Raw genomic sequence first — 57,671 nt, forward strand, 5'->3', positions numbered from 1 at the left:
AATCAATCTCTGGAAAATTGGAATACATCCCGTGTTGCAGATATGTCAAATATGTTTGATCATGCCACTTCCTTTAATCAACCGGTAAAGAACTGGAATACGGCTGCCGTTACCAGTATGGCCTATATGTTTCGTAGTGCATTCGCCTTTGATCAACATTTGGGAAACTGGCAGGTTGGTAATGTGCAAAGCATGTACATGATGCTGGATTCCACCGATATGTCAAAGGATAACTATGATCAGATGTATATCAATTGGGAACGTCAGACATTGCAGCCCCGTGTGGTTCTCGGTGCAACTACGCTCACGTATTGCAAAGGCTCCACATTTCGTAATCTGATTGTTTATCGGTATGGTTGGGTGATACTTGGAGACAAAAAGGACTGTTCGGATTGTTCAGGATGTCGTACCGAATCCAATGATGTGGCAGCAATTTCCAACGAGCAAGATCTTGATGAATTCTCAAAATCTGAGATAATAACCGATGCGGATTTCGTCTATCCTAACCCTGCCTCAGACAAACTTTATATTAAAAATAACAGCGGCACTATCCATTCGCTGAGCATTACGGACGTAACTGGCCGTACCATGTTGAAAAAAAGCACTACAAACAATAATCTCAGTGGAGAGGAAATTTCGACGACTCACTTACCATCCGGCGTTTACCTGATCACAATGTTTCCAAAAAATGGTTCTTCCAAAAGCCAGAAAATTATCATTCGGAAATGACTTTCCTTATCACTCATCAACTGGGGCAGATTGTTAACACGGAACGCCTGTAAAAGAAGAATTTCCTATGTAACAATGCAGTGAAAAAATGTTATGGAGAGCGAAATAGTCTTAATGCTTTCCCTGCTACTGGCTCAGCAATGGCAAGGAAATATGGGCAATGGTTCCTTGCTGGTCGGCCCTTTGTTCAATTGAAAAGCTGGCTGAACCGGGATATTGCGTATTAATCAAGTCGATTCTCTCTTTAATAGACTTTAAGCCAATTGATTTTTCTTTGTTAACATTAATTACTGTCCGGTTTGTCTTGCCATGCAGCCCAATCCCATTATCTGTTACGGTAATAAGCAGCGTCTGATCTGATCGCTGCATGGCAACGGCAATATAAGCGTCCGGGATACCCGCACCGATGATCCCGTGCAAAATCGAATTTTCTATCAAGGGTTGAATCAGCATGGGTGGTAACAGGATTGTGGGTAGCGAAATATCGGGCGAAAGCACAAAACTGTAAGTGAAAGAATTATTATAACGCATTGCTTCCAATTCTGTATACAATTGCAGTGATTTCCATTCTTTATCGGCCGGAACCAAACTTTTAGTCGAATTTTCCAGGATTAACCTGCTTAAAGAAGCGAATTTTTGAATCAGCCTGGAAGCAGTTCTTTTGTCATTATCCATAATGTAAGACTCAATTGAATTCAATACATTAAAAATAAAATGCGGATTCATCTGGGAGCGAATAGCTCTTAATTCACTTTCTGATAATTGATATTGATATTCTAATTTTAATGTACTTTGTTCGGCCTCCTGCCGCTGCAGAATATTGGCAAACCTTAATCTTCTGATCCTGTTAAGGTTTAAAATATAAATCAAAACAGAAGCCAATATGATAATAGCCAGAATCCCGTAAAGCCATAGCTGTCTGATTTCCAACTGGTTAAGTTTCTGCTCCTGAGAGAGGGCATTTAACTTACTGGATTGCAGTTTTTCGTTATTTTTAGAAATCAGCAACTGCCTTTCTTTTTCCCTTCTTACCAGTTTTTCATTTTCTAAGAGCGCATTTTGCAAATTCCTTAATTGCAAACCTCGTTGTAGTTCCGCATTATTAAGGGCAAGTTGTAATTGATTTTGTTTGAGTTGCCCCTCAGCTAAAACTTGTTTTTGTTTATAAATGGCTTCGGTTTTGTCAAATTCATATTTCATTCCCATCCGGGTGATCTCATTTTTCTTTTTGTCATTACTAATGCTATCTCCGTATTCTTTAAAAAGCTTATAATAAAACAGCGTACTATCCGGCGCTTTCAAAGCATGATAGATTTCACTCAATCCCAGGCTTGCGTCCCTTTTAATCTCAGCTACGTCGAGATCCCTGGCAATTTTCAAAGCATTAAGGCCGTAGGTTTTTGCCTTTGCATAATCCTGCTGCTGATAAAAAGCGTCTGAAATATTCTGCATATTGAATCCAAGGCTCTTTGTATTGCTAAGCTTTTCATTTCCTTCGATTGCTTTAAAACCATATTTTAAAGCCAGATCTGATTGACGCAATTTGGAATAGTATGCCGACAGATTCCCATTTTCACGCGCACTTCCGCGCGTATCCCCTATTGAATCGGTTATCGCCAATGACATTTTGCTATACTTAATCGCTTCATCAATATTATTATTCTTGAAATGAATTGTCCCGATATTAGTCAGCGTGCTGGATTGACCCACAGCATGTTTGTATTTTCTAAAAATGGGAAGTGCTCTCTGGTAATTCTGCATCGCCACTTTATAGTCGCTCATTTCATTGTGAACAGTTCCAATGTTTGTCAGTGTGATCGCAACATTGAGCTCATTCTTCAAAACTTCGTGTTTCTGAAGCGCTTCCAGATAATATTTAAGTGCCTCAGCAAATTTGGATTGTGTCATGTAAACCAATCCGATATTGCTCAGGTCGGCGGCAGTCCCCACCGCATTATTCACTGCGTTATCAATGCTTAGGGCCTTATTTAAAGATTCCAGTGCTTCGGGATACATCGACAGGTAGAACTGGCTAATTCCCTTCATACGGTGCGCATTGGAAATGTATGTTTTGTCCTTCATATTGTCTTGAAAGGATAAAACTTCTTCCGCATACGGCAACGCAAGTTTCGGACTCAATCTCATATTTTCCGAGCCAAGATTCAAAAGTATCTGAGCCCTTTTTTGATCCTTTTGCGCGTGAGTTTTCAGAAGCTGTGTGAGCGAATCTATCTTACCCGTTTGCGCATTGCCGGGCACCATACCTATAATGGTCAAGCCTATTGATGCAAAAAGAATTCTTAATAAGCAGGATTTTGAATTAAACATTTTGTGCGGGTTAAGCAACTGGAGGAGCATTAAAGTTATGTATAATCTGCTAAGTAACATGACGATGCCACTAAGCCATCACCCGGCTCTGCTAACCTGAAAGCCTGCTTCGCTCATTGTCATAAAATACCACCGGAAACGACCATAAGTTTGGGACATCTTAATCTCAACTAAACAGTCACAATAAAAACAAGATCATGAGAAACTTACTTAACATCTGCAAAATGCTCCCGATACTTGTATTGGTGCTTGGGAGCTGCAAGACCAAATCGCCGGATCCGCAAAATACGCCCATAACCATGAGCGACCTTGCCGATTATTACCTGGTAGCCGAACACAAAACGGGCGGGAACAAATTAACAATCATATCTTTTGCCAAAGATGGGGATGTAGTAAAGGCGGATATACATTTACAGGGCATGTTGAGAATACTGGAAGGAACCTTGCAAGGTTCAACGCTTAGTCTGGATTTTCACTCCAACGGGCAATCGATATATTCTTTCGAACTGGAAAAGAATGCTGATGGAAGCTTGAAATTGAAATCCTACGATTTTATATATAATGGTGAAGGCAACCAGCTAAGCTATGCAGTGCTGGCCAAAAAATCGGATGCATTTTCATTTGACAACAGTTCTTTTAAAGTAAACTCGGAACGTCTCAAATTCATTAAAGACAATGATGCGGAGACATTATGGTGGTTTGGAAGAAGTTACCTTGTTTACAAGTTGGCTAATGTAGGATTCAAATCAAATCAGGATGAGTTAATGGGTGCCGCAGTTCCAAACTGGCGAGGAATAGCCAAACCGGTTATGTTGATTGAACAGGAAGATAAGATTTGGATCGCAGAAAAGGAATGACCAGTAAACCGGGAGTTGCCAGCATCGAATAAAATAGCCAAATTGAGTTATAAAAATCCGATTATGTTGAAAGCCGCAATTTTAGACGACGAGATAAGGGGAAGTAAATTACTTGCCCAAAAATTAGCAGTTTTTGAAAGCGAGCTTCACGTGGTCGGCGTGTTTAATGAACCGGTCCCGGCGGCCGAGGCCATTACAGGACTGGGCATAGATGTACTTTTCCTGGACGTTGAAATGCCCGTCCTGAATGGATTCCAATTTTTGGAGCGGTTAGGAAGTTTTGATTTCGAGGTGATTTTTACTACCGCCTACGATAGCTATACATTGGAAGCCCTCAGATTAAGTGCCGTGGACTACTTGCTCAAACCAATTGACGAAGAAGAACTGCAAACTGCATTTACCCGCTTGAAAAAGCGGGTAAATGAGAAAGCAAGCTATAAAACAGTTAAAGCAGAAAAGAAATCGAATAACCGCCTGGCATTACCCACTGCGGAGGGTGTGTACATTGTTGACAAGACCAACATTATCAGGGTGGAGGCCATGAGCAATTACAGTGTTTTTTTGCTTACCGAAGCGAAAAAGATCGTCGTCTCGAAAACCCTTAAAGAGTTTGAGCCCGTTTTAAATGACGCTCAATTCATGAGAATTAACAGATCCGTCATCGTCAATCTGGACTTTGCGGTTAAATACCGCAAAGGCGACGGGGGCACACTGGAATTGTCCGACGGTTCTGAAATCGAGGTTTCTCCACAAAAAAAGGAAGCGCTGCTGGCCTGGTTGTTTTGAAAACTACGATCGCAGCTTCTGTTAACAGGCTAAGGTAAATTCCCTGTGAGTTACAGCGGGTACAAAGACTTTTCTCCTTGTTTGATCACTTCGCTCAGTTGTGCAGCAAGCTCTTTTGCCTTCCCCAGATCCCCTTTTTTCTGATATACTTTGTAAAGTCCCCAAAGCGCATTTGCACTGTTGGGACGTTTTTTGGCCAGGTCTTCATATGCCTGTATTGCCAGATCGTATTTCCCGGCCTTCAAATAAACCTCCCCCAGGCTGATCAATACGGGCCTGGCGTATGAAGGCGGTTCGCTGTAACCGAGGTCATGTTCCTTTTTTTGTGCAATTTTAAGCAGGCGGATGGCTTCCGCATTGTTATTTTCAAGGTTTTGGATTAAACCCTGCAATTCCAGTGATGCAACATTCAGGTCGCCCAGCCTTCGCGCTGCTATGGCGTCGTTGGCCGGAGATTGGTTGCCGTTGCGGTACAAATGCGCGTCGAGCGCGTCGGAATATTTTTTGGCTTCTGCGGCTTTGCCTCTTTTTACGGCATCCATCCCCAACGCAAAAAGATACAGGCCATCCTTATATGCAATGGCCTTTGTGGTAAAGATGCTGTCTTTGTCGTTGATCAGTTGCAGGCGGTCAGCGGCTTTTTTGTAATAGCCAAAACAGAGCTCCATTTTCGCGGGAGCAACAATTCCCTGGTAAAAAAAGCGACCTTCATATTTAGCTTTGCGCTCCTTGGTAACCGGCATATTTTGCAGCTTTTCGGCGTAATAGAGAGCTGTTTTGTAATGGCCGTTCTCTGCACTGTTAGAAAGCAGGTAATTGATATTGTGAATATAATTCCAGGTATCCACTTCGGGGATGCCCTGTTTTTTCATGTAAATAGAATCCACAGCAACAGCTTCCACAAACGCCTCGTGCGCCTTCTGATACTGTCCGAGTTTGAAATAAACATGGCCCGGCATATGCACCATATGTGCCGCCCCAGGTGTGAGCTGTTTCATTTTTTCTGAACTTTTAATTGCCTCTTCCGGGCAGCAGTTCTCCATCAGATGGATCCAGTAATGGTGTGCGCCAGCATTGTCCGGATCGTTTTTCAGCACGTCCCGGAGCAGATATTCACTGTAAATCTGACCTTCACGCGGGTTTAGTTCCACGTCATAGCCGCTCATTTTACTTAATGCCAAAAAGAGTTTTGCATCTACATCGCCGGGATACTTATGCACGATGATTTCGAGCTTTTGCTGATATAGCTTCCGGCTGCCGTCGCCAGGTGCGTCGCGGAGAAGAATCGCTTCTGCATACAGCTTTTCATGCTCGCTTGCCTTATCCTTCAACGCTTTGAGCTTTCTGACAGCAAGCTTTTTATCATCATCAAAATCCGGCCCTTCTGTGGCGCCGATAGCGCTGTACAGCCCCCAATAGGGCATTACAGCCGAAGAATCCAGCCGGATCGCCTCTTTGAATGATCGATATGCTTCAAAATCCCAGAAATCATGCAGCAGCGCCACGCCCTGGGCAAAATATTTCTGTGCCTGGTCCGATTTCGTGCTGATCTTCATGGTGGAAGTGCCAATGCCTTCCAGGAACTGCGCGGGCGGGAGGTTGTGCACATAAGCGGTTTCCTTGCGATAAGCCTGAATATGGTCAAGGTGGTTGTGGGCAAATTCGTTTTCGTCCACGTGGTTCGCGTGGTCATGGCCGCTGCTTTTTGTCTGTGCCTGCCGGTCACGCTGGGCAAATGTGGAAACGGAGATCAGACAACACAATACAAAAGAAAATCTCATATTTTTTTATTTAAAACAATGATAATCAATAACCTTTATTCTGAACCAGGTCCTTATCTGCGGCCAGGTCATTGAATGGGATCGGGAAAATCCATTTGTCTGCATTGCCTACGCCCAACACTGCCCCTGCCCTGCCCGTGCGAACGAGGTCAAACCAGCGGTGCGGTTCCAATGCAAATTCGGCACGGCGCTCATCTTCGATAGCGCGCTCGATAGCTGCTTTGTTAGTAGAAGTAAAAACCGGAACTTTTGCGCGGGTTTTTACTGCATTCAGATCGGCTACTGCGCCTGCGAGATCGGGCGTCGCTCTTTTGGCCCTGGCTTCGGCGCGGATCAGGTATTGCTCGGCTATGCGGAACAGGTAAGTCGGATTGTCGTTTGTAGCGCGCCAGTAAAGCAATTGCACATAATAGTTCAGAATGGCCGGCGTGGAAATATCCTTGATCAGCGCTTTGCGGTCACCGCCTGTTGCGGGATCTTGCAAAAGCTTGAAAAGTGCAGGCCCGGGCCCAAACTGGTTGCGGTAACCGTCGCTCGACCATGCGCCATAATGTGCGCTTCTGTCGGCCGTGCTGTATGCCAGCTCAAAAATGGATTCCCTGGAATTTTTACTATTTATAAATGAGGCCCAGCTGATCAATTCGTAATTACTGTCGGAAATCAGCTTGGTAGCATATTCCTCAGCCTTTTCATATTCTCCCAAATACAAATGCAGCCGCGCCTTGAACGCCGAAACAGTCTTTTGCGTAACCCGGTTGCGATCCACTGTTTTGCCCAGCAAACCTTCGGCCTTCGTAAGATCTTCCAGCACTTGCCTGTATACTTGCTCCTGGGTGCTTTGTTTTACCCCATCAAAATCGTCCGGTGCGGTGGTTGGTTTGAGCACAACAGGCACATTGCCCCACGCACGGGCCAGGTCGAAGTAGGCAAGTGACCGCAGAAAATAAGCCTCGCCCGAGATTTGCTTGCGCTGCGCTTCGGTAATGGTCTTAGAATCAAGCTTTTCAACTTTATCGATCACATTGTTCGCGCCGTTGACCACGGTGAAAATGGTGGACCAGACGTTGTTCAGAAGCGTATTATCAGACCGGTAAGTGTGGGTAATGAAGGTCGCGTAGTAATTCAATGTCCCTACCCAGATATTATCGCCCCCGGCAAGATAAGCCGCGGCTTGATAGCCGTCGCCGCCATAATAGTTACTGCTCTGAACCTTGTCGTACACACCCAGCAAGGCAGTTTCAGCAGTGGCAGCATCAATGATCACCGAACCGTCGGAAATGGATTGCTGCGGTTCCGCGTCCAGAAAGTACGACTCGCAGGAACTGGCCAGCAGGCCGGTAAGCGCCAGCAGCGCAATGTTGTATCGGAAATAAGAAGTGAACTTTCGCATGATATTTCAGGCAATGATTAAAAAGTAAGATTGATACCGAACTCTACCGTACGCGGATGCGGCGGCATCGAAAAGTCAAGACCCTGTACAGTGGCATTAGCAGTGTCCTGGGCAGTGTTGATCTCCGGGTCCGGGCCGGAATATTTAGTCCAGGTGAGCAGGTTGGTTGCATTCACGTATACCTTGGCATTATCGATCCGGATCTTCGACAGCCAGTTTTTTGGCAATGAATAACCCAGGTAGGCGCTGCGGAGGCGGATAAATGAGCCGTCTTCCAAAAAGCGGCTGCTTTCGAAATTGTGGTTGTTGCTGCCGTCTTCATTAGGCAGAATGGTAACGCGGGGGATGTCCGTCACATCTCCCGGTTTTTCCCAGCGGTCCATCATGCTCGCCAGCATCGACCAGGAAGTTCCGCGCGAACCCGCGTGCTCCTGAAAATATCGGTTCATATTAAACACTTTGTTGCCCTGCGAGAAATAGAAATTGAGCGAAAAATCGAAATTTTTGAAACGCACCGCATTCCTGAGGCTGCCGTAGTAGGCTGGCCATGCATTGCCAATGATCTGCCGGTCGGCGGTGGTAATGCGGCCATCGCCGGTGCGGGAATCGTCGTACACGGCATTGCCATTCTGCGGATCCACATAAAGCTGTTTGTAGAGCCAGAAAGAATACATCGGCGAGCCTTGTTCGAGGCGCACCCAGTCGCGGTTGTATTGGGTAAATGAAATGGGGAGTTTCTCGATGCGGTTGGCATTGTGGGCGACATTAAAGCTCGTTGTCCATTCCCAATCCCTATTGGAAAGATTGGTGGAAGTGACCTGGAATTCGAAACCCTTGTTGCTCATTTCGCCCAGGTTCTGATAGGAGGATGAGAATCCGGTTTTAGCAGGCGTCGGCACAGAGAGCAGCAGGTCCGTAGTGTATTTGTTATAAATATTGAATTCAAATTTCAGCCGGTTGTTGGCCACGCCGCCTTCGAGCCCTACATTCCATTGGCGCGTAGTTTCCCATTTCAGACCGCCATTACCCAACTGTGCAGGTGCTACGCCTGGCTTGTCGAGGTAATTATTCCCGCCCGACCAGAGACCCAGCGATGCAAAGTCAGGAATGCTTTGGTTACCAGTCCAGCCAATGCTCGCTTTGAGTTTGAGATCGTTCAGGAAAGCAAAATGATCTTTTACAAAACCTTCCTGACCGATGCGCCACGAAGCGCCCACCGACGGAAATGTGCCCCAGCGGTAATCCGCGCCGAAGCGAGATGAAGCATCTGTGCGGACGTTCACATCCACGCTATACTTGTTATCAAAACTATAATTTGCACCTCCAAAATAAGAAAGTAGTCCCGAGTTCGTCACGCCGGTGGTGGTGCCGGTGGTAATCGCAGCTGCCGAAATGGTTGTGAATTTCGTGCCCGGGAAGTTCGTGCCCGTGATCACCGAACGCTGGAATTCGTTTTTCTGCAATGTGTTACCCAGGAACACCGACAGGAAATGACGCTCACCCAGCGGTGCATTGTAGTTCAAAAGCTGCTCGGCGATCCAGGTGCGGTCGAGCGTAGTGGCGTCCGTTGCGCTGCCGTTGGAAGCCTTTCCTTCGGTGAGGTTGGCATTGTAGTAGACCGCTTCCTTGTAATAATTGTCGTCCAGGCTCCATGAGCTTTTGAATGTCAGGTCGTCCGTCAGGTTCCACTTGAAGTAACCGTTGGCGATCAAATGTTTTCCATACGCGTGGTTATTGCTGTTTTCGAGCAACACATAAGGGTTATTGAATCGCTCACCGCGGTTGTAGGAGCCATCGGCGGCGAAGATCGGCGTCAATGTGGGCGTATGTAAACCGGTATTCAGGATCCCGCCCGTATCCCCCGTGCGTGCGAGCTGGCGTTTGGTGGCGCTGTAAGAAGTGCTCACCCCTACCTGCACTTTGCTGTTGATATTATGGTCGACATTAATGCGGAAACCCAGCCGACGGAAATCCTGTAATTTCAGGATGGAGTTCTGATTCGTAACCTCGCCGCCGAGGTAAAATTGCGTTTTTTCATTGCCGCCTGTTACGGACAAATTGTTGGATTGCTGAACAGCCGTTCGAAAAACGAGGCTCAACCGGTCGTAGGTTCCCTGGTCTTCGGGGTTACCCTGCCCTCCTTCGCTCACAGGCCGGAATGGCCGCGTCGCAGAAGGGTTTCCATCATTGATCCACTGCTCATTCATGATCTGCGCGTGTTGCGGGCCGGTGGTAAGGTCCCACAATTTGGGTGCCTTGGCAATGCCGAGGGAAGTGTTGAATGAAATCTTAGTCTTCCCACCTTTTGCACCGCGTTTGGTGGTGATCAGGATCACGCCGTTGGCACCCCGTGCGCCGTAAATGGCTGTGGCATTGGCATCTTTAAGCACCTCAATGTTCTCGATATCAGCCGGGTTAATGTCGGCCAGCGGATTGGTCGTTTGCCCGCCGGTGCGTACGCCTTGTAACGACTGGCTGTTTATAAAGACGCCGTCAATCACATACAAAGGATCATTTCCAGCATTGATAGACGTCGCCCCGCGCAGGCGTACAAGCACGCTCCCGCCTTCTACGCCCGAGTTGGAGGATATCTGGAGCCCCGGTGTCAGTCCCTGGATTTTTTCACTAAAACTAACCCCATGCTGGTTGGCGATCTCGCCGGATTTAATGTTGGAAACCGCACCGGTTCCGGCCCCTTTTTTCAGTTGGGTGTATCCTACCACCACAATTTCGTTCAGCTGCTTGTCCGAGGATTCGAGTTGCACTTCAAAGAATTTGCGGCCGGCGAGCGGGATTTCCTGCGTTTTGAAGCCTACGAACGAAAACACAAGTACCGGATTCTCTCCCGGCGCAGGCTCCGGCACATTCAATTGAAAACCGCCTTCCAGATTGGTGGATGTACCCGTGCTGGTGCCTTTCAAAACAATGTTCACCCCGGGAATGCCATCGCCCTTGTCGTCTGTGATCTTTCCGGAAACCGATCTCTCGGTCTGCAATGCAAAAGTTAAGTCTGCCGAAATACTGCTGGCCGTCGGCAGCAGAAAAAGGGAAATAAAAATCAATGTGACGACTGGCACCTCATTAACGTAATACAATATACGCGAAAGCCATGCGTAGTAGTGTTTCATGGTAAAAGTGAATTAAATGAGTGATAAGTGGAGTGATTGGAGCAGACGATTTCTTCCGGAGGCAAGGCGCCTCCGAAGAAATCAGAATGAAATAATACGGTTATGGATTCAGGAATGGCATCTGCTATTCGTGATCGCCGTAGCGTTTCTCACCTGCGGAAACGGCCAGGGCAAGCTTATTTTGCTTGGGAGGAAGCGGACAGGTTGCAAAAGGCGAAAACGCACAGGGTGGATTAATGGATTTATTAAAGTCCAGCCAGGCTGTCCCGTCTTCTTCCACGGACGTGTAGAGAAAACGTCCGGCACCATATGTTTCCTTTTTATTGGTTTGGTCGGCGAAGATGATGAACAGATTTTTGGTCGATCCCACGGCGTCCAGACGGTATTCCTTACCATTTACAGAAAAAATCAATGTTCCGGGAGATTCCTGATCTGCGGTGCGGCCGGTAATGTCTGTGATCGAAACTTTCTTACCGGTGGTGGCTTCAAAGCGTGCTTTGACGAGCCATTTTTCCTGAACAGGATAGCGCTCAATGCCTGTAAACCCTTTCAGATATTCGCTTTCGAGGTCGCGTAACCGCACCGCATATTTGTCGCCGCGCTTGATAATGAACCACCGCAACGACTTGTGTTTGAGCGTTACAGGCTTTTCATCCGGAAAAATATCCAGCTCCGTCACAGGCTCATCGCCATTGAAAACGGCTGCATCTGGACTTGCTTTGAGTATGACCTTTCCCTTATCCAACCAGATTTCACCCAGGAAAGGGTTGCTTTTATCTGCCGGGAACACAACATTGTTCTTACTATCGCCGCCGAAAGTGTTCTTTCCTTCATCAAGCCAGAACAAACCGGCCAGATTGAGCCAGCCCGATTCCGCTTTCAGGCTTTCGATCCGTTTCTGATGCCATTGCTGGATCTGTTCTTCGTAAGCCGTGTCGTTGAATGTGAATGCAGGCAATAAGTAAATGCCAGCCAGCAAGAGTAAATAATAGGAGTACTTTTTCATCATTTTTTAGATAAATTAAAATGAACGCTAACGCCTTGCGCGCAATGACGTCCAGTCCGCTGGCAAAAACTAAATGGTGGCTGTGGTACAAATGTAAACAATCAGTTTAATCTATCAACTTAATAGAGTTATTTTTTTTAAGATGCCTTCGCTGACCAAAATACCCATTCATTAAAATGGAATTGGAATTTGATTAGAATGAAATTAGAACAACGTTTGGTGACTATCGGTGACTCGTTTCCAAGGTATAAATTTTTGGTATTATATCGTAAATGTGATGTACAACATAAAGAAAATGATGGTTTTGGAATGGTTTTAGAGAATTGTGATATGCTTGTTTTCGTTATTAATCCGGTTCAGTGATATACTGTCCTTTACGGAAACCGTAAATAGCCGTCTCTATCACATTTACATATTAATGGGTAAAAAATTTAAGGTCGAAGTGCCAACTCCCTGGCAAAGGCTCATGGGAATGCTTTATGTCGAACGCTCGACAATCAACTACATATTTATTTACGCCATCCTGATCGGCTTGATCGGACTCACACTTCCACTCGGGACTACGGCAGTTTTCAACCTGCTTTCCAATGGTGCATTATACAGTTCGACATACGTGCTGATCGGCGTTGTCCTGATCGGAATCATAGTCGGCGGGATTTTGCTCATCGGGCAACTGACGTTGGTGGAACTCATCGAGCAAAAAATATTTACCAAAGCCACGCTCGAATTTGCTTACAGATTTCCGCGGATCAAAAAATCGGAGTTGGAGGGTGAAAGCCCGCCGGAACTGGTAAACCGATTTTTTGATGTAATTACCATTCAAAAGGGACTGACAAAACTTCTTGTGGATATTGTAGCAGCCGGTGTTCAGATTGCGCTGTCTGCGATTTTGCTCTCATTTTATCACCCCATATTTATGACTTTCGGACTGTTGACAGTGATGGCTACCATTTTGGTACTTTTCCTGTATTACAAAAGAGGCGTCCAAACCAGCATTGAGGAATCGCATTACAAGTACGAAGTGGTGGCTTACCTCGAATCTGTGGCGGGTGACCTCGATCTTTACCGCGGACAACCCGATAAGATGAGACAGGTGATTGTGAATACCGACCGCATTACAGCAGACTATTTACAGGCAAGAAACGATCATTTCTGGGTGCTTCGCAAATTTTTTGCCAGCTCGGTTATCCTGAGAACCTTGCTGATGGGCGGTTTGCTTTTTTTAGGATCTTATTATGTAGTGCAAAGACAAATGACACTCGGGCAGTTTGTTGCCGCAGAAGTGATCATTGTACAGATCAGCTACGCCATTGAGAAATTTATGACCAGTCTGGATACCATTTTTGATATGGTGACGGGCAGCGAAAAAATTGCCGCTGTAACTGATCTGGAATTGGTAGAAAGTGAGGTGCACCATGGCTAGATATGGAATTGACGTCACCAGCCGGGTTGATTGGGAGGAACTCGGCGTGCTCTCAGACAAACAGATTTTGAAAACGCGCGGGCCAAGATTGCTCGGCCGCGTTATGCTGATCCTCCTGTTTTTGTTCATCATTGTGCTCTTTCTGCCCTGGCGGCAAACGATCCCCGGGCGTGGCACAGTAACAGCGTTGACCCCGGAAGACCGGCCGCAAACGGTTCAGAACCAGATCGGTGGCCGCATTGAGCATTGGGCCGTTCGCGAGGGGCAGCAGGTCCAGAAAGGAGATACGATACTGGTGCTTTCAGAAACAAGTCAGTCTTACTTTGATCCCAATCTGCCTCAGCGTTTGCAGGAACAACTGAGAGCAAAAGAAGGATCGGAAATTGCTGCAGCCCAAAAAATGGATGCTACCAACGACCAAATCGCTGCCATGACAAATGGCTTGAAATTTCAGCTGACGGCGGCAGAAAATAAGGTGGACCAGGCTGTCAATTACGTGCAGGCAGACAGCGCGGACCTCGTAGCAATCCAGAAGTTTTATGAAATCAGTAAATCCCGGCTCGAACGTTACGAAGCGGGTTATCGGAACGGCCTTTTTTCACTGACCGATATAGAGAGCCGCCGTTTGAAGTTACAGGAGGATAATGCCAAAGTGGTAAGCCAGGTCAACAAGCTGAATAACTCGCAGCAGTCACTCCTGAATGCGCGCATTGAACTGGATAACATTCGCGCCAAATACATGGAATCCGTTGCCAAAGCACGTTCCGATTTAAGTTCTGCATTGTCCAGCCGGGTGAGCGCGCAGGGAGAAATCGCAAAGCTGCAGAATGAGATTTCCAACATTAACATTCGGCGCGGGCTGTATGTGGTGCGTGCCCCGCAGAGCGGCTTTGTGGTAAAAACACTGAAAGCCGGTATTGGTGAAAACATCAAGGAGGGTGAATCCATCGCCACGCTGCAACCCACGAAACCGAGCGTAGCGGTGGAATTATATGTGGATGCCATGGACGTGCCGCTAATCCTGGACAGCAGCGAGGTTCGCCTCCAGTTCGAAGGGTGGCCTTCCGTGCAATTTGCAGGCTGGCCATCGGTGGCGGTGGGCACATTTGCCGGCAAAGTGACGGTCATAGACCTGGTAAGCAGCAATAACGGCAAATATCGCATACTGGTAACCCCTTCAAATCCGGCACCTTACAATGACGAGCCGTGGCCGAAACAGCTGCGACAAGGCTCTGGCGTGTACGGGAGGGTGATCTTGCGCTCTGTGCCTATATGGTACGAAATATGGCGGTTATTGAACGGCTTCCCGCCCAGTCTGGAAAATGAGCCTGATAAAGCAGATGGTGGTGGAAAAAAGGATAAAGCGAACTAAAATGAACATGACAATAAGACGGGGCATGCTTGCCCTTTGGCTATGCCTCTTGCTGTTTGTCCAGAGTGTGTTTGCAAGCGTAGCATCTGTCCCCGACTCTACAAAAATATTTTCGATAGCAGACCTGCGTGAGCTAGTGATGCAGAACAATCCGGTCGTTAAACAAGCCGGGTTACTGAGCGCTGCCGCGCGGGCGAGGGTAACCCAGGCGCTTGGCAGTTTTGACCCAAACCTTAAAGCATCATTCGACCAGAAACAATTTGGTGGAAAAAATTACTATAACCATTGGACAAGTGAACTAAAAGTGCCACTGTGGCTGGCAGGAGCTGATTTAAAGATCGGGTTCGACAGAAATGTGGGTAGTTACACTAATCCAGAAACTACCACGCCGCTGACAGGTCTGGGTGGCGTGGGCATTAGTGTGCCGATTGGCCAGGGGCTGCTGATTGATGCTCGGCGAAATACCCTGCGTCAATCGCGCGTCATGGTAGCGTATGCCGAAGCAGAAAGGGTCAATGAGATCAACAAAGTTTGGTTTCAGGCTGTGAAAGATTACTGGAACTGGTTTTATGCGCATCAGCAATACCAGCTTATCCGTCGTGGCGTCGAGCTGGCAACCACGCGCTACACCGCCACGCGTAATCAGGCATTACTGGGCGAAAAGCCTGCAATTGACTCCGTAGAAGCATTTATCACGGTGCAGGAAAGATCGATCCAGCTGGCTAAGATTGAAATTGAGATCCAGAACTCCAGATTGCTTGTTTCGAATCACATCTGGGACGAAAAAGGGAATCCGCTCGAATTGCCGGAAGACGCCGTGCCCGTCAACGCCGACTCCGCTGTGGCTATTGTATCGGCCAACAACCTCGATGATTTGCTGAACCGTGCCGAAGACAACCACCCCAAGCTTCAAATGCTTCGCAATAAGGGAGTCCAGCTCGCTATTGAACGCAATTATCTGCGCGAAATGCTGAAACCAAAACTCAATGTCAGCGGCTCGCTGCTGACCACACGCAGGGATTTCAATTCTTATGTACCTGATTATTATGACATTGGCTGGAATAACTATAAAGTGGGTTTTGATTTCTCGTTCCCGCTGTTCCTGCGCTCGGCAAGGGGTAAACTGAGTGAGATCAAAGTGAAGCAAATGGACCTGAACCTCGATGTTCAAAACGAAGCACGAACCATTCAAACCAACATCCGCAGCTCGTTCAACAACCTGAAAGCATACCAGGCGCAACTCACTATCCAGACGCAAAGCATTGTGAATCAAAAATTCCTGGTTCGCGGTGAGCTTCAAAAATTTGATCTGGGCGAAAGCACATTATTTTTAATCAACAGCCGCGAATCCAAGCTCATCGACATGATGATGAAACAAGCAGAACTCGTAACCAAATACCAGCAAGCCCTGGCAGACCTCTACTACGAAGCCGGGGTGAATCAGGATTGATTGGTTGTCGCTTATGCTCGCGCCCGGCTTACGCAAAAGGTTTTCCCCAAAAACTCCTGAACAAGTTTCCTGGGTGTAGTAGCGAGGTAATACTTGAAGTCTTTAATGAGGTGACTCTGGTCGTGATAGCCGAACTGGGCAACGAGGGTTAGCCAGTCCACTTCGTCTTCTTGTTTTTGAATAAATTCGATAACCTGTTTGAACCGAAGCAAGCGGGTAAGTTCTTTGGTAGAAAATCCCATGTATTTTTTGAAACGCATTTGCACCATCCGCTCGGATAGATTGGCGTCAGCAGCAATTGCTTTTGAAGGTTTTCCAAAATCAATGTTGCTATCTTCAATACCTGCCAGCAAGGGAATGCTTTCTTTTTCAGGTGCTTTGATAAATGCATGACCGTGTGCGATCAGCAACCCAATGCGGTCTTCGGTTGTGGGCATTCCTGCAAGTGCATTCCATAACGCTTCGAATCCGGCAATGCCCAGCAACTGGTCGGGATCATAGATTTTTTCGGTTTCCATTTGTTCCGCCGGAATGTTGAAAAGCCTGTAAAAGCCATTGTGGTTGAATGTGATTACAATGATGTCCGTTTCCGGCAACACCTCGTAATGCAGCATTTTCCGCAACGGGCCCAGCATTACAACTTTTCTCGTTTCGTGCTCCTGAAACGCGCCATTACCAAACGACAATGGTAAAGGAACACCAAAATTAAATATCAGCATGATTTCTAAACTTGGCGACAAGAACTGGGGCGTCCGTTCAAAATCGAGGTCTGTTTGAATACAGTAAAAGTGCTTGATCACGTCAGCCAATGCAGCCGGAGCGTCAAAGTGCGTACCAATGGATAGCTTAGTCATTTCGTTTTCTTACAATTTTACCGACCATAGCTCGCTTAATTTTGACCTAAAATAAAACAAAAACTTTATCCAAAATGGCAACATCAGAATTAACAAAATTATTGGTAACCGGTGCAACGGGAACGATTGGAAAAGAATTATGCAAAATATTGTCAGCCAAAGGCGTACCCTACAAAGCCATGGTTCGTTCGGTCGCTCTTGCGCAGACCATGGACGATCTGGCCGGAGCCGAACTTGTAACCGGCGATTTCAATGATTCCGAATCATTAAAGTCAGCATTAACCGGAGTCGAACGGGCATTTTTGCTGACGAACTCATCGGAGCAGGCAGAACAGCAGCAGATTAGATTTGTCGACATAGCGCAAGAAGCTGGTGTTAAGCACATTGTTAAGCTGTCTCAATGGGCCGCAGACGCTGAGTCACCGGTGCGCTTTTTGCGTTACCATGCTGCGGTTGAAGCACATATCCGCAAGTCGGGAATGTTATATACCTTCCTAAGACCCAACCTTTTCATGCAAGGACTGCTCGGTTTCCGGGATTCAATTCGTTTTCAGGGACAGTTTTACGGTGCCATTGGCGATGCTAAAATCAGCATTTTGGACGTCCGTGACATAGCGGCCGCCGCAGCAGCAGCGCTCACCGATCCACGGCACGAAAATCAGGTTTATGCATTAACCGGTCCGGAAGCATTGTCGCACCACGAATTGGCGGAAACGCTTTCTGCTGTCCTCGGCCACTCCGTTACATTTATAGACCTTACTTCTGAAATGCTTGAAGAAATGCTCTTGAAGGTCGGCTTCCCAACCTGGCAGGCTGAGGGACTTGTGGAAGACTATGCACATTATAAGAAAGGCGAAGCTTCGGAAGTGGCTCCGGGCATTATGGATGCAACCGGAACAGCACCGCACACATTTAGCGATTTTGCAAAAGATCACGCGGCGCTGTTCCGGCCGTAGCGGTTGTGTGAATGCTGATGTATGTTTATAGAGCAGAAAAGTGAATTTTGGAACTCAATCACATACTGCTCATTATATTCCGAAGTTTTGTCAAGTGTCAATCGTTAACTTTGACGGACAAAACATTTTTGTATAGTCAGTTTATATAGTCAGAATGAAATGGATCACCCGCGAACGCCCAAAAATTGACCGTATCGCCTGTCCCTGGCTGATCAAACGGTTCATTGATCCGGATGCACAGATCTTTTTCTTCCCATTTGATCAGGTTAAAGCCAAAGCAGCGGAACTGGGCGCTACGCCCTTCGATATTCCGGACACCGAATTTACTCATTATGAAGACCGCTGCACTTTCGACTTTTTCCTCGAAAGATATGAGATCGAAGATCCTGCATTAAAGGATATGGCTGTCATCATCCGTGGGGCTGATACTGACGACCATTCGCTGGCTGCCCAGTCATCCGGACTCTGGGCAATATCGGCTGGCCTCGCTTATAATATCAATGATGATCAGGAACTGCTTGAAAAAGGAATGCTGATTTATGATGCGCTTTATAGCTGGGCAACGCACCTTCAGAAACAAAAGCACACCCAAAACCCAACCGAGAAGCTGCTGCTGGCTGTTTTTAATACTTACCTGGATAAACAGAAATCTGAGCATCTTAAAACCCCTAAATGGGCAAAAGAACTCAAAGAAATCATTCAGGACCAGATCGATACCAACCTAAGTTTAAGCCTGAAAGAGATTTCGGAGGGTTTACAAATACATCCCTCCTACGTGTCCCGCGAGTTTTCGAAGTATTTCAGCAACCTGTCCTTTGGTGAATACATTCGCAAGCTGCGCATAGAAAAAGCCGTCGATTTGCTTGCAAACCCCGACCATACCTTATCCGAGATTGCTTATCTGACCGGGTTCTCAGATCAAAGCCATTTCAACAGGATCTTCAAAGCCCAAACGGGACAAAATCCGTCGGATTTCCGGAAAAATTTGCCAAAAAAGTAATCTCTGTACAAATCCGTCATTTCCGTTCTATCATTTGGTCATTGGGTGCCCTAGTATTGCATTGTAAAGCAAATACGAGTGTAAACTTGGAGACATTCATGCCTTCGAAGAAAAAACATGTATGGAAACCCTGACGCAGCCACAAACAACTAAATACAGCCTGACGGAGCTGACCAGCTATTTTCTGAAACTCGGTACGCTGGGCTTTGGCGGTCCCGTTGCCCTGATCGGCTACATGCACCGCGATTTGGTGGAAGACAAAAGGTGGATTAGTGAAGATGAATACCGCGAGGGCCTGGCCCTTGCCCAACTGGCTCCTGGCCCGCTTGCTGCCCAGCTCGGCATTTACCTGGGCTACGTGCATCACGGGATTTGGGGCGCTACCCTTACCGGACTTGCCTTTGTGCTACCGTCCTTTGTCATGGTAGTTTTGTTGGGGATGGCTTACAAACTTTACGGCGGGCTTCCCTGGATGCAATCTGTGTTTTATGGCGTTGGCGCAGCGGTGATCGGTATCATTACGCTAAGTTGTTACAAACTCACTATCAAATCAATCAGTAAAATAGAGCTACAAGCGATCAAAAGCAGATGGATCCTCTGGATTTCCTTTTTTACAATGGCCCTCGTTACTGCGATCACGCAGCGGGAAGAAGTGTGGCTTTTCATTCTTCTGGGCTTCATTTATATGGTCGTGAAAGCGCCGCCCGAATGGCTGCAACGAAGGGATACATCTTTGTCTGTCATCCTCCTGGCTGGCACGGGCTTCTGGCAATATGAGCCTGACGAGCTTGTCAAACTCGGATTATTTTTTACTCAGGCAGGCGCCTTTGTTTTTGGAAGCGGCCTGGCAATTATTCCATTTTTGCAGGCAGGTGTCGTTGGCGAGATGGGATGGCTCAATGAGCAGCAGTTCCTGGATTCCGTAGCGGTTGCCATGATCACGCCCGGACCGGTTGTGATAACCGTTGGCTTTATCGGATTTCTGGTTTCCGGGTTTGCCGGGGCGGCCGTCGCTGCCTTGGGCGTCTTTCTTCCCTGCTTTGTTTTCACAGTTTTGCCCGCACCTTACTTCAAAAAAATCTCCAAGAATGCCAGTATCAAAGCATTTGTCGATGGGATTACAGCGGCTGTGGTCGGCGCGCTGGTCGGGTCGGTCATTGTAATTGCGACCCGCTCAATTGTTGATATTGCATCGGCCATCCTCGCAGTTGTGACCATACTTGCACTTATTTATTTTAAGAAACTGCAAGAACCTTACATTATCGTGGCTGCGGCGCTCATTGGTTTTTGCCTGAAAACGTACCTATAAATTCTGATTAATTGCTTTTATGAAAAGATTAGCTTTACTACTGCTTGTCCTGTTTTCAGTTCCGTCCCAAGCACAAAAACAAGTCAATAAGCTCAATGGCGTGTGGTTAGGTTATTTCAACCAGACCAGGATAACAGATAAATGGGGTATCTGGCTGGATTTGCATGCAAGAAGAACTGATTTTTTAGACCGCTGGTCCACACAGATCATTCGGCCAGGAATTACTTATTATGCCAACGACCACCTCAGGTTCACGGCCGGTTATGCCTATGCACGCAGCTATCCTGCGGCTGGCCTGCACACTGTTCGGCCTGAGAACAGGCTTTGGCAGCAGGTGCTTTGGACGAGCCGTCAGAAGCGGCTGCAAACCCAGCAGTGGATCCGGGTGGAGGAGCGATTTAACCGCAAGATTGCCAATGATGCTTTGCAGGAAGGTTACAATTTCAACTTCCGGTTCAGGTATCTGCTCAATCTGATGGTTCCCCTAAACAGTGATTTCATCGAGCCGGGGACAGTGTTCTTTGCATTCAATGATGAAATTCATATCAATGCCGGCAAGCAGATTACTTATAATCTTTTTGACCAGAACCGCCTTTTCGTGGGCCTGGGTTACCAGTTTACCAAAGGGCTCAATTTGCAAGTCGGTTATATGAACCAGTTCCAGCAACTTCCTTCGGGCAACCATTTTAACAGCAACAATGTGCTAAGGGTTTTCGTGTTTCACAACCTGGATATCCGGGCCAAAAAGTAATATTCTTTTCCTTAGCTATGCCCGACGGTCGGCTACATTGGAAAGGGCTCTATTATTTACCAATCCAGGGATTTCATTAATGTTTCTAAAAATGGTTTTTCCTTGATTTGCTCCCGTAGTCACCATTTCATCCGCCCCGGCAGAAGGGCCTCCAATCCTGAGAACTGCATCACATTTAGCAATTAGATCAACAGCCACAGGATGAAAGATCCTATTGAATATTTCGTCCCCCATGGTTTGCGAACCTGCCGCTTCGATCAATGGCAATGCAAACCATTCCCCCATTACCGGTAGGTGGCCTTTATTATAAACTTCCAAAGCCGCCTTTGTCATAGCATCTACATTTGCCTCAATCAGCTCCGGATTATCACCCGTTCCCGAACGATAAGGGCCGGCTACTAAGATCATCATTTGATTCATACCTCTGTTATTATGTTAATTAATATGTGTTTCTCATGAAAATGTGAACAGAAAATCCAGTTCGGCCGCTGACCAGGCCCGGCTAACCAGATCAATAGCCGTTCACGAACTTCCCTATTATCTTTTCCCTATCCGATAACTCGACGCCTAATTCTGATTACTTTTGCGCAAGTTAGATCATTTCTGATCAATACCTATAAGTGCTTTGAAATAAAACTGATAAAATCCATAGCAATGCAGCAATACCAACTGGCCCAAATTAATGTGGCCAAGATGAAGGGAATTGATATCAATGATCCTGTGATGAAAGAGTTTGTAGACAATCTCGATGCAGTTAATGCACTTGCAGAAGTAAGTGAAGGTTTTGTGTGGCGTTTGAAAGCAGAGAATAACAACGCAACTGGGCTTGATCCCTTTCAAGACCTGACCATTATCACCAATGTTTCTGTTTGGCGGGATATACCGACTTTACAGGCATTTACCTACCGCTCTTTTCATGCTGAATTTTTAAAAAGACGGCGCGAGTGGTTTTTGAACTACGGAAAGGTATCCATGGCAATGTGGTGGGTTCCCGCAGGAGCATTCCCTACGATGGAACAAGCCATTGAGCGGCTTGATTATCTGACGACAAATGGCCCCTCTTTTTATGCTTTTAGCTTTAAACATCCCTTTCCAGCACCATTATACGGCGCTGAACAGATCGTACTGAGTAGTAGTTATCCCAGTCAATACTGACCGACATTCCCCCTGCATATGTCCGGTTTTGCCTGCCTGGCGGAGCTATCATTTGAATAACTTTGATGGGTTGATAATTAAAGTCTGATTTCAAACTATAGAAGCTTATGGCAAACCGCATTATATTCTTTCACGGTGGCGGGTCGAAAGAAGATTATGACGCTGACAAAAAACTGGTCGAATCACTGGAAGACAGCCTGGGGGCTCCCTACTCCATCCATTATCCTTTCTTACCCAATGACGGATCACCGGATCTGGGGAGGCGAAAGCAAATCAAGGAAGCTATTTCAGACAGTGAAGATGGGGTCATCTTAGTTGCCCACTCCCTAGGTGCGTCCATGTTGCTGGCATGCCTTTCCGAATTCAACATTGAGCGAAGGATTGCAGGCATTTTTCTGATTGCCACACCTTTCTGGGAAGGAAGCGAAGACTGGGTGGCGCCTTTTAAATTGCGTCAGGATTTTGCAGAAACGATCGATAAGAATATTCCGCTCTTCTTGTATCATTGCCAGGACGATGAGGAAGTTCCGTTTATTCAACTTGCTAATTATCAGCGGGAACTTCCATGGGCGACATTTAGAGAAATTCCATCCGGAGGGCACCAGCTGAATAATGACGTTCATGTTGTAGCAAAAGATATTCTATCGCTTAAACTGGCGTAATCCGGCATATATCCAATATCGACCACTAGCAAATTGCTTCGCAGGAAAAGTGATGCCTTACGTTGAGCGATTTTAACCCTCCCTTCGCCGATTATCTCAGGCTTGCTGCCCGAACCAGATTTAGTTTTGATCATTCGAATGTGGGAAACATTCATTGAAACCAAATCATTTTAAAATCGGGCAATCATGAAAACAAACCATTTATTAGCCAAGACAACAATTGCATTGTGTGCGACACTTTATCTTACTTCGTGCCGGGAAATGGAGCCTGAAAAAGCGGTAGGCGCGTCGGCAGAAGCGAGAGTGAATGTCGTAGCGCCGGAAACGGCTTATCCCGGAGAAGATGGCATCACAAAACGAGGAAGGCTTTTTGGCAAAGAAATAACCTATTCAGAAATCGATGGAAAGGCGGTTTTCGAAGGCGATATCATCCTGACACCGGAACAACTGGGCCAAAACACCGGTGCAAGGACCCAGGCTTTTACCAAGATACATTCACTCTGGCCCAACAACTTCATCCAGTATATCGTGGACCCAAGCATTTCGGATGACAGTGCTATTCTCGCAGCGATTGCTGATGTGGAAGCTGCTACTCCTTTGCGTTTTATACGTCGTCGTTCTCTTGCTGAGATTCCGGGTTATCAATTTGCACAGACAAGTTATGTGACATTTACACGCAGCCGGGGCTACTCATCTTCTATTGGCCGCATAGGCGGCCAGCAGTTTATAGGGATTCCGTTTTTCCCGACCAAAGGTGGTATTCTGCATGAGATCGGACACACAGCGGGCCTGCTGCACGAGCATACACGCTACGACCGGAACGCTAATGTTAAGGTTAATCTCAACAATGTTGCCGAAGCCGCAAAACCGAACTTTACAATCCTCGATAATGAGGGATATGACAACAGAAAATACGGCTCCTTCGATTTCGGCTCTATTATGATGCTCGACTCGTATGCATACTCACAAAACGGCCAGCCTGTCATGACTACGCTCGATAACAAGGCATTTACCGTGCAGCGAAGCCATCTGTCAGTAGGCGATGCCCAGTGCATTACTGCTATGTATTCCAATGTGTTTGCTGTTACGCCTACCGGCATTCTGGCGGGAGACGCGGCAACGGGCAAAAATGCACCATTGGCAACGCTTTACACCGGAGCAGGTGAGATTTATGCGTTGAAAGATCAATTCTTTCTATCACAAGGCAATAAGGTGACGCAGATCAGATCGAAATCTGGCTGGGCTTATAATGTAACATCAGGCACAGGGCCCGTAAATGGCATGACTTACTACAAAGGAAATATATTCACATTGCAAGACGGGAGCGTATGGAAAACCGAAGCTACAAATTGTGTTAGACAGCAATACACAGGGCCATTTTTCACCGGCGGAACCGCATTGGCCTACGCATTCGGGCTTCCCTACGCGGTGGTTGGCGACAGGCTCCACATTATTTCAATTGATGGCAAAAACAATAGTGTCATGGGATACGGATACAGCGGGGTTACCGAAATGGTGGGCTGGAAAGCCTGGCTTTATGTCATCAAACCGAGCGGCAAGCTCTATAAAGTAAACCCGACCAACGGCGACATTGTCCAACACGGAACCACAACTTTTTCGTCCAATGCCCAATTGACATGCACGGGTAAAAATCTGCTGGTTGTTAGCCAGGGCACATTATACAGCGTAGATGAAGCAGGGATTACAAAACCAATTTCAGGCGGCTGGGCCAATGTAACCGATATTTCAGCCGTCAACTCAGAAGATCAACCTTAATGTCTATTTAGCACATGACCAAATTCTCTGCACACTGTTCATTGTGCAGAGAATTTTTTGTTAGCGATCCACACTTAAATGTGCCTTATGCTAACCATGTAATTTTATGAAAACAGAATAAGCTGGCATCCTGATTTGATCGACGAACATTATTCATTAATGGCCAGCATTATGATGGTGAAACGATGCATCAAACGGCACTGGCACAATTAAATAAGGAATTTGCTAAGGTTATCTATACGCACCAAATTATCAATTCTTAAGGTAAGATGGTAAAGGCAGACCGGCAAAATCATTTTTGACAGCGGGATATGCCTTGACGGATTTTCGCGTGAGAAAACATTGTTAACGATTCTCCATCCATGCCAGAAATGCCGGCGTTTTTTCTTTGTTGATCAATAGTTGATCAGGCGTTTCAATGGTCAGCTTCACATACAATTTCCTAAGAAAATGATGTTCGATTTCCTTAATGGCTGAAAAGTTGACCAGATATTGCCGGTTTACCCTGAAAAATTGCTTTTGGCTTACGGACGCTGCGATCTGATCGAGAGACTGGCTCAGTGAAAACTCCTGCCCATCGAAACACATGATCATGGATGTTTCATTTTTAATGTAAAAAAACGCGATCTGCGCAGTTTGGACCGTGGTGTATTTTTGATGTTTAAATACCAGAAAACTGGTTTTCTCTGACGGCGGCACTATTTTATTGAGCAGCTCGCTTAAATCGGGAATCGCTTTTTGCTGGAAGAAATTTTTCAGATCGTCGACTTTGGCGAGCGCCCCTGCAATGTCTTTCTTGGAAAAGGGTTTCAGCACATAATCCACACCATTTCGTTTGAAGGCTTCCAGTGAATAGGCATCAAAAGCCGTACAGAATATCACTGGGCAAATGATTTCCACAGATTTGAAAATTTCAAAACTCAACCCATCGGCCAACTGAATGTCCATGAAGATCAGGTCTGGCTGCGGTCCCACCGAAAGTGCCTCAACAGATTCCTCTACACTCTGATATGGTCCGGTGATTTTGGCTGCCGGACGCAGTTGCCGGAGGATATTTTCAAGGGAGCGGGCTGTTTTCAGCTCGTCCTCAATGATTACGATGTTCATGAATAATTGGAAGTCTTACCTGAAATAGGTCCTGGCCGTTGATCACCTCAACCTTTTTATTTAATAAATGGCTGTATTTCAATTCAATGTTTTTCAAACCCACACCCAGGGAATCTTCCTGGTTCTTTCTGAGCTGGATCTGGTTTTCAACCACAATGCTTTCACCCTCACTAAAAATCCGGATTTGCAGCGGCCGGCTTAAAGACACAATGTTGTGTTTGAGACAGTTTTCAACTAATAGTTGCAAGGTAAATGGTGGGATTAATGTATCTAACGCAGTTTCATCAAGCTTGTTTTGAAAAATAAACCCATCCTCGAATCGCGCTTTCTGTAAAAAAAGATACGCATTCAAAATCTCCATTTCTTCCTTCAAATGGATCAGATCCAGCTTGCGGCTTTCTAGTGTATATCGGTAAAAATTGGCGAGTTTTAAGATGAAATCCACCGACTGCTGATCATTGGTTTCAACCATTGCTTTAAGCGTGTTCAGGCTATTGAACAGAAAATGCGGGTTCACCTGCTGTTTCAAAAGGTCATATTGCGCACTCAGATTATCATTCCGGAACCGTTCCAGTTCCATGCTCACATGCTGGTTTTCATAATTCTGTTGCAGCATATTCAGGAACATATAAAACACCAGATTGATCAAAATCCCACGCACTTCCACCATCAGCATGGCCGGACCGAAATCCATGTGGGAAAGGATAAGCTGCTGAATGTAGGCTAGTCCCAACATAACAACCAGACCAAACGCCAGCGAGTTGATTAATTTGGCATACGATATCTGCTGGCCCTGCGACCGGTTGCCCTTTTGTGAAAGCATGTAAATATTGAAATACCACATAATTACCGCAAAGGCGGCCGTAATGAACGCATTTACCGCAGCTTCCAAAGGCACAAATTTGTTCGAAGCCAGCTGTGGCACCGAGGAAAGCAAACCGAGCACCACAGAGCTCGTCCAAATGATCGTATTTGAAACTTTAAACGGCGCTTTTGTTACCATATTCATTCTGTCCGGGTGCGATTCCGCATTTTATCATGGAAAAACGGCAGCTCGCTGGGAAGTTATGAATTCGATCTGCTGATCCTTTCCGGGCCTGGCGTCACCGGGCTTAAAGCCTTCCCCGGTTTTGAAATCATAGTCAAATGCCAATCCTGACACATTTCCATGAGCAACATTCACGTGCTCTACGGAATAAATCTCGGCATTTATATTGGTCCCATACCATTGCGGCATTGGTTTTTGTTTCCAGGTTACCAGGGTATACTGTGCTCCTGGGCTTAGTTTGAGCAAAGAATCCTGAGCCGTTTGCAGCGCAACGTCATTGCCGTAAAGCATTGCAATCGTGCCTTTCTTGTTATTAATGATGGATTTGATCACCTTTTCATTTCCCGCATCGTACAGGTATTCAGGTGCAAGATCGGCAGTGTTGCGATCGTTGCAGGACATTACAAAAAGTGCCAGCGCTGCGATATATAGTGAAATTGTTGACTTCATTTTGGTGCTATTTATTTGGTCGGAATGTTGAATACAAAATCGTTTTCAGGTGCAAGCAGCCGGTGACAATTCGCGCAAGTCTGTTCAAAAAGGACCGTTTTGCCTGCTGGTTTGAGATCGAGTCCGTCAAATTTGGCGAATCCCCAGCCTTCGGTTGAGCTGTATTTTTTGCTGTCTTTGATCATAAACTGTGCATTTTGAAAATTACCTGGCAGCACATTGCCGTCCTTATCCTCCACCTGTTTACCCCAAACGACCTTTACCACCCTGGATCCGTCGGGGAAAGGAAGTTGATGGTTTTTAAGAGCCTTCACCAAAATATCATTTCCGTAAACGATCCGCATGCTGCCCCCGTCAAACTTATCGGTCACGCTGATGATCTTCCAGTTTTTGTAATCCGCAGAATAGGGAATGCCATTCAAGGAGACCGGCGTTTTTTGAGTCAAAATTTTATCATTTGTTAAAGATCGGGCAACGATCCTGACTGTATCCACTTTATGCCTTCCGGGAAGTGTATTGACATATTGTTTCAAAACCGTCAGTTCGGATGCAGACACTTTGCCGCCGGGATGTGCCAGCCGATAACGTTGTAGAGGCATTTTCTGCTGATCGATTGCGTTCACCATTTCCCAAAGCAACAATTCCTGCACAGCAGGCGGGTTTCTGTCCCATTCCGAAAAATTAAATCGCGCCCGCGCCTCATTCACATCATGCGCCACCAGGAAGGATGCCGGGGCGATCCTATCAAACCATTCTACTTTGGCTTCATTGGAATGACAATCATAACAAGCCCGCTCCAAGATCTGCTTTACCTCCTTTGGAACCACAATTTCGCTGGTCACCGGCGGATTTTCAATGGCAGGAGAGCCGATTTGAAATGCCCCAAAAATGATGATGAGCACGATCGCCGCACTTTTGTAAAATGTTAACCCTGGCTTTTTCATTCTGTATAATATCTGATTCTCATAGCTCAAATATAGCTCTGTTCATCCCTGTTTCCGAGCAACAGGCCCTCGTACCAGGCAAACTTGACCGTAAACCAGACATTGACGAAGGCGAACCGGACAGTAAACGGCGGCAAGTGTGACAGGCGATCCACTTTCAACCCTAACAATGCGGGATAATAGGGTTAACTTAGAAGAAATCAACTCCGCACTGTATGAAGATTTCGTTTGTAGGCACATTCCCGCCACGGGAATGCGGAATTGGCACCTTTACCAAAAATCTGTATGATGCTGTCAACTCCGCACCAGGGGCAGATGGCCCAAATACTGCGCTAGTGGTAGCGATGGATGACAACGGGCAGCATTATGACTATCCAAAAGAGGTGAAACTGACCATCCGGCAAGAAGAACAAGCTGATTACCTGGAAGCCGCAAGTTTTATCAATATCAGCGGGGCCGACATCTGCGTTTTGCAGCATGAGTTCGGAATTTTCGGGGGGCAAAACGGCATTTATATACTCCCGTTCCTTTACCGTCTCAATATTCCGTTGATCGTCACTTTGCACACAGTGCTAAAAAACCCTTCCTATAATGAGCGGGCTGTGATGATTGAGATCTGCAAAATCGCCCAAAGGGTCGTCGTAATGACCAGGAAGGCGGTTGATATGCTTATGGAAGAATATGGTGTTGCCGAAAGTAAAATCGAGCAAATTGCGCACGGCGTTCCGGATATACAATTTGACCAACAGTCTGTCAAAAAAGAATTCAAGCTTCTATCCAGAAAAGTCCTTCTCACATTTGGATTTATCGGGAGAAACAAAGGCATTGAAATTGCGCTGAAAGCCCTGCCTGCGGTGGTTGCAAAGTATCCGCAGCTGGTTTATATCGTTCTAGGCAAAACGCACCCGAACGTGATACGGCATTCAGGTGAAGAATACCGGATTTTCCTGCTAGGATTGGTTAAAAAGCTAGGCATTGAAAAGCATGTCATTTTCATGAACGAGTTTGTTGACCAGACTGAGCTTTTTAAATATCTCTCCGCCTCTGACATATACATTACACCTTACACCAATGAGGCACAGATCACAAGCGGAACATTGTCCTATGCCATTGGAGCAGGATCTGCCGTGATTTCTACGCCCTACTGGCATGCTGCCGAATTGCTTTCCGAAGGCCGCGGCAGATTGTTTCCGTTCAACGATGTCCAGGCTCTAAGTGAAGTATTTCTTGATTTGCTTGATCACCCGGATACAATGATGCAATTACGTAGTAACGCATTCAATTACGGACGAGAGATTACCTGGCCCAAGATCGGCGCAAAATATGCGAAGCTTGCAGAAAAAATCGTGTCGGAACAGCCGGATGTGCAGGCAGAAACGGAAACAATCCTGGATTTGCTGGCCTTGCCTCCATTTTTGCTGGACCATGTACAACGGCTCACCGACGATACGGGAATCATTCAACACGCCAAATACGGCATTCCGAATTTGAAAGAAGGTTATTGCCTGGATGATAATGCGAGGGCGCTTTTGATGGTGCTGATGACCTATAAAAGGAATAAAAACCCGCTGGCACTCAAATTATCCCCTACTTACCTGAGCTATATCAATTACATGCAAAACCCGGACGGCGCGTTCCGGAATTTCCTGAGTTTCAACCGTAATTTCCTGGATGAAGTGGGTTCAGAAGATTCGTTTGGCAGGACAATATGGGCATTGGGCTATCTTTTAGGAAATGCACCTAATGACGCTTATTATCAAACCGGGCGGGATATTTTCTTTGACGCTTCACCCAATTTCGTGAAGCTGCAATCCATCCGGAGCATTGCCAACACCATCGTAGGCATATGTCATTATCTGAAAAGCAACTCAGGGGACGAAGGAATGATTGAGGTTTTGCGGCAGTTGACAAACCGGCTGATGGTGGATTATGAACTGAACCGGACGGATGACTGGCATTGGTATGAATCGCTTCTGGCTTATGATAATGCTTTTTTGCCTCTCGCAATGCTGCACGCTGCCGAGTTTTTGAATGATGAAAGAGTCAATCAAGTTGCTTTGGAGAGCATGGAATTTCTTTCGAAAATCACTTTAAACAACGGTTATCTTTCTATTGTAGGTAATGAAAAGTGGTATCTCAAAGATGGCGAAAATTCAATGTTTGCCCAGCAGCCACTGGATGCATTGGCTATGGTGCTCATGTTCCACCAGGCGTTCCGGCTGACGAGCGATCCCGCTTATGTCCAACAGCTTAATACATGTTTTATGTGGTTTTTAGGTGAAAACGATCTCCGTATCAGTCTTTATGACTTTGAAACCAAGGGCTGCTGTGATGGACTGGAAAGATATGGCGTAAACAGGAACCAGGGAGCTGAAAGCACATTGGCTTATCTGATTTCTCATCTAAGCGTTTTGGAAGCATTTGAAGAGCTGACCAAGTTAAAAGCGGCTCACCCATGAGAGTCGCGATCTTATCATCCATTGCCTGGCGCACGCCGCCACGCAATTATGGGCCCTGGGAGCAAGTAGCGTCCCATCTGGCAGAAGGTTTGGTAGCAAAAGGAATCAATGTAACATTATTCGCAACTGCCGATTCAGTTACCAAAGGAAAATTGGATGCTACTTGTACTGTCCCTTATGCGGAAGATCAGAACGTTGACCCTAAGGTGGTTGAATGCTTGCATATCAGTAATGTAATGGAAAAAGCAGATCAATTTGATTTAATTCACAACCATTTTGATTTCCTGCCACTGACGTATTCCAGGCTGATCAAAACGCCAATGTTGACTACTATACACGGTTTTTCGTCGGACAGGATCAAGGAGGTTTACCGGAAATATAATGATGACACACATTACGTTTCAATCAGTAATGCGGATCGGGATGAGACTCTGAGTTATACGGCCACGGTCTATAATGGTATCGACGAAGAAGCATTTCCCTACATCACTTTTCCGAACGATTATCTGCTCTTTTTTGGAAGGATCCACCCCGACAAAGGTGCAAGTGAAGCTATTCAGATCGCTCGGAAAAGTGGAAGGAAGCTTCTTATAGCAGGATTGGTCCAGGATGAGGGGTATTTCAAGCGAGAAGTGGAGCCGCATATCGACTCTGAAAATGTCTTTTATTGCGGGAATGTCGGGCCAGAAAGGAGGAGCACGCTGCTCGGCATGGCTTATGCAATGCTGCATCCAATCAGTTTTGAAGAACCTTTTGGACTCAGTGTGGCTGAGTCGATGCTTTGCGGAACGCCCGTAATCGCTTTTAATCGCGGATCAATGTCCGAATTGATCAAGCACGGTCAAACAGGATTTTTAGTAAGTACGGTGTCCGAGGCAGTAGAGGCCGTGGGGCTTGTAAAAACGATTAACAGAAAGGACTGCGCCGAATGGGCACAGTCCATGTTTACCAAGGATAAGATGGTGGATGGCTATCTAGCGGTTTATGAATCAATTTTAAACAGATAATCCCGCATTTTGTGTCAGCTCTTTTAATAAATCTTTAAGATCCACAACTACATAAGTCGATGCGTAATCTGACATCGCGTATGGAATAATCAGGCTCTCGTTGTGAATAAGCGCGCCGCAGGAATACACGACATTAGGAACATAGCCTTCCCGTTCCTTGCGATTTGGGATCAACAATGGCTGGCTCAGTCTTCCAATTTCTTTTTCAGGATTATCCAGCTCAAAAAGGGACGCTCCCAGAACGTATTCACGCATAGGACCAACGCCATGGGTCAGGACCAGCCAGCCAGCCTCTGTCTCCAACGGCGATCCGCAGTTTCCAATCTGCACGAATTCCCAGGGGAATTTGGGCGACTGGATCATGGTCGCCTGTCTCCAAACACTGATGTTGTCAGAAAAAGCAATGTAATTATTAACCCCGTCGATCCGGCAAAGCATGGCGTATTTGCCATTGATTTTCCTGGGAAAAAGCGCCATGCCTTTATTTTGAGCGATTTCGCCATGAATGGGCAACACTTTGAAGTGATAAAAATCCTTTGTCATCAGGATTTTGGGCAGGATCGAAATTCCGTCATATGCGGTGTAAGTTGCATAGTACACCGGCTCGTTGTCTCCCTGCATGAATTTAACAAACCGGGCATCTTCAATGCCCCGTTTTTCTGTGTCAGCAATGGGAAAGATCACGCGTTCGGAAATATCAGTGTCCAGGGAAAAATCCATTTCGTAATGCGATGATGCCAGCCACATCATTTCCCTCAGAAAAATGCGGCTAGGCTCGTCCATTTCAATGACCCTGTTTGTTTCATCGACGTAGCGTTTCAACTCCTCATATGTAAAGGTTTCGGTCAGTTTTTGTTCAATAACCGGGTAAGCAGCGTTTTCCAGGTTCTGCATTTCGCCCAGTTTTGCCAGGAAAGTCTTCTTTTTGTACACATGGTTACGCACATGTGCAGGCGAATCAAGCATTCGGCCAGGAGGCTCGACAGTGATCAGGTTATCCCGGTCAATGATGGCCGATCTGAAAACAATCGAAGAAATATGGCCCTCGCCCGTTGCCCGGAAACTCAGGATAACCCTGCGCTCCCCAAAACCTATCCGTGACTGGTCCGGATCTTCAACAATCGATGGATTAAAGAAGGCAGCAGCTTCAATAGAATATTCCATTGTAAAAAAAGAACCTATCAACATTTCCGCTGTGGTTCCTAATTGTTTCAAATCAATGTCCATCGAGCTGAGCACGTGGTGGAGCCGGTGAAAATGCCGTTCAAAAATTCTCAGAATATTGCGGTGCCGCTTGGCATATTTGCGCAGGACATTGCTTAACTCCTGTTTTTGCTGTTCCTGGGAAAGGTTCAGGATCATTGTGATCAATTGCCTGGCCCTTTCTTCACTGCTAAACATAAAACGGGCAATTACGCGGCTTGAATCTGGTTGAAAGACAATGTCCTTCCTGGTTATGTTGATTGACATTTGAAGTTTTGCAGCAAGGTGAGCCTTTAATCCGGAATGTCAATGCCTTTCTCCAAAGTCCGTCCCTGAGGACCCTCGCAGGAGTCCCGCGACCAATGGTGTTGAATGTCCATTATTAAAGGGTATCTTACATAAAACGAAAAGATCATGTCAAAGAAAAGGTTGCATTCTTTTGCTTGCTATAAAATTTAATGTTTTGCCAAAATGAATAAAGGTGGCGATATCATCATTATTGAAGATGATCCAGATGACCAACTGTTAATTGAACAAGCTTTTCAAGAGCTGGGTTATGCAAACAAAAGAATTTATTTTCCCGACGGGCTCGAGGCGTTGGCATATTTAAATAGTGAAACACCGTTGCCATTTATCATCTTATCTGATATCAACCTCCCCAGGTTGGATGGGATCCAACTAAGAAGAAGGTTGCGAGAGAATGCATCGCTAAACTTAAAGTGCATCCCCTATTTGTTCTTTACGACTGCGCTGAATCAGGATGTGGTCATTGAAGCTTACAGCACATCAGCGCAAGGTTTCTTTGTAAAACCCTCGGACTTCAATGAAATCAAACAAACTTTGAAATCCATCGTCGAATACTGGAAGCGATGTGCCGCTCCGAATAATTTTAAGTCGTAATCAGATAGTATTCATCAATCTGGTTCCAGGAATAGCTGTAAGTAATTCCGGATACTTCCTGTACAAAGTCACCGGTTTCACCATCTGTAAAGCCAACGCGCCAGTTGGTTGTATTTTTGATCCTGAATTTTAGTGTCGAATTTGACGGCGGGAGATCCTTTTTTCCTACTATCTTGATTTTCATATGCTAAGGTAGCCTTATTCAGGCGCAAAACCTTCTTATATTCCGTATAGTTTGTCCGTTATGGTTACTTTTCCGGGATCAACGGTATAATGCAGTTTTGCGCCATTCGTCTTTTGCTACACGCCTGAAAAGCGCTGAAAATAGTGTGAGAGCCAGCATGCTGGATTTCGTTTCATTTAATTCCAGTCGTTGGTAATGTCTTTCGCGACGAGCGGATTGGTGTTTTTCTCAGTTAAGGGAATAGGAAATAATACGTGTTTGTCCTGAAAGAAAGACTGACTTGACGCCGGATACTTCGCTTTCTTTTCAGCATTGAGCGTTTCCTTAGCAATACCCCAGCGGATCAGGTCAAACCAGCGCACTTGCTCACCGACGAGTTCCAGTTGGCGTTCCAGCATGAGCTTTTTCATTGCTTCGTCCTTACTACCAAGCGTAGTGTAGGCAAATGCACCGGAGCGGGCGCGCACTTTGTTGATCAATGGCAAGGCGTCACCCATTTTGCCGACCTGGATCTGCGCTTCGGCGAGCATCAGCAGTACATCGGCATAGCGGATAATCTGTGAATTGATGTCCGATTGCGGCAATTCTCCTTTTTCCTTGTATTCGTAAGGTTCGTATTTCCTCCACCGGTAGCCGTTGCCATTCTCTGCAAACGGATAAGTTTTCACCCCGGTTGCACATTTATCGCAATAGGTAACGTCGCCTCCGCTGGCTTTGTCTCCGTAAAATGTGTTTTGGGCTCTCGGATCAACATAAGCCTTGCCGGCTTCGTCTTTGTAAGTGAATGCTTTCACGGCGGCATCGGAGATGAACACATTTCGCCAGTCGTTCCAGCCGTATTCCATCGCGCGGCCGGTCAATGTATTTTTACCGCTTCCAGATCCTTCCTGCGAGCCAAACATATAATACGGACTTCCTTCTGCCCAGCCGCCCCATTCTTTGTGCGGGACGTCGAAAACCGATTCTGCGTTTTTCACAGGCGATTTAGTGAAGAGCTCGTCGAGGTTTTTGACCAGATCATACGTGTAAGGCGCCTTGGTCAGTAGCTCAAATTGCGCGGCAGCTTCTGCGTATTTCTTTTGGTATAAATAGGTTTTGCCCAATAATGCAATGGCCGCACCTTTGGTTACCCGGCCCAGGTCACCCGCACTGGCGTACGTGACCGGCAGTCCGCTGATTGCATTGGCGAGATCCGATTCAACCATTTTCCAGCTTTCCTCAGTACTCGCCCTTGGAAGATAAAATTCGTCGTTACCACTGTAATCCTTGCGGATCGGCACCCTGCCCCAAAGCGTTACAAGCAAAAACTCAGCATAAGCCTTCAAAAAATAGGCTTCGGACACATATTGGGCCAGTTTTAACTTCTCTGCATCGTTTGCAGGTGTTATTTTCGCAGCTTTATCGATCACCAGATTCGCCCGGAATGTCATTTTATAAGTGGTAGACCAAAGGTCATTGATCTGCGCATGATTGGGGGCGTAACTGTAATCGTGCAGCTGCAAAACATCCCCCAGCAACGGCGCATCAGCTTCGGCTTCATTCCCGGTAAGATCCATTAAATAATAGAAATCCCTGGAATACAAGCCCTTGTAAAGTAGCAGCCCGTAAGTCGCTGTAACGGCTTCTGAAATCGTCGCGGGCGTTGTGAAGTAAGTATCGTCGTTGTAGCTCGACTGGTTTTTAACATTGTCCAGTGAGTTGTCGCAGCCGGCGAGGGTAAGGCAGGCCAGCGTTCCCAGCGAAAGTATTTGCTTTTTCATCATGATGAAAATGAATTTGAATAGAGAAAATTAAAACCCGACCTGCAATCCGATGAGGAATGTCCTCGGCTGCGGATACTGACCTGTATCGACGCCTTTGGTGAAAATAAAAGACTTGGCATCGTTCACACTCGCGCTTACTTCGGGATCATATCCTTTGTATTTGGTCAATGTGAGCAGGTTCATCGCGGTGGCATAAATGCGGAAGCTCGAAAACACTTTGCCGCCTGTCGAATTCAAAATCGTTTTCGGGACCGAGAAACCAAGGGTCAGGTTTCGCAACCGCATGAACGAGCCGTTTTCCAGAAAGCGGTCGGAAGCACGCAGGTTGGAAGGTGTATTCTGGCCGGACCTTGGCATATCGGAAACGTCTCCATCCTTTTTCCAGGCATTGAGTACAGCCGTTGAAGAGTTGAATGGGCGCGTTGTGCCTTCTGTCCAGTAACGCAATGCATTGTAAACTTTCACATCGCCAATCCCCGCCAAGCCCATCGAAAGGTCAAAAGCTTTGTAGGATAAATTCACCGAGCCACCATAAGTCCAGACCGGTATTGCCGAGCCGAGGAACGACTGGTCTGCGTCGGTAATGCGTCCGTCGCCATTCAGGTCTTTGTAAACAATGTCACCCGCCTTCAACCCGTCCTGGTAACTTGCAAATCCTTTGGCAACTGCCTGCTCATTATACCTGGCCACATCCGCAGCGCTGGACACCACCTGATCCACCTTGTATCCGTAGAATGAACCAATCGCCGCGCCTACATCCGTTTTGGTGATATTGATCCCGCCGTTGGTGCTGCCACTCACGATCGGCGCGCCATTGCCAAGTGACACTACATTGTTCTTATTATAACCTGTATTGGCCGAAATGCTGTAACTTAAATCTCCCGCCTGACCAGCATACGATAATGCGGCTTCAAAACCTTTGTTAACTGCATTGGCCGCGTTCTGAACCATGCTCGCATCATTGTAAACATCGCCTAGGCCTGTGGAAACGGGCAGTTTCACATCCAGCAGCAAATCCTTGCTATCGCGTTTGTAGTAATCCAGACTCACCTGAAGTCTGTTTTGCAAAAGGCCGAAATCAACTCCAAAGTCGATCTGCGTGGTTTCTTCCCATTTTAGGAAAGGGTTAGGCACGCGGGTAACCGTCGCTCCTTGCTGGAATGCCTTGTTCTCGCCGAAAGAATAAACAATGTTGTTGTTTCCATAACCGCGGTAAACGGTCGGATCAGTAAGGAACAAGCCGATATTTGCATTGCCGGTGATACCCCAGCTGCCGCGCAGTTTAAGGTCGGAGATAAAGGAGATATTTTTCATAAAATCTTCATTCGCAACCTTCCAAGCCACCCCAACTGATGGGAAATTCCCTTTGCGGTAAGCCTTGCCAAATGCAGGGTTAATGTCCTGACGGATAGACGCATTCACGAGATACCTGTCATGAAAAGCGTAGGTAAGACGGCCAAAATACGAGCGGGAAGCATAAATACTCGATCCAGTGCCGGTAATGCTGTTGGATTTGGAAACACCGATTTGCTTGATGAGGTCATTGGTAAAACCCGAACCGGTCATATTCACGCTCCGGCCCCTGGTGCCTTCATTGTAGGTGTTACCGGCCATGAGTGAAAAATCATGACGGCCTATTGTTTTCGTGTAGCTCAGGATATTTTCAATGATCGGCGACACTGAGAATGAATAGCTTTCCTCGATCTTGCGGTCAATTTTGGTATTACCGTTCAAATATTCACCGGTGTAATTATAGCTGTTGCCGTTGGAAAGGCCAATGTTCGCCTGCGTCCTGAATTTGAGACCATTGATAATGTCCACTTCACCCCATAATTGAAACAGATTCGAGACGCCTCTTCCTAGTTTTTCCGTGAGATAAATTCCGGGTAGTGGATTGAGCGCGTCGTTCTGGTCGATGATCGTCGTCACTTTACTATATCCTCCCAGATTGGCTGGGTCCATTGTCGGTGCGTAAGGTGGCATCCGGAGCGCCTCTACAAAGCTGGCTGCATTGCCCGTTGTCCTGTTGTATTTAAAGTTAATGGTCTGTCCAAGTCGAATTCTCTTGCCGATCTGCTCTTCGAGCTGCGTGCGTAAATTAATCCGCTGGTAACCATAATCCCGCATAATACCCTCCTGATTGGTATAACCAGCCGAGAAGTTATAGGTCGCTTTATCACTTCCGCCTGTTACATTCACATGGTGCTCGGTGATTTTTCCATTCCTGAAAATCTCTTTCTGCCAGTCGGTCCTCGTTACCAGCACGTCGGGCGTGTTAAGTTTGTCGGGTACTTTGTTTCCCTGTACTGCATCAATGTCTTTTACCAATTGCACATACTGCGCCGCATCGAGCATATCGAGCTTTTTCCAGGCCTGCGCCACGCCTACATAGCCATTGTAAGTCACTTTTGGCGTTCCGGCTTTGCCTTTTTTGGTAGTAATCAACACAACTCCATTAGCTGCCGATGCGCCGTAAATCGCCACCGAAGCCGCGTCTTTGAGCACGGTAATATCCTGGATATCATAAGGACTAACTGAATTAATATCTCCGCCCTGGATCCCATCGATCACATAAAGCGGATCGGAATTGGTGAGTGAACCCACGCCGCGGATGATGATTTTCGCATTCGAACCTGGTAACCCGCCCGTATTCACGATCTGTACACCGGCGATTTTACCCTGCAAAAGTTGCTGGGCAGATGTAGCCGATACATCCCCGAATTCCTTGCGACCGACCACGGCAACTGCGCCGGTCAGGTCTTTTTTCTTGGCCGTTCCGTAACCAATGACCACCACTTCTTCCAATGCTTTTGTATCCACCGAAAGCGAAATATCCACGACAGAACGATTCCCAACGATCTCTTCCTTTGGCAGATATCCTACAAAAGAAAATATCAGAACATCGTTGGGACCTGCTGCTGTCAGCTCATATTTGCCCGCAATGTCCGTCGTTACGCCACGCTGCGAACCTTTGATCACCACATTCACGCCCGGAAGTCCATCGCCCCGTTCATCAGTAACCCTTCCCTTGATCGTTTCTTCCGCTGGATTTTCCTTTGCTATTTTAGAAACAGCAATATCCGTCCGGCTCAACGATTCGGGAGCCGCAGTTGGGGCGATGGTAGCGCTTTCAATGGTGGCTATTCCAGCCTCAGAAGCTTTTTTCTCAAATCGTGAGACGATCACATATGCTTCTTTTCCTGCCTTTTTGAAACGAAGATTGAATGGTCTGAGCAGATCGGTCAGCTGCTTTTCCAGCTTACCGCCTTCCTGACGGAAATCCGCCCCGGTAATGGTGATGTTTTTAACTGTTTCTTCTTCAAACAATATGCTTACCTGGTGCTGCTTGCCCAGATCTACCAGTAAATCTTTCAGGTTTTTGGCGCTGCTTTCTTCGCGTTGGGCGGCATTCCTTTGGGCGGCATTCCGTTGGGCGGCACTCCGTTGGGTGGGCTGGCTTGCAAATGAGATACCCTGCGCCGTGCAAAGCTGCTGAACAAATAACATGGTCAGCACGATACGGGTTTTTTGTAGAAATCTGCTACTCATGATTAGGGTTGGTTACTGATGTTCTCAATTCAATAAATTCGTTGTGTTTTACCACTTCCAAATGAAGCAGTTCAGATAAGATGGCCAGGAGGTCGTCGGCTTGCCTCGCCTTGTAGACGCCGCCGATCCGACGGTTACCAAGAACGGGGTCAAGTATACGCACATCCACTTTGAAGCGTTCGTTCAGCTGTTGCACCGCCTCTGACAAGAGCGTATTGTCGAAGTAAAACATATCCTGCTTCCAGGCCACGAACTTTGCTGGTGTCGATGAAGATGTAAGTGTGAATTTTCCGTCTTTTTCGGTTGAAAACAGATTGCCTGGTTTCATATAAAGCTGCTTTCCTTTCGGCAGGCTTAGCTTTACCTTTCCTTTTGTTAGAAAAACCTTCGTACCACGCTCACGAGAGTAAGCAACAAACTCAGTACCAAGGACTTCGATAGAATAATCTTTATCCATTTTCACAATGAACCGGCTATCCTGCTCGGTATGAACGACTTTGAACTCTGCCTCACCTTCCAGCACTACTTCCCGGTTGCCCGATCCGAAACCGAGCCTCGGAACGCGCAAAACTGAATTAGCATTGAGCACGACTTTCGTCCCGTCCGAGAGTTCATAAGCAGATATGCGGCCGTTTTCGGATGTTAATGATTTGTACCACAATTCCTGATTGAAAACAAAACCACCCACCACCAGGAAACAAGCAGCCACGGCACTGTAAGCCCATGCGCTTCTCCAAATGCTGAAATGCGTTTGTTCTATTTGTTGCAAAGGGATTTCCCGGGCTGCATCCTGATCGTTGACCAGCGCAACAAATTCAGAGAGAGCGTTTTCCACCTGCGGTGTAAACTGCGGATGGCGGCTTTCCCATTCGTCGAGATACTGATAGTAAAGTTCTTCATTCCGCGGGTCGGCCAGCCAGTCTTCGACGAGCTTACGCTGAATGGATGTGGTCCTTCCGTCAAAAAAATCGAAGAGGACGTCTTTGGATAGGGATTCTTTCATTTTATATTTTTTAGCTTTTACAGTCTTGTGAGGGCTGTCTTGGATAATTCGCGGCAGTCAACAACAGACAAGTGCAGTGGCCCGAACCCCATGTCGGGTTTATACTTTAATTGAAATCATTAGTACGAGACAGATAAACCAGCTGTCCTTCAAGCCTGTGCGAAGCCTTGCAATGGCACGGGTAATGAGCGCTTCGACAGACTTGGGCGTAATTTGAAGCTCAGCTGCAATTTCTTCGAGCGACTTCCCTTCGACACGTTTAAGCAAATAAGCCTTCCTGCATTGCGGCGGCATATCCTGCACAATGCGCTCGACTTGCTGGTGCAATTCGCTGTATAACAAAGCGTCACACGGATTGAGCGTATGGGCCTCGAAGGGCGTGGTCATACCTTCCATGGGGGACGTGCGGTTGAGGTCCCATTTCAGGTAATTGTAGGACCGATTTCGGACAGATTTGTACAGGTAAGCGCGGTAGGAAGTGTTGATGAGTTCAAAAGTCCGGCTTTGCCAGAAAGCTGCAAATACCTCTGACACAATATCTTCCGCGACTTCGCTGGAATGCACAAACCGGATCGCGTGGTTGCATAAATTGGTGTAATACTTTTTAAACAGCAGCTCGCAACCTTTCTGCGGGTCCAGGCTGAACGTCTTGCGGATCAGGTATTCGTCGTCGAGCATCATGGGGCCGTTATCCTGCGCAGACATATCCGCTACGTCCTTTTCGGCTGACGGTAGTTTGTTGATAGAATTTATTGCCATATCGTTTCATTAACGCGGCTGCAAATTTGCAGTTCTCTCACACAGACAAAACCACAAGCTCTATCCCCATACTATAAATAATATTTTTTTTTCAGAAAATAATTCAATTTGAAGAAATGTGTTTTTGCGTGGAATGGAAACTCATACAATAAAAAAACCGGCATAGGGCCGGTTGGATAGATACTTTGTTCACGGATTGTTTTTACAACTTCTTCTTGATTGAGCTCCCGTTTTGTTATGTCGAAATGCGAGCCTCGCCGATTCTAATGTTCGGCTTTCTCTTCCTGCATATGCATAGCATTGTGCTTAGGAAATGGCTGCACCAACTCTTCCAGCGTCATACCAACTGATGCGCCCAATCTTGTCAGCGTTTCAATTGTAAAATTCTCCCGCCCTTTCAGCCATTTATTTACCTGCTGACGCGAAATGCCAATCTTGTCCGACAGTTCGTTTTGAGACATGTTTAATTCCCGAAGGCGTCCGAGTATCCGCAACGCCACGGTTTGAGAAGTTTTGAGCCATGGAGCATTTTCCTCTATCTCCATTCGCTTACTTTCAGCTAACCAATCACTGGGCTCATCTGCCAGGAGATGCTGAATTTTGCTATATACGTCCATTTTTTGATCCATTATTCTAAGTCTATAAATCCGTAGTCACTCCTTGAATCGATGTGCTCCGCTTTGAAATAATTCTTTACTGTTTTCATTTTCCGGTCTTCCACCTCTAAATGAGGTCTTTCCATGTTCAGAGTCAACTTAATGGCTCCTCCCGTAATAACAAAAAGATTATCATCAAGCTTTATCGCATATAATCTCAACCAACTGCGAGATTCAGCTCCCCTTGCTTTGCTCCGTTCCCGGACTGTTTCAATGGAATTGTTATCGTAAGGCTTAAACAACCGATTAAGGTTCTTCCCATTATCGCGATTCATATGAGCGTTCAAACGTTTTCTAAACTCCTGAACATACCCCAAAGTATCAAACACGGCTTCCTCAATGCTTAAAATGCCATAAAAATCGCCATTTAGATCAGCTTTATTCGAATTGAAAAAGTTCTCCAGGAAGCTTACATCATTCCATTCTGCAAACACCCGAGCCAACTCGTCCTGAGTGTGTTCTTCAAATTTGACAGAAAGAAGCACTTCCTGCTTCACTATTCTTATCTTTTCAACCTTCATTTGTGTGTGTTCAATTTCTGGCCAGCGACTCTACAAATATAAACAAAAAACGTTCTCGGCAACTTAAAAGTTGCCGAGAACGTTTGCATTTAGGTAAATTCTCTACCGCCTCACAACCTTCAACACAACCGATTCCCGGCCAGAACCTACCCTGATCAGGTAAAGCCCTGCTGCTTTGCCGAGCGGCAATATGTGACGCTCTTGGTCGGCTGGTTTTGGGATTGATTTGCTGAACAAAGAACGGCCATTCACGTCGGTAACCGTTACGTCGAGAGGCAATGCATTGGCGCCGGTGATGACAACATCGGCCTGGTCGCTGCTAACGGGATTTCCCATTAGTGTGGCGGTTAGTTTGGCTGGCGCCACTTCATTTTCGACTATTCCGAACCGGCCGTTAACCTGCGCTGCAGGCTCCTCGCCGTACACGAGCTGTCCTTTGTAGTAAACCGTTATCTTGCTGTTTTCAGCAAATGGCGCGGCTGCTTTGAAGGAATAGTCGTTGCTTTCATCAAATGCTGACCAATTTGATTTGGCGATCCTGTACTGAATGTTGCCGGTGCTGCTTAGTGGATACAATTTCCCGAGCGAAGGCGCGCCTTTCAGTTCGAAATAGGTGTCCGCATTCACTTTCTGCTGGTTGCCAGCGAACTGGGCGCTCACGTTTGCAGCACCCAATGCGGCGAAGTCGATCCAGTGGTTCAGACTGGCGGAGCCGTCTGATGTGAACCAGTAGCGTATCGCAAGATCGGCGTAATCGACCGGCACATTGCCTTTGTTCTCTACTTTGATCCACGTGCTCAGCGAAGTTGGCGACGCATTGGTATTTTTGTTTTCCGAATAAACTTTCAAGTCCATAACCGACGTTGCCGTGTCGGGTTCCACGCCCCACCAGAGTTTGCCGTTGCGATACAGCGTGATATGATCGTTGGCAACGTAGGCAGAAGCACTTTTGAAAGAGTAATCGTCGCTTTCCGAGAGATCAGCCCAGTTCGTGTTGGCAAGTCTGGTTTGGATAGCTCCCGAATTGGCCGACGGATTCAAATTCCCCGCAGAAACATTGAAAGCGATTTCAACATAACCCAATGCGCCATTGCGCGGTTTGGTCAGTTCCACATAGTTCATAGAAACCTTGCTGTTTCCCATTTCAGCGAAATCCACCCATTTGTTAATGCCCGCAAAATTCTCGGCAGTAACCCAGTAGCGGGCAGTAAGTTCGCTGTACGGAACTGCAACGGTGCTTTCGTTGGCAATGGTTAGGTATGGTTTGATGTGATTGTTGTTCACCTGTCCATTGTCGCCATCCATGTAAAGCACTTTCAAACCGGAAGAAACGACCAGTGTACGGCTCGATGGCTCCGCAGGACTAAACGTTTCGTTCCCACTCTGAGAAGCGGTGATTACTGTGGTTCCGGGCGCAACAACTTTGATTTTTCCATTGGCTATAAGGGCCACAGAAGTGTCTGAACTTGCATACGTTACCGGCAAACCAGATGATGCTACTGCGCCCGGATCGAAGTCGGCATCGCCCACTGTTTTGCGCACCAAGCTATCCAGTGAAACCGTTTGTGCAACGACCGGAGGAGCTGCTATCGTCAGACAGAAATCATCCAGTATTAGCTTTCCGCTAGGGCCGGCTTTTGATGCCCATATGCCGATCGTTACGGCATTTGCAGGTGCTAATTTGGTTACTGAATATTTGGTATAAACCGTTTTTGCCGGATCAAATGGGTGAACCTGGAACTGCGTGGTACCACTCGTAATTTTTACTCCCTGCGCATCATAGAAATCGATTCCTATCCCAGCCCACCATGGCAGGATAAATTGCGATGCGTTTGAGGGATTTGGCGTCGCTTCTACTTTGGCCCAAACCTCAAAAGTGATCTCTCTGCCTCCGGTTACCGGAATTGTTTTTCCATAATTAATGGCTCCCTGATCCGCTGTGATCACGGCACTTTTCAATCCGCTTTGCGCTGATGTACCAATGGTCGCAGCCGCTGCATTCGGGTTCCTAATCCAGTTTACAAAACCACTTTCAAAACCATTGTTGGTAAGCACACCGCATGAACCCGCGCTGACAACCGTTACCGCCGAACCGGAAGAAACACCGCCTGCATCCTGTGCTGTGGCATTAATCGTAGCATTACCGACGGCGACAGCTGTTACAATTCCGGTTGCACTTACCGTAGCGACACTTGGATTGGATGAGCTCCATACCACCGTTTTGTTGCTTGCATTGGCAGGCGCAATCGCTGCTTTAATGGAAGTTGTATCCCCCACGCCCACAGTGGCTGACGTTTTATTTAATGTAACCGATGTGATCAGAACATTGGAAACCGTCACTACACTGCTAGCGGTTTTGTTCCCATCCTGCGTAGTGACGGTAACATTTGCAGTTCCAGGGGAAACGCCGGTTAATACACCACTTTGGCTCACTGAAACAATGCCCGCATCGGATGTAGACCAGGTAAGCGTTTTATCAGTAGCATTGGCGGGTTGTACAGTAGCAACAAGCGTAACCGAGTTATTCACGCCGACGGACGCTGTGGGTGTGAGGGTAACGCCACTTACAGCGATATTGGAAGCCGTTACAGTGGCTGAGGCCGTTTTCTGCCCCTCGTTGGTGGTAACGGTGATAGTGGCAGTACCAGGAGACACTCCCCTTACCAAACCTGTTCCGTCCACGCTCACAACAGAAGTATTCGAGGAGCTCCAAACGACCTTTTGGTTGGTAGCAATGGCGGGTAGTATCGTAGCCGACAACCGTGTCGTGTCGCCTACACCCACAGCAGCATTGGACGGCGTTACAGCAACAGAAGCAACAGGTGTAAGTCCTACTTCGATTCCACTAACGACAGGAAACTCAAAATTCGGTATAGGCCTGAAAACAACATTAAGTAATCCTGACGCATTGGAACGAACCGAAAATTCCCTGACAATACCTTTGAATCTGCCACCGGCCTGCGCGATAATATCAAAGTTTTTAAGCAATGTGTCAGCTACACTGGTGCCGGTCACATTGAATTTCCTTTTTCCCACAGTAACAGTTGTAGTGATCTCAGCGAAATGAATTTTGACCGTATACAAACTATTGGGCACCAGATTTCCATAGGAATAAATAAGCGGATGACCGCTGTGGCGCTGTGATCTGTACACATCCGCCGGCGCAGGAGCGCTGATGGCGCTCAAATCAATAGCTGTTGTTGTAGAGGTAGTCCATTGGTAACCCGACTGCGGTGAGTCGGCAACAAAATTTCCAATCGTAGGCCCTCCGCAGTTGTTTGCAACCACGACAGTACCCACGGTCAGCACCGAGGTCGCTGTTTTTGCTGCATCTTCCGTGGTGACGGTGATGGTGGTTGTACCCAGCTTCAAGCCGGTAACCAGTCCGCTGGAATTGATCCTGGCAACGGTCGTATCCGAAGAAGCCCAGCTTATCTTTTTGTTGGTTGCGTTGGCAGGAAGCACCGTTGCAGTAAGATTTCTGCTGATACCCAGTCCTATGCTGATGGCAGGGTCGAGTGTTACGCTTGTCACGCCGATGATCGGTGTAACCTTGATGCTGCTTTGGGCCGTTTTTCCACCATCCTGCGTCGTTACGGTAATGGTAGCAACGCCCGGAGCGACTCCGGTAACCAGTCCTGCCGCATTTACAGTCGCAATCGTCTCGTCAGATGACGCCCAGCTGATTGCATTATTGGTGGGATAAGTCGGGGTAAGTGCAGCTTTTAATTGTTTTGTAAAACCAACAATGACAGAGTCAGCAGCGGGTGTTACGGCCACGGAAACGACCGGTCCGCCTGCGGGTTCACCCACAAAAATGCCATTGCCGCCAATGCCCAGATACACCCTTCCATGCAAATCAGCAGCCATATTACTCACAATGCCCGGAACCGGGTTAGCGATCGTTGTCCAGGTAGCACCATTATCATCGGACCGGAAAACACCATACGAAACGCCATTGATCCCTGTGCCTTCCGAACTTACAAAGATCACCGGACTGGCAGATGCAGTTGTATCTGCCTTGCCAACCGCAACCCACTTCGGTTTTTTGATCACATCCGGATTGATTTTGGTAAAGCTCTGGCCAGCATCAGTTGAATGGAACAGGCCATCACCGGAGAATGAGATCCAGATATCTCCTTCCACGCCCGGTGTAGTTTCCACACTCATTTGGGCCACATTTCCAACATTAGGCAGATTGCTTGCCGCAGTCGGCGCAAAATTGACCCCTCCATCGGTGCTCTTGTAAATCTTACCATTGGCATAAATATAAAAGACATTACCATTCACTTTATCGGCCGCCAATGGCTGCATTCCCGCCCAGATCTGGTAAATATCACCAGGCTTTAAAACCGCATTAGGAACACCATTGCAGGCTGTCCAAGTGGTACCCAGGTTGTCGGAATAATAAGTGAGCCCGCCCTGCGTAACCCAGACCATTTTGCGGCTGGTCGCAGAAACTGCGATCCTGCCTCTTGCTCCCGGAATCGAAGGAAATTTCACATAGGATCCCCCGCCATTGGTCGAATAGCCTCCTATTCCCGTACCATTCCAGCCATCGCTTCCTACCCGTGCTATAAAATTGGGATCTGAATACTGAATGGCGCCTCCGGATGTATTGCAACCGGTTTGGGTTGCAAACCAGGCGGATATTCCTTTCAAAGGTGGTGAATCCAGCGATTTGTGGTCGAAACCGCCTACATCGCCTGTTGTCGAAACCAAATAATTGGGGCCCGAGGGCGGGCAGACCATTGGGCCGGCCACGACAATTTCTTCCAGTCCGTTATCGCGTAATTTCCAGGTTACCCGGCTTGCCCACACATTGGTCGTCTGGCCCACATCAAGCATATCCGAAAACCAGACGTGACCTGCATTGAATGGATCCCAGGCAAAACCATTGACGTTGTGGCCTATATTTCCATTCGCGCCATCCCCGGCTGAATGCGGCGCTTCCGAGACATCGCGGGTTGCCGGTGCCATCGACGTCCAGCTGCCCTGGCTCCCACCCGAAGTGCTGCGGTAAGCCACATCATGGTTCCACGTGCTTGTTGTTGATACGATCACTTCATTACTATTGGATGGGTTGACGCCCACGCCGCTAAACTCCTTGCCAGCCACCGGTGTAATATCGATCCAGCTGCTTCCATTCCATTTATGCAAAGAATGCCCTCCCAATGGACGGTAATCGGCTTTCGGCAGTCGGCTCACAAAGAAAGTACCGTCGTTGCTAATGCTCGCGCGACGTGGTTCGGCCGGACTTCCTGGCATTAATGCAAAGGTATTTCCTCCGTCCGTACTGCGGTATACGCCGGCCTTGCCACCCAGGAAAATGTTCCGGGTCACGCCATTGACTACTCCACCGCTTTTGTCAAAAAAGATAAATCTGCCTGATACCGAATCCGGCAAAGTAGTATTCACTTTCGTCCATGACCCTACTGCGCCTGCGGCTGTACTTTTGTGGGTACCATTTGCCCGGCTCGTTACATATACTACATTACTGTTGTTTGGGTCAACAGCGATGCGGTCTGTGTAAGTCTGGTCACTATTTGGCAAAACTGTTATGCGAAGCTGGCAGTCGGTCCAGGTATTGCCCCTGTCCACCGACTTCATGACCGTTCCCGGCGAAGTGCCACCTCCCGGCACCGTGCCCATGCCCGTCTGATGTGTTGCGTAAAGAATGTTACCCGTTACGTCGCTGGGGTCAAAAGCAATATCCCCGCTCTTGGCGGCGGCTTCCCAATTCCAGTAGGTGGTCGGAATCTTACCGGACCACATCATATCCTCCCATTTCTGCGCCGCGTGGTTCCAGCGGTAAGGCGTGCCTACGTCCGTGGTAATAAAGTAGAGATTTGGCACTTTGGGATGCGCTTTGATACTGGTTACGTTACCTCCGCCGCCAATTCTAACCGGTTTCCAGTTGTAGGTCTGTGCTTTTGCGACAAAATTCAGGGCTCCTGTCAGTGCAATCAACAGCAGCATCATTCGGAATAATCTTTTCATACTTGCAGATTTTGGTAAGAAGAAGTTTTTGACATCTTCGTACAGACAAGTAGGTCAGGAAAATCCCCATACACTAAACTTATTTTTTTACCATTAAAGCTATGAATATTATTAATATCAATGAGGTAGCATATTAGGTGCCTGATATCAGTTTGTAGTATATAAAATCAGTCATCGGAGGCTGAATGCCGATGCTTCGAAGTTCAGTAGCAATTTGTCCTCTATGATAAGTGGAATGAGTAATGATTTGAAAGAATATTTCCTGAACGGAGTGGGTAAAGGTGGTACCGGAACCAGTTTTATAAGTAACGGGCTGCTAAGTGCCAAAGCGTTCGAGTGCCGCCAATGTCGCTTCGCTATTTGCCCGGTTGATTTCAAGCAGTGTCTTTATTAAACGTATCCATTCGAATATGTTAGCTATGAAATAAATACAAATCAACATCATTGAACGCATATTTTTAATTTTATACTAAACCTGAGCCCCTCATGAAATTGCATATACTGCTGCTACTAATTATTCTTCAATCTTTTGCAAAACAGGCCTTCGCTCAAAAACAAATCGCCATTACCATTGACGACTTGCCAACGGTCAGCAGAATCATGAATACTGATGCCTTGAGAGCCGAATTGACAGATCAGCTGTTAGGCCATTTGAAACAACATAAAGTCCAGGCGACGGGGTATGTCATCGGGGAGAAACTTGTCAAAGACGGAAAAATTATTCCCGCCCAATACGGTTTACTAAGAAAATGGCTGAAAGCCGGCCATTCACTCGGAAACCACACTTTCGGACACTTAGGCATCAACGATATTTCGGCAGCCGCCTATGAAGCGGACGTGCTCGGTGCCGATACACTGCTTCGAGGTTTTCTCCGCAAAGAAGGCGCTGAACTCAGATATTTCCGGCACCCTTATCTCCACAGAGGAAATACGGCTGAGAAACGGGATTCGCTGGAAATGATACTGGCTAAACACAAATACATCCAGGCACCCGTGACGGTCGATAACGACGAATACCTTTTTGCCGCTGCCTTTGACAAGGCGATGGGCAGCAAAAACCAGCTCCTGGCCGATTCTATCTCGAAGACATATGTCAACTATATGATGGATTATGTCCATTACTATGAGTCCCAGGCCGACTCGCTGTTCCACCGGCGCATCCCGCACATTCTGCTGATGCATGCTAACCTGCTCAATAGCAAAGCACTTGGCCAGTTGCTTTCCAGACTAGAAGCGGATGGCTATCAGTTTGTCACGCTTCAAAAAGCGCTGGAAGATCCTTGTTATCTCACGGAGGATCAATATATCGACAAGAGAGGCATTTCCTGGATCCACCGCTGGGCTATTACCATCGGTAAGAAAGGGGCATTCTTTAAAGGCGAGCCGACAGTTCCAAAATTCGTCTCTGATCTGACGCAATGATGTGCGCCCGAGCGGATCCTAAGAGTTCACTCCAGAAGCAGTCAAACAGTTATGGCAATGTTTAACAAGTTCAGTGTAACGCAGCAAACGATTATGGGCAAATCAGCAAACGGAAACAGCAAGAGCTTGGCTAAGCTCACCCCCCTTTTGATACTTATTTACGTATCACTGACGGCCAGCGGGCAAACTACAAAGCCAACCAAGGCAAATTCATCAGCGCTAACTGCAATTGAAAGCAAGATCCGCGACAAGACGACGGCCATCGAGTCCAAGTTGATCGGCTGGCGCCGGGATATACACCAAAATCCAGAACTGGGAGATCAGGAAGAACGCACTTCAAAACTGGTTGCAGAACACCTCCGCGCTCTGGGAATTGAAGTGCAGACAGGAGTGGGCGGCACAGGGGTTGTAGGCATATTGAAAGGTGGGAAGCCAGGAAAGTTGGTTGCCCTGCGGGCAGATATGGATGCCTTGGCCGTTAAGGAGCCCGCCGGATTACCATTCGCTTCAGAGGCCACAGCCCAAATAAACGGAAAGACTGAATACCTGATGCATGCCTGTGGGCACGACGCACATACGGCTATGCTAATGGCCGCAGCCGAAGTTCTTTCAAGCATGAAAAGTGAGCTGACAGGTTCAGTAATGTTCATATTCCAGCCCGCCGAAGAAGGTTCAAGCGTTGTGGAGCCAGGGTCGGGCAAAAGCTGGGGCGCCAAACGAATGCTTGAAGACGGCATGTTTAAGAACAACAAACCAGATGCAGTATTCGCGCTACACGTTCACCCCGGCAAATCAGGACAGATTGATTACAAAAGTGGACCAGCCACAGCCAGCAGCGACGTGCTGAACATTACTGTCAGCGGGCAGCAGGGCCATGGAGGCATGCCATGGAATACAGTTGACCCGGTAGTAGCCTCGGCATACGTAATAGCCGGCTTACAATCCGTTGTCAGTCGACGCGCTGATCTGACAAAGTCTCCAGCCGTTGTTTCAGTGGGGATGATCCATGGCGGGTCCAGCCAGAATGTGATCCCGGACACCGTTAAAATGGTTGGCACCATCCGTTCATATGACCCTGAGGCACGCAAGCAACTTCACGCTGATATTAAGCAGGCTGCTGAGCACATTGCGGAAGGAACCTATGCAAAGGCGCAGGTTGACATTTTGCCAATGTATGATGTCACAGATAACAATGATGCCCTGGCTCAACAGATGCTGCCCGTATTGAAACGCGCTGCCGAAGCGGGCGTGATACCCGGGTCGTTGCAGGGGGCTTCGGAAGACTTTTCTTACTTTGCCAAAGAAGTGCCGGGTCTGTATATTTTTCTTGGTGTTACGCCCGATGGTGAGGATCCTGCCAAAGCTGCCCCAAACCATAATCCCAAATTCTTTGTCGACGAAAAAGCATTGGTAGTAGGTACAAAGGCAATGGCGGCAATGGCCGTTAACTTTTTAATGAGCGGATCGCCCAACTAACGATTGCCCGGCGCAGGACATTGTACGGCAAAAAGTGTTGGACAATGTCAGGATATGGTCAATATAAATGGCTTTAAGGAAATACGATTGTAAAGATATACATCATCAGATTGACCAAAAGCACGATAGCATATAAGCTGTTGGTTTGTCCCTTATTAAGCGAAAGCATTACCGTAAAAATTGAAAGAACCAGCAGGACCATGGATTTCATGGTGAGACCGAGGATAAGTGGCAAATCCATTATTGTACAAACAATGACTACAGTAGGAATACTTAGCCCTATACTTGCCAACGCTGAGCCTAATGCAAGATTGATGCTCGTCTGATACTGGCCGCGTCTTGCCGCACGGATAGCAGCTATGCCTTCCGGTAGTAAAATAACAGCTGCAATAGCCACACCCACTAGTGCCGTGGGTAACCCGGCTGCAACAATTCCGCTTTCAATTACCGGAGAAAGGTTTTTGGCCAGGAAAATAACTACGCCCAGGCATATGAGTAAAAAAGCCAGGCTTATCAGGGCTTCGCTTCTGGAAACATCTTTTTCCTGGCCTGAAACCTCTGTTAGAAAATACTTACGGTGCCGGACGGTTTGCGTAAATATAAAAGACCCGTAAATGACCAGGCAGCAAACGCCAATGGCGATTAGCTGTGGCGTGCTGTAGGAAGGTCCGGCGATACTCGTGGTAAAATTAGGCAGCACCAGAGTAAGTACTAAAATAGACACCAGGCTGACCAAGGCAATTGTAACGCTTTTGGTTTCAAAACTCTGCTCCTTAAATTTCAATGCACCCAAAAACATACTAATACCCAGAATGCCATTTAATATGAGCATAACGGCGGCAAACAGGGTGTCACGCGCATAAGTATCAGCACCGGCTCCTCCTGTCAACATCAGCGATACGATGATCGAAGCTTCCAAAAGCGTTACCGCTACTGCAAGTATAATTGTTCCATAAGGTTCGCCCACTTTATGTGCGACTACCTCAGCATGGTGCACGGCTGAAAATACACCTGCGATCAAAGCAACTACGGCTAACGAGTTGACCAGAAAGCCTGAACCAATAGGCAGCATCAGGTAAAAAATCCAGGCGATAATAGGTGCAATATAACTCCACTGAAATATTTTTTTCATACGAAAAGGTTAAGGATAAAAGCTTGTTCTTTTTATATTTTTCGAAAACTATGGCAGAAGCCGATCTTCACCTGGCTGATAATGTTCATGGGTTTTCACAGGCGCGCTTTTAGATTTGTTCATGCGCATCTGGAATACATCCACCAGCAGTGAAAATGCCATAGAGAAGTAAATGTAGCCCTTCGGAATTTCCAGCCCAAAGCCTTCACTGACCAATGAGAAGCCAATCAGCAATAAAAATGACAAAGCCAGCATTTTGAATGCAGGGTGCCGGTTTACGAAATTACTGATCGTTTCAGCTGCTACCAGCATTAATATTACCGTTGCAATAACTGCTACATACATTACCCAAACCTCCTTTACCATACCAATAGCAGTAATGATTGAATCGATAGAAAAAACCATATCCATGATCAGTATTTGCGTAAGGACCTGCCCGAAAGACGAAGCTTTGATCTGTTTGCTCTGGTCTCCCTCCTCCCCTTCCATTTTGTGATAAATCTCAGTCGAACTCTTGTAGAGCAGAAATAATCCTCCTGCGAGCAGAACAAGCTCTTTTCCTGAGAACCCTTCTCCAAAGACCACAAAAAGATCTTTATCGAGCTTCATAATGAGGGAAATCAAAAGCAAAAGCCCGATCCGCATCACACCTGCGAGTACCAAACCATATTGCCGCGCTTTCTTCTGCTGGGTTGCAGGAAGTTTTGCCGCGATGATTGATATAAAAATGACATTGTCAATGCCAAGAACCGCCTCCAAAGCGACCAGCGACAAGAGTGAAACGATGACTTCGAATTCCATGAGTATTTGTTGATTAGAATGTCAAGATGAGGCTGGCATGCTGTAACTTCCTGTTATATACGGATTTGATTCAAGCATGCCAAAACATTTTTTCAGTTTTATTTTCTTTGCAAAACTATATTCAGTAAATTTACAACTGTAAAAATAAAAAAACAAAAAATGACTTATCTCAGTGCTCAGCCGCAGTTCACTACTTCATGGGATGAAATCTGCTACCCTGTAAATTCAGTGTGGCTGGCCGACCTCTTGCCGGACTATGAAATCATGGCCACTGATAAGCAGCAACTGATCGTTGGTCAGCCTTTTCGAGGCACTAAAACGATTTTCGGCATTCAAAGCGCTGACTATGCCATCATACCCAACATATTAATCAGAGAAGTTGTCGATAAGCTATTCTCAGACTACAAGCTGGAAATTAAATACACGTCTACTGGTGAATTTAGCATTAATATCATTTTTCCTGAGCAGCTCTCCATTGGCGGTGAGCAGTTGCAGCGGAGCATGATCCTGACGAATAGTTATAATGGAAAAACCCCATTTAGCGTACAGGGCAAAACATTGACGGCCATGCTGGATGGTTCCGGGCTTCCGGGCACGAGCATGTACCGGGCAGTTTGCCAGAATGGGCTAATGGGATGGGCGGACTCCTTTTCCGAACTCCCAAAATATCGATCGTGGTTGGAGGAACGCGGGCAGGAAAAAGAAAAAAAACAGGGGTCTAACAGCAACGCCATCGCAAAAAAAGATGCAGCCAGCCGAAAAATCCACCAGAGCAGGCGGCAAACACCTGAACTGTTTCAGGAGCAGCTGTATGAATTGCTGGCTGGTCAGGATTATAAAAGCCCTACCCTGACGACCACTGTATATGAACATTTTCAACAAAAATCCTTTGGCAGAGCGGATGAAAAACTGCTAAAAACACTGCCGATTCCCGTTCAACTGGCCAAGCAAGCTTATGAGCGCCTCAAACTGGAGCAGCGGCTCCTCGACCAGGATTCGTCTTACTGGCTGATGTACAATGCTGTTAATCATGCCCTTTTCAATGCGCGGAGCAGTCTTACATTAAATGACCGCTACAAGCTTGATGAAAAGGTTTTCCATCAGCTCGCAGCCAGTTCCTTAATATAACACGGCCATCGTCGTCGAGGGTGCTTTTTTGCAACTTAATAGACTAAACTGAAATGATCATGGAAAACGAAAAAGTCAGACCGGATGATGAAATGTCTACGGCAATATTCTACGCATTTACGATCATGTTCATCTATATCGCCGTTTGCATATTGATGGCAAACATCAAATAGAAAAACACTTATAAGGGAATTTTCAAAATTATGCATTTATCTTATTCAAAAATTGGCGCTGCTTCGGTAGCGATGGTACTCGCAGAAATGGAAGATATCTTCCAAAAGAGAGAGGCTCATGAAATAGATGGTATGCCTGCTATCAGGCAGCAAGCTGATTTTGATGTATATGCCAATTTCCTGAATGAAAATGCAATTGTGCTTGGTGATACAGGTGCTGTACACGATCAGCAGACGCTGGTCAATACGCCAGTCAAAATTAACCAGTCGGCAAAAAACCGGTTTTTGTCTATCCTAAGCCGTGTAACGAAGGCACATGAAGGCGTGTCACGTCAGGAGCGCCTTTTTGTTCATTGGTTTTGGTCACAAATACAAAGCAGCCTCCTACACCGGCCATAATTTCATCCTCCCCCCTAAGTATTCCCCATCAAACGTGGACGCTATCTGCTGTCCGCTGCGAAACGTCTTCCCGGTTACCGGCCACCCACCTGTTGAAGAATGCCTGACGGTCTGGTGGACTTGAACGACCGGCTCGCAAAGTTGTAAGAAATTCTTCGGTCGTAATGGCTACTCTGTCAGCGGATAACATCCCGAACCAAAATTTAGGTCTGCATAATTTCGCACATCCACTTGAATTTGAGCCGCCGTTTAGATATTTTTGAGATCATTAGTTTGATACCTAAAATATCTCAACTGTTCACTCATCAACAAACTGACCTTTCGCCATGACTACCAAATTCCCAATGACTACGCGAGAACTTTATCATAGCGTGGGACTTTCAACTGCTGACATTACCAAGATTGACGATCCAACATTTGTATGGGTAATTGCCGCGTTCGCTAAAAGGGAAGACCAACCAGCAGCTGCATTTTCTGATTTCGGTTGCGCGCTGAATTTAGTCAAACGCGTGAATGCATTTGTAGAGGGTGGTGTTGGGCTCAGGCCGGTTTTGAAATCTACAAATAAACTCAAAACGGACCGGTACAAACGATTAGTGGATGTTGGCTTAACACCGTATATGGTTAGCTTTAACAGTAATCGAAATGGCATTGAACTAGTAGATGATCTTTGCGATGACCTTGATGAATTAAGTGTCGATAAGTTGATGCGTAATTTGAATAGGATTGGTGAGATAGCGTCAGTAGTTCTGGGCGATAATCTTTTTGGTACATTTTGGGCACCTAATGGCCACCTTGCAATAAAAAAGGCCAAAGTATTTAAAGCGGTGTTAGATTCTTTAAAAGACAAACAACTAGTAAGGGAAATGGAAGCAGGTAGAAAGCAATGAACAGTATGCGCAAATGAAAAAGGAATGGAAAAGCAAATTGGGCTGATCCAAAATTTGGATATTACATCAAAACCGGAAGATGAAAACAATTCTTAAAAATGAAAAGCTGATTCTCCGGCACGAACCCGGCAAGGGCGCATGGACCTATCATCTCGTAATACCAGGAACGAAAGACATTCGTGGAAGCTGGGGAGAAATGAAGGTTTCCGGTACGATTGATGGCTATGAATTCAAAGATTTGAATCTGGCTCCGGTGACAAACGCTGACAAAATGATTTCCGTTAATGGTAGCATCAGGGAAGCCATAAACAAAGGTGGCGGCGATGAAGTGGTAGTGACCATGTATATGAACTCTGAGAATAAGCTCAGCTCAAAAAAGCAGCTGCTGGATTGTTTTGATGATGCTGGCCTTCTAAAAGAATTCAAAGCATTGCCTAATGACGAGCAGGAAGAAATAATCAATACGATTTTGTCGCAACCCAATGAAAGCAGGCAGGAACAAAAGATTGTGGCTGCAATAAAGAAGTTATCATGACAGGTACGAGTATTAAAAACTTGCTAGTCTGGATCACGCCTCTTACGCTGGGAGCCTTAATTGGCCTGTACGAAATTCTGCATGGCCTGTTTTATGTGATTTATGGAACACCGGACCAGAAGCGAGACTATCCACTAGAAATTGTTCTTGGACTGCTAATCATGGCTGTCTGTTTGGGAGGCCATTGGCTAATTAGCCGTATCTCGCATTCCAACACGCGCACAATCTGGATCATTGAATCCATACTGGTGGCCTTAATTATTTACGGTTTTTATCGATCTTAGGAAATCAAACTGTATAATTGCTGGCGTAGAGGCATAGCGTTTTTAATGAGATTTTTAACCATTTGATCCGAAAACTGGAAGGTATTAAATGCCGCAATTGATTGTAGTTACCAAGATAATGGGAATTATTCCCTAGGCGTGGAATGCGGTTGAACAAATGAGAAACGTCGAAACTGCTTGATTTTAGGACCGGTAATCAGAACACAGCAATGAAACTTTCTTCAAAAGCGGATAACATCCTGGAACAGATCAATAGTAAAACCAGACTGGGAGACTTACGGAAAATTGCTAAGGATATTAAAAAAGATCATGAGCTGGCTCTTGAACTATGGTCGACAGGGCGATTTTTGCCCAGGCAACTGGCCATTTTAATTATGGACAATAAGCGCATATCACAAGAGCTTATAAACGAACTTGACCGTGATATGCAAACCCATCCATCAATCGAGCGGAATCAATTGATAGACTGGCTAATGGCCAACCAAATCCATAAAGACAAGAAGACCACAGAGTTAATTGAGTCTTGGGAAAATAACCCGTCTGCTCTTCAAAGAAGAGTATTCTGGTATCATCAGGCGCGTTTGAGATGGATGGGACAAACTCCTCCTGAAAACACGGCGGAATTGCTGGCCAAAATAGAAACCAATATTGCCAAAGAAGAACCGGAAGTTCAATGGGGGATGAATTTAACCGCCGGCTGGATTGGTGTCTATGAAAAACAATACCGGGATCGGTGCATTGCCATCGGCCAGAACACTGGTCTCTATAAGGGGGAAATGGTATCAAAAGGCTGTACTCCGAATTATCTGCCGGAGTTTATAGCAATTGAAAGCAAAAAACGCAATCTATAAGCGGGTGTATTAAAAAAAATTTGGACAACCAAATAGTTGTGCTTAAATTAGCAACCAAATGGTTGTATATGGTAGAAAGAAGGGATGTTTTTCAAGCGATTGCCGACCCTACGCGACGAATGATCATTCAGCGGTTATCGGGTGGCGCATTGAATATTGGTCAGATTGTGGACGACTTTGGCATTACCCGCCAGGGCATTGCCAAACATCTGAAAGTGCTGCATGAATGCGGCATGGTCACGCTTACCCAGAGAGGGCGCGAGCAAATGTGTGAGGCGCGGCTGGATCAGTTGGATGAAGTGGCCGACTGGGTG

Annotated in this window: 47 protein-coding genes and 1 pseudogene (2 of these 48 cut by a window edge); 24 read left to right on the forward strand and 24 right to left on the reverse strand. The window is 46.6% G+C overall.

Going from position 1 to position 57,671, the window contains the following annotated elements; translation table 11 throughout:
* On the forward strand, positions 1–729 hold the final stretch of the coding sequence (locus L0660_RS08545) for a BspA family leucine-rich repeat surface protein (RefSeq protein ID WP_235159110.1). It extends 1,308 nt beyond the left edge of the window; the window shows 729 of its 2,037 coding nt (coding positions 1,309–2,037); its start codon lies beyond the left edge, outside the window; its stop codon occupies positions 727–729.
* Between the two features lie 126 nt (positions 730–855).
* On the opposite strand, the gene L0660_RS08550 is transcribed toward L0660_RS08545, so the two are convergent.
* A complete protein-coding gene (locus L0660_RS08550) occupies positions 856–3,057 on the reverse strand; it encodes a tetratricopeptide repeat protein (protein WP_235159111.1) in 2,202 nt (733 codons plus the stop codon).
* 197 nt (positions 3,058–3,254) lie between these two features.
* Between L0660_RS08550 and L0660_RS08555 the strand changes: the two genes are divergently transcribed.
* The gene (locus L0660_RS08555; protein WP_235159112.1) at positions 3,255–3,914 is read left to right on the forward strand and encodes a hypothetical protein; all 660 of its coding nucleotides are present in this window, start codon (positions 3,255–3,257) and stop codon (positions 3,912–3,914) included.
* A gap of 63 nt (positions 3,915–3,977) precedes the next feature.
* On the forward strand, positions 3,978–4,700 hold the full coding sequence (locus L0660_RS08560) for a LytTR family DNA-binding domain-containing protein (RefSeq protein WP_235159113.1): 723 nt from the start codon (positions 3,978–3,980) through the stop codon (positions 4,698–4,700).
* Positions 4,701–4,750: 50 nt separating this feature from the next.
* Here L0660_RS08560 and L0660_RS08565 read toward each other — a convergent pair whose 3' ends face one another.
* The 4 genes from L0660_RS08565 to L0660_RS08580 all read right to left on the reverse strand — a co-directional run bounded on the left by L0660_RS08565 (position 4,751) and on the right by L0660_RS08580 (position 12,008).
* Entirely contained in the window at positions 4,751–6,481 is a 1,731-nt protein-coding gene (locus L0660_RS08565) for a tetratricopeptide repeat protein (protein WP_235159114.1), read from the reverse strand.
* Between the two features lie 25 nt (positions 6,482–6,506).
* A complete protein-coding gene (locus tag L0660_RS08570; RefSeq protein WP_235159115.1) occupies positions 6,507–7,871 on the reverse strand; it encodes a RagB/SusD family nutrient uptake outer membrane protein in 1,365 nt (454 codons plus the stop codon).
* A 17-nt stretch (positions 7,872–7,888) separates the two neighbouring features.
* The gene (locus L0660_RS08575) at positions 7,889–10,999 is read right to left on the reverse strand and encodes a TonB-dependent receptor (RefSeq protein ID WP_235159116.1); all 3,111 of its coding nucleotides are present in this window, start codon (positions 10,997–10,999) and stop codon (positions 7,889–7,891) included.
* A gap of 124 nt (positions 11,000–11,123) precedes the next feature.
* Positions 11,124–12,008 carry a DUF1684 domain-containing protein gene (locus tag L0660_RS08580; RefSeq protein ID WP_235159117.1) on the reverse strand — a complete coding sequence of 295 codons (885 nt, stop codon included), beginning with the start codon at positions 12,006–12,008 and terminating at the stop codon, positions 11,124–11,126.
* A gap of 415 nt (positions 12,009–12,423) precedes the next feature.
* On the opposite strand from L0660_RS08580, the gene L0660_RS08585 reads away from it, so the two are divergent.
* Genes L0660_RS08585 through L0660_RS08595 form a run of 3 tightly spaced genes read left to right on the forward strand, consistent with a single transcriptional unit; the run spans position 12,424 to position 16,250 of the window.
* Positions 12,424–13,428 (forward strand): ABC transporter transmembrane domain-containing protein, encoded by a 1,005-nt coding sequence (locus L0660_RS08585; RefSeq protein WP_026629139.1) that lies wholly within the window; start codon positions 12,424–12,426, stop codon positions 13,426–13,428.
* A complete protein-coding gene (locus tag L0660_RS08590) occupies positions 13,421–14,800 on the forward strand; it encodes an HlyD family secretion protein (RefSeq protein WP_233798786.1) in 1,380 nt (459 codons plus the stop codon). The genes L0660_RS08585 and L0660_RS08590 overlap by 8 nt, the downstream gene beginning before the upstream one ends.
* 1 nt (position 14,801) lies before the next feature.
* Positions 14,802–16,250 carry a TolC family protein gene (locus L0660_RS08595; protein WP_235159118.1) on the forward strand — a complete coding sequence of 483 codons (1,449 nt, stop codon included), beginning with the start codon at positions 14,802–14,804 and terminating at the stop codon, positions 16,248–16,250.
* Positions 16,251–16,261: 11 nt separating this feature from the next.
* On the opposite strand, the gene L0660_RS08600 is transcribed toward L0660_RS08595, so the two are convergent.
* Complete coding sequence (locus L0660_RS08600; protein ID WP_235159119.1) at positions 16,262–17,104, reverse strand: helix-turn-helix domain-containing protein; 843 nt, start codon at positions 17,102–17,104, stop codon at positions 16,262–16,264.
* 74 nt (positions 17,105–17,178) lie between these two features.
* On the opposite strand from L0660_RS08600, the gene L0660_RS08605 reads away from it, so the two are divergent.
* The 4 genes from L0660_RS08605 to L0660_RS08620 all read left to right on the forward strand — a co-directional run bounded on the left by L0660_RS08605 (position 17,179) and on the right by L0660_RS08620 (position 21,120).
* Entirely contained in the window at positions 17,179–18,060 is an 882-nt protein-coding gene (locus tag L0660_RS08605) for an SDR family oxidoreductase (protein ID WP_235159120.1), read from the forward strand.
* A gap of 154 nt (positions 18,061–18,214) precedes the next feature.
* Complete coding sequence (locus tag L0660_RS08610) at positions 18,215–19,060, forward strand: chromate resistance protein ChrB domain-containing protein (RefSeq protein ID WP_235159121.1); 846 nt, start codon at positions 18,215–18,217, stop codon at positions 19,058–19,060.
* Positions 19,061–19,181: 121 nt separating this feature from the next.
* Positions 19,182–20,369 (forward strand): chromate transporter, encoded by a 1,188-nt coding sequence (locus L0660_RS08615; protein ID WP_235159122.1) that lies wholly within the window; start codon positions 19,182–19,184, stop codon positions 20,367–20,369.
* 19 nt (positions 20,370–20,388) lie between these two features.
* Entirely contained in the window at positions 20,389–21,120 is a 732-nt protein-coding gene (locus tag L0660_RS08620) for a DUF2490 domain-containing protein (protein ID WP_235159123.1), read from the forward strand.
* A 15-nt stretch (positions 21,121–21,135) separates the two neighbouring features.
* Here L0660_RS08620 and L0660_RS08625 read toward each other — a convergent pair whose 3' ends face one another.
* Positions 21,136–21,531 carry a DUF4406 domain-containing protein gene (locus tag L0660_RS08625; protein ID WP_235159124.1) on the reverse strand — a complete coding sequence of 132 codons (396 nt, stop codon included), beginning with the start codon at positions 21,529–21,531 and terminating at the stop codon, positions 21,136–21,138.
* A 243-nt stretch (positions 21,532–21,774) separates the two neighbouring features.
* On the opposite strand from L0660_RS08625, the gene L0660_RS08630 reads away from it, so the two are divergent.
* From L0660_RS08630 to L0660_RS08640, 3 genes are all read left to right on the forward strand, one after another.
* The gene (locus L0660_RS08630; RefSeq protein WP_235159125.1) at positions 21,775–22,275 is read left to right on the forward strand and encodes a DUF3291 domain-containing protein; all 501 of its coding nucleotides are present in this window, start codon (positions 21,775–21,777) and stop codon (positions 22,273–22,275) included.
* A gap of 107 nt (positions 22,276–22,382) precedes the next feature.
* Positions 22,383–22,937 (forward strand): alpha/beta hydrolase, encoded by a 555-nt coding sequence (locus L0660_RS08635; RefSeq protein ID WP_235159126.1) that lies wholly within the window; start codon positions 22,383–22,385, stop codon positions 22,935–22,937.
* A 186-nt stretch (positions 22,938–23,123) separates the two neighbouring features.
* Positions 23,124–24,713, forward strand: a complete 1,590-nt coding sequence (locus tag L0660_RS08640) for a M12 family metallopeptidase (protein WP_235159127.1) — start codon at positions 23,124–23,126, stop codon at positions 24,711–24,713.
* Between the two features lie 345 nt (positions 24,714–25,058).
* On the opposite strand, the gene L0660_RS08645 is transcribed toward L0660_RS08640, so the two are convergent.
* The 4 genes from L0660_RS08645 to L0660_RS08660 are packed head-to-tail and all read right to left on the reverse strand — an operon-like array spanning position 25,059 to position 28,262.
* On the reverse strand, positions 25,059–25,820 hold the full coding sequence (locus tag L0660_RS08645) for a LytTR family DNA-binding domain-containing protein (protein WP_235159128.1): 762 nt from the start codon (positions 25,818–25,820) through the stop codon (positions 25,059–25,061).
* Positions 25,801–26,829: a sensor histidine kinase gene (locus L0660_RS08650; RefSeq protein WP_235159129.1), complete on the reverse strand. Its 1,029-nt coding sequence runs from the start codon at positions 26,827–26,829 to the stop codon at positions 25,801–25,803. The genes L0660_RS08645 and L0660_RS08650 overlap by 20 nt, the downstream gene beginning before the upstream one ends.
* A gap of 27 nt (positions 26,830–26,856) precedes the next feature.
* Positions 26,857–27,318, reverse strand: coding sequence for a hypothetical protein (locus tag L0660_RS08655; protein WP_235159130.1), 462 nt, complete (start codon positions 27,316–27,318; stop codon positions 26,857–26,859).
* 11 nt (positions 27,319–27,329) lie between these two features.
* Positions 27,330–28,262, reverse strand: a complete 933-nt coding sequence (locus L0660_RS08660; RefSeq protein ID WP_235159131.1) for a heme-binding domain-containing protein — start codon at positions 28,260–28,262, stop codon at positions 27,330–27,332.
* 215 nt (positions 28,263–28,477) lie between these two features.
* Here L0660_RS08660 and L0660_RS08665 point away from each other — a divergent pair, with 215 nt between their 5' ends.
* Together L0660_RS08665 and L0660_RS08670 are read left to right on the forward strand one after the other, a co-directional pair.
* Positions 28,478–30,721, forward strand: a complete 2,244-nt coding sequence (locus L0660_RS08665) for a glycosyltransferase family 4 protein (protein ID WP_235159132.1) — start codon at positions 28,478–28,480, stop codon at positions 30,719–30,721.
* Positions 30,718–31,728, forward strand: a complete 1,011-nt coding sequence (locus L0660_RS08670) for a glycosyltransferase family 4 protein (RefSeq protein ID WP_235159133.1) — start codon at positions 30,718–30,720, stop codon at positions 31,726–31,728. Before L0660_RS08665 ends, L0660_RS08670 begins: the two co-directional genes overlap by 4 nt.
* Here L0660_RS08670 and L0660_RS08675 read toward each other — a convergent pair.
* The gene (locus tag L0660_RS08675; protein ID WP_235159134.1) at positions 31,717–33,198 is read right to left on the reverse strand and encodes a glycoside hydrolase family 130 protein; all 1,482 of its coding nucleotides are present in this window, start codon (positions 33,196–33,198) and stop codon (positions 31,717–31,719) included. The genes L0660_RS08670 and L0660_RS08675 overlap by 12 nt on opposite strands.
* A gap of 204 nt (positions 33,199–33,402) precedes the next feature.
* Here L0660_RS08675 and L0660_RS08680 point away from each other — a divergent pair, with 204 nt between their 5' ends.
* Complete coding sequence (locus L0660_RS08680) at positions 33,403–33,831, forward strand: response regulator (protein ID WP_235159135.1); 429 nt, start codon at positions 33,403–33,405, stop codon at positions 33,829–33,831.
* On the opposite strand, the gene L0660_RS08685 is transcribed toward L0660_RS08680, so the two are convergent.
* From L0660_RS08685 to L0660_RS26305, 9 genes and pseudogenes are all read right to left on the reverse strand, one after another.
* Entirely contained in the window at positions 33,821–34,015 is a 195-nt protein-coding gene (locus L0660_RS08685) for a hypothetical protein (protein WP_235159136.1), read from the reverse strand. The genes L0660_RS08680 and L0660_RS08685 overlap by 11 nt on opposite strands.
* 176 nt (positions 34,016–34,191) lie before the next feature.
* Positions 34,192–35,778, reverse strand: a complete 1,587-nt coding sequence (locus L0660_RS08690; protein WP_235159137.1) for a RagB/SusD family nutrient uptake outer membrane protein — start codon at positions 35,776–35,778, stop codon at positions 34,192–34,194.
* 27 nt (positions 35,779–35,805) lie between these two features.
* Positions 35,806–39,327: a TonB-dependent receptor gene (locus L0660_RS08695; RefSeq protein ID WP_235159138.1), complete on the reverse strand. Its 3,522-nt coding sequence runs from the start codon at positions 39,325–39,327 to the stop codon at positions 35,806–35,808.
* Positions 39,320–40,330, reverse strand: a complete 1,011-nt coding sequence (locus tag L0660_RS08700; RefSeq protein ID WP_235159139.1) for a FecR family protein — start codon at positions 40,328–40,330, stop codon at positions 39,320–39,322. The genes L0660_RS08695 and L0660_RS08700 overlap by 8 nt, the downstream gene beginning before the upstream one ends.
* A gap of 99 nt (positions 40,331–40,429) precedes the next feature.
* Positions 40,430–41,089 carry an RNA polymerase sigma-70 factor gene (locus L0660_RS08705; protein ID WP_235159140.1) on the reverse strand — a complete coding sequence of 220 codons (660 nt, stop codon included), beginning with the start codon at positions 41,087–41,089 and terminating at the stop codon, positions 40,430–40,432.
* A 263-nt stretch (positions 41,090–41,352) separates the two neighbouring features.
* On the reverse strand, positions 41,353–41,706 hold the full coding sequence (locus L0660_RS08710) for a helix-turn-helix transcriptional regulator (protein ID WP_235159141.1): 354 nt from the start codon (positions 41,704–41,706) through the stop codon (positions 41,353–41,355).
* Between the two features lie 11 nt (positions 41,707–41,717).
* Positions 41,718–42,266 carry a hypothetical protein gene (locus tag L0660_RS08715; protein ID WP_235159142.1) on the reverse strand — a complete coding sequence of 183 codons (549 nt, stop codon included), beginning with the start codon at positions 42,264–42,266 and terminating at the stop codon, positions 41,718–41,720.
* A 102-nt stretch (positions 42,267–42,368) separates the two neighbouring features.
* The gene (locus tag L0660_RS08720) at positions 42,369–48,266 is read right to left on the reverse strand and encodes an Ig-like domain-containing protein (protein WP_235159143.1); all 5,898 of its coding nucleotides are present in this window, start codon (positions 48,264–48,266) and stop codon (positions 42,369–42,371) included.
* A 133-nt stretch (positions 48,267–48,399) separates the two neighbouring features.
* Positions 48,400–48,543: pseudogene (locus L0660_RS26305) on the reverse strand (DinB family protein); the annotation flags it as partial.
* Positions 48,544–48,752: 209 nt separating this feature from the next.
* On the opposite strand from L0660_RS26305, the gene L0660_RS08725 reads away from it, so the two are divergent.
* Both L0660_RS08725 and L0660_RS08730 read left to right on the forward strand, forming a co-directional pair.
* Complete coding sequence (locus L0660_RS08725; protein ID WP_235159144.1) at positions 48,753–49,688, forward strand: polysaccharide deacetylase family protein; 936 nt, start codon at positions 48,753–48,755, stop codon at positions 49,686–49,688.
* 57 nt (positions 49,689–49,745) lie between these two features.
* The gene (locus L0660_RS08730) at positions 49,746–51,164 is read left to right on the forward strand and encodes an amidohydrolase (RefSeq protein ID WP_235159145.1); all 1,419 of its coding nucleotides are present in this window, start codon (positions 49,746–49,748) and stop codon (positions 51,162–51,164) included.
* A 73-nt stretch (positions 51,165–51,237) separates the two neighbouring features.
* On the opposite strand, the gene L0660_RS08735 is transcribed toward L0660_RS08730, so the two are convergent.
* Both L0660_RS08735 and L0660_RS08740 read right to left on the reverse strand, forming a co-directional pair.
* Positions 51,238–52,296 (reverse strand): calcium:proton antiporter, encoded by a 1,059-nt coding sequence (locus tag L0660_RS08735; RefSeq protein WP_235159146.1) that lies wholly within the window; start codon positions 52,294–52,296, stop codon positions 51,238–51,240.
* 48 nt (positions 52,297–52,344) lie between these two features.
* Entirely contained in the window at positions 52,345–53,097 is a 753-nt protein-coding gene (locus L0660_RS08740; protein ID WP_235159147.1) for a TerC family protein, read from the reverse strand.
* 159 nt (positions 53,098–53,256) lie between these two features.
* Between L0660_RS08740 and L0660_RS08745 the strand changes: the two genes are divergently transcribed.
* Positions 53,257–54,225 (forward strand): hypothetical protein, encoded by a 969-nt coding sequence (locus L0660_RS08745; protein ID WP_235159148.1) that lies wholly within the window; start codon positions 53,257–53,259, stop codon positions 54,223–54,225.
* A gap of 203 nt (positions 54,226–54,428) precedes the next feature.
* A complete protein-coding gene (locus tag L0660_RS08750) occupies positions 54,429–54,797 on the forward strand; it encodes a hypothetical protein (RefSeq protein WP_235159149.1) in 369 nt (122 codons plus the stop codon).
* A 28-nt stretch (positions 54,798–54,825) separates the two neighbouring features.
* Here the strand turns inward: L0660_RS08750 and L0660_RS08755 are convergent, their stop codons facing one another.
* The gene (locus L0660_RS08755; protein ID WP_235159150.1) at positions 54,826–54,987 is read right to left on the reverse strand and encodes a hypothetical protein; all 162 of its coding nucleotides are present in this window, start codon (positions 54,985–54,987) and stop codon (positions 54,826–54,828) included.
* Between the two features lie 136 nt (positions 54,988–55,123).
* Here L0660_RS08755 and L0660_RS08760 point away from each other — a divergent pair, with 136 nt between their 5' ends.
* The 4 genes from L0660_RS08760 to L0660_RS08775 form a co-directional block, all read left to right on the forward strand.
* Positions 55,124–55,687: a hypothetical protein gene (locus L0660_RS08760; protein WP_235159151.1), complete on the forward strand. Its 564-nt coding sequence runs from the start codon at positions 55,124–55,126 to the stop codon at positions 55,685–55,687.
* 79 nt (positions 55,688–55,766) lie between these two features.
* The gene (locus L0660_RS08765; protein ID WP_235159152.1) at positions 55,767–56,222 is read left to right on the forward strand and encodes a DUF1905 domain-containing protein; all 456 of its coding nucleotides are present in this window, start codon (positions 55,767–55,769) and stop codon (positions 56,220–56,222) included.
* A 493-nt stretch (positions 56,223–56,715) separates the two neighbouring features.
* Positions 56,716–57,357: a DNA alkylation repair protein gene (locus L0660_RS08770; RefSeq protein WP_235159153.1), complete on the forward strand. Its 642-nt coding sequence runs from the start codon at positions 56,716–56,718 to the stop codon at positions 57,355–57,357.
* 38 nt (positions 57,358–57,395) lie between these two features.
* Positions 57,396–57,671 carry the 5' portion of a helix-turn-helix transcriptional regulator gene (locus L0660_RS08775; RefSeq protein WP_235159154.1) on the forward strand. It continues 93 nt past the right edge of the window, so 276 of the gene's 369 nt are visible here — the first part of the coding sequence; the start codon lies at positions 57,396–57,398; its stop codon lies off the right edge, out of view.

The sequence above is a fragment of the Dyadobacter sp. CY351 genome, from assembly GCF_021502625.1.
Classification (GTDB): Bacteria; Bacteroidota; Bacteroidia; order Cytophagales; family Spirosomataceae; genus Dyadobacter; species Dyadobacter chenhuakuii.

Bases quoted from the DNA above. Each gene is read 5' to 3' on its own strand.
- L0660_RS08550 (WP_235159111.1), bottom strand. From the start codon at position 3,057: ATGTTTAATTCAAAATCCTGCTTATTAAGAATTCTTTTTGCATCAATA.
- L0660_RS08555 (WP_235159112.1), top strand. From the start codon at position 3,255: ATGAGAAACTTACTTAACATCTGCAAAATGCTCCCGATACTTGTATTG.
- L0660_RS08560 (WP_235159113.1), top strand. From the start codon at position 3,978: ATGTTGAAAGCCGCAATTTTAGACGACGAGATAAGGGGAAGTAAATTA.
- L0660_RS08565 (WP_235159114.1), bottom strand. From the start codon at position 6,481: ATGAGATTTTCTTTTGTATTGTGTTGTCTGATCTCCGTTTCCACATTT.
- L0660_RS08570 (WP_235159115.1), bottom strand. From the start codon at position 7,871: ATGCGAAAGTTCACTTCTTATTTCCGATACAACATTGCGCTGCTGGCG.
- L0660_RS08575 (WP_235159116.1), bottom strand. From the start codon at position 10,999: ATGAAACACTACTACGCATGGCTTTCGCGTATATTGTATTACGTTAAT.
- L0660_RS08580 (WP_235159117.1), bottom strand. From the start codon at position 12,008: ATGATGAAAAAGTACTCCTATTATTTACTCTTGCTGGCTGGCATTTAC.
- L0660_RS08585 (WP_026629139.1), top strand. From the start codon at position 12,424: ATGGGTAAAAAATTTAAGGTCGAAGTGCCAACTCCCTGGCAAAGGCTC.
- L0660_RS08590 (WP_233798786.1), top strand. From the start codon at position 13,421: ATGGCTAGATATGGAATTGACGTCACCAGCCGGGTTGATTGGGAGGAA.
- L0660_RS08595 (WP_235159118.1), top strand. From the start codon at position 14,802: ATGAACATGACAATAAGACGGGGCATGCTTGCCCTTTGGCTATGCCTC.
- L0660_RS08600 (WP_235159119.1), bottom strand. From the start codon at position 17,104: ATGACTAAGCTATCCATTGGTACGCACTTTGACGCTCCGGCTGCATTG.
- L0660_RS08605 (WP_235159120.1), top strand. From the start codon at position 17,179: ATGGCAACATCAGAATTAACAAAATTATTGGTAACCGGTGCAACGGGA.
- L0660_RS08610 (WP_235159121.1), top strand. From the start codon at position 18,215: ATGAAATGGATCACCCGCGAACGCCCAAAAATTGACCGTATCGCCTGT.
- L0660_RS08615 (WP_235159122.1), top strand. From the start codon at position 19,182: ATGGAAACCCTGACGCAGCCACAAACAACTAAATACAGCCTGACGGAG.
- L0660_RS08620 (WP_235159123.1), top strand. From the start codon at position 20,389: ATGAAAAGATTAGCTTTACTACTGCTTGTCCTGTTTTCAGTTCCGTCC.
- L0660_RS08625 (WP_235159124.1), bottom strand. From the start codon at position 21,531: ATGATGATCTTAGTAGCCGGCCCTTATCGTTCGGGAACGGGTGATAAT.
- L0660_RS08630 (WP_235159125.1), top strand. From the start codon at position 21,775: ATGCAGCAATACCAACTGGCCCAAATTAATGTGGCCAAGATGAAGGGA.
- L0660_RS08635 (WP_235159126.1), top strand. From the start codon at position 22,383: ATGGCAAACCGCATTATATTCTTTCACGGTGGCGGGTCGAAAGAAGAT.
- L0660_RS08640 (WP_235159127.1), top strand. From the start codon at position 23,124: ATGAAAACAAACCATTTATTAGCCAAGACAACAATTGCATTGTGTGCG.
- L0660_RS08645 (WP_235159128.1), bottom strand. From the start codon at position 25,820: ATGAACATCGTAATCATTGAGGACGAGCTGAAAACAGCCCGCTCCCTT.
- L0660_RS08650 (WP_235159129.1), bottom strand. From the start codon at position 26,829: ATGAATATGGTAACAAAAGCGCCGTTTAAAGTTTCAAATACGATCATT.
- L0660_RS08655 (WP_235159130.1), bottom strand. From the start codon at position 27,318: ATGAAGTCAACAATTTCACTATATATCGCAGCGCTGGCACTTTTTGTA.
- L0660_RS08660 (WP_235159131.1), bottom strand. From the start codon at position 28,262: ATGAAAAAGCCAGGGTTAACATTTTACAAAAGTGCGGCGATCGTGCTC.
- L0660_RS08665 (WP_235159132.1), top strand. From the start codon at position 28,478: ATGAAGATTTCGTTTGTAGGCACATTCCCGCCACGGGAATGCGGAATT.
- L0660_RS08670 (WP_235159133.1), top strand. From the start codon at position 30,718: ATGAGAGTCGCGATCTTATCATCCATTGCCTGGCGCACGCCGCCACGC.
- L0660_RS08675 (WP_235159134.1), bottom strand. From the start codon at position 33,198: ATGTCAATCAACATAACCAGGAAGGACATTGTCTTTCAACCAGATTCA.
- L0660_RS08680 (WP_235159135.1), top strand. From the start codon at position 33,403: ATGAATAAAGGTGGCGATATCATCATTATTGAAGATGATCCAGATGAC.
- L0660_RS08685 (WP_235159136.1), bottom strand. From the start codon at position 34,015: ATGAAAATCAAGATAGTAGGAAAAAAGGATCTCCCGCCGTCAAATTCG.
- L0660_RS08690 (WP_235159137.1), bottom strand. From the start codon at position 35,778: ATGATGAAAAAGCAAATACTTTCGCTGGGAACGCTGGCCTGCCTTACC.
- L0660_RS08695 (WP_235159138.1), bottom strand. From the start codon at position 39,327: ATGAGTAGCAGATTTCTACAAAAAACCCGTATCGTGCTGACCATGTTA.
- L0660_RS08700 (WP_235159139.1), bottom strand. From the start codon at position 40,330: ATGAAAGAATCCCTATCCAAAGACGTCCTCTTCGATTTTTTTGACGGA.
- L0660_RS08705 (WP_235159140.1), bottom strand. From the start codon at position 41,089: ATGGCAATAAATTCTATCAACAAACTACCGTCAGCCGAAAAGGACGTA.
- L0660_RS08710 (WP_235159141.1), bottom strand. From the start codon at position 41,706: ATGGACGTATATAGCAAAATTCAGCATCTCCTGGCAGATGAGCCCAGT.
- L0660_RS08715 (WP_235159142.1), bottom strand. From the start codon at position 42,266: ATGAAGGTTGAAAAGATAAGAATAGTGAAGCAGGAAGTGCTTCTTTCT.
- L0660_RS08720 (WP_235159143.1), bottom strand. From the start codon at position 48,266: ATGAAAAGATTATTCCGAATGATGCTGCTGTTGATTGCACTGACAGGA.
- L0660_RS08725 (WP_235159144.1), top strand. From the start codon at position 48,753: ATGAAATTGCATATACTGCTGCTACTAATTATTCTTCAATCTTTTGCA.
- L0660_RS08730 (WP_235159145.1), top strand. From the start codon at position 49,746: ATGTTTAACAAGTTCAGTGTAACGCAGCAAACGATTATGGGCAAATCA.
- L0660_RS08735 (WP_235159146.1), bottom strand. From the start codon at position 52,296: ATGAAAAAAATATTTCAGTGGAGTTATATTGCACCTATTATCGCCTGG.
- L0660_RS08740 (WP_235159147.1), bottom strand. From the start codon at position 53,097: ATGGAATTCGAAGTCATCGTTTCACTCTTGTCGCTGGTCGCTTTGGAG.
- L0660_RS08745 (WP_235159148.1), top strand. From the start codon at position 53,257: ATGACTTATCTCAGTGCTCAGCCGCAGTTCACTACTTCATGGGATGAA.
- L0660_RS08750 (WP_235159149.1), top strand. From the start codon at position 54,429: ATGCATTTATCTTATTCAAAAATTGGCGCTGCTTCGGTAGCGATGGTA.
- L0660_RS08755 (WP_235159150.1), bottom strand. From the start codon at position 54,987: ATGTTATCCGCTGACAGAGTAGCCATTACGACCGAAGAATTTCTTACA.
- L0660_RS08760 (WP_235159151.1), top strand. From the start codon at position 55,124: ATGACTACCAAATTCCCAATGACTACGCGAGAACTTTATCATAGCGTG.
- L0660_RS08765 (WP_235159152.1), top strand. From the start codon at position 55,767: ATGAAAACAATTCTTAAAAATGAAAAGCTGATTCTCCGGCACGAACCC.
- L0660_RS08770 (WP_235159153.1), top strand. From the start codon at position 56,716: ATGAAACTTTCTTCAAAAGCGGATAACATCCTGGAACAGATCAATAGT.